Annotated in this window: 62 protein-coding genes, 1 pseudogene and 1 riboswitch (2 of these 64 running past the window's edge); of the genes and pseudogenes, 13 read left to right on the top strand and 50 right to left on the bottom strand. The window is 41.9% G+C overall.

Going from position 1 to position 56,949, the window contains the following annotated elements:
• Positions 1-18, top strand: the 3' end of a protein-coding gene (locus NSS92_RS18345) for a hypothetical protein (RefSeq protein WP_267586571.1). Its footprint begins 399 nt before the window's first position; 18 of the gene's 417 nt are visible here — the last part of the coding sequence; its start codon lies beyond the left edge, outside the window; its stop codon occupies positions 16-18.
• Between the two features lie 126 nt (positions 19-144).
• On the opposite strand, the gene erpA is transcribed toward NSS92_RS18345, so the two are convergent.
• From erpA to NSS92_RS18330, 3 genes are all read right to left on the bottom strand, one after another.
• The gene (gene erpA / locus NSS92_RS18340) at positions 145-507 is read right to left on the bottom strand and encodes an iron-sulfur cluster insertion protein ErpA (protein WP_017358921.1); all 363 of its coding nucleotides are present in this window, start codon (positions 505-507) and stop codon (positions 145-147) included.
• A gap of 73 nt (positions 508-580) precedes the next feature.
• On the bottom strand, positions 581-1,435 hold the full coding sequence (gene dapF / locus NSS92_RS18335; protein WP_046313318.1) for a diaminopimelate epimerase: 855 nt from the start codon (positions 1,433-1,435) through the stop codon (positions 581-583).
• 270 nt (positions 1,436-1,705) lie between these two features.
• Complete coding sequence (locus NSS92_RS18330; protein ID WP_008346813.1) at positions 1,706-1,942, bottom strand: YuzB family protein; 237 nt, start codon at positions 1,940-1,942, stop codon at positions 1,706-1,708.
• A gap of 255 nt (positions 1,943-2,197) precedes the next feature.
• Between NSS92_RS18330 and NSS92_RS18325 the strand changes: the two genes are divergently transcribed.
• Positions 2,198-3,265, top strand: coding sequence for an NAD(P)/FAD-dependent oxidoreductase (locus NSS92_RS18325; RefSeq protein WP_267586572.1), 1,068 nt, complete (start codon positions 2,198-2,200; stop codon positions 3,263-3,265).
• Between the two features lie 49 nt (positions 3,266-3,314).
• On the opposite strand, the gene NSS92_RS18320 is transcribed toward NSS92_RS18325, so the two are convergent.
• On the bottom strand, positions 3,315-3,545 hold the full coding sequence (locus tag NSS92_RS18320; protein WP_340869814.1) for a hypothetical protein: 231 nt from the start codon (positions 3,543-3,545) through the stop codon (positions 3,315-3,317).
• A gap of 101 nt (positions 3,546-3,646) precedes the next feature.
• A complete protein-coding gene (locus NSS92_RS18315; RefSeq protein WP_048237352.1) occupies positions 3,647-3,976 on the bottom strand; it encodes a YuzD family protein in 330 nt (109 codons plus the stop codon).
• A 121-nt stretch (positions 3,977-4,097) separates the two neighbouring features.
• On the opposite strand from NSS92_RS18315, the pseudogene NSS92_RS18310 reads away from it, so the two are divergent.
• Positions 4,098-4,397, top strand: a pseudogene (locus tag NSS92_RS18310) (NifU family protein).
• Positions 4,398-4,439: 42 nt separating this feature from the next.
• Here NSS92_RS18310 and NSS92_RS18305 read toward each other — a convergent pair.
• From NSS92_RS18305 to yutH, 6 genes are all read right to left on the bottom strand, one after another.
• Positions 4,440-6,410 carry a S9 family peptidase gene (locus NSS92_RS18305; protein ID WP_267586573.1) on the bottom strand — a complete coding sequence of 657 codons (1,971 nt, stop codon included), beginning with the start codon at positions 6,408-6,410 and terminating at the stop codon, positions 4,440-4,442.
• Between the two features lie 102 nt (positions 6,411-6,512).
• The gene (gene thrB / locus NSS92_RS18300) at positions 6,513-7,445 is read right to left on the bottom strand and encodes a homoserine kinase (protein ID WP_024423360.1); all 933 of its coding nucleotides are present in this window, start codon (positions 7,443-7,445) and stop codon (positions 6,513-6,515) included.
• Positions 7,442-8,503, bottom strand: a complete 1,062-nt coding sequence (gene thrC / locus NSS92_RS18295; protein WP_034282619.1) for a threonine synthase — start codon at positions 8,501-8,503, stop codon at positions 7,442-7,444. The genes thrB and thrC overlap by 4 nt, the downstream gene beginning before the upstream one ends.
• A complete protein-coding gene (locus tag NSS92_RS18290) occupies positions 8,500-9,804 on the bottom strand; it encodes a homoserine dehydrogenase (RefSeq protein ID WP_267586574.1) in 1,305 nt (434 codons plus the stop codon). The genes thrC and NSS92_RS18290 overlap by 4 nt, the downstream gene beginning before the upstream one ends.
• A 223-nt stretch (positions 9,805-10,027) precedes the next feature.
• Positions 10,028-10,996: a 2-hydroxyacid dehydrogenase gene (locus NSS92_RS18285; protein WP_340869807.1), complete on the bottom strand. Its 969-nt coding sequence runs from the start codon at positions 10,994-10,996 to the stop codon at positions 10,028-10,030.
• Positions 10,997-11,070: 74 nt separating this feature from the next.
• On the bottom strand, positions 11,071-12,093 hold the full coding sequence (gene yutH, locus NSS92_RS18280; RefSeq protein ID WP_267586576.1) for a spore coat putative kinase YutH: 1,023 nt from the start codon (positions 12,091-12,093) through the stop codon (positions 11,071-11,073).
• A gap of 132 nt (positions 12,094-12,225) precedes the next feature.
• On the opposite strand from yutH, the gene NSS92_RS18275 reads away from it, so the two are divergent.
• The gene (locus NSS92_RS18275; protein ID WP_025094161.1) at positions 12,226-12,726 is read left to right on the top strand and encodes a phosphatidylglycerophosphatase A family protein; all 501 of its coding nucleotides are present in this window, start codon (positions 12,226-12,228) and stop codon (positions 12,724-12,726) included.
• 39 nt (positions 12,727-12,765) lie between these two features.
• Here NSS92_RS18275 and NSS92_RS18270 read toward each other — a convergent pair whose 3' ends face one another.
• From NSS92_RS18270 to NSS92_RS18260, 3 genes are read right to left on the bottom strand one after another with little or no spacing between them, the layout of a single operon-like run.
• On the bottom strand, positions 12,766-13,539 hold the full coding sequence (locus NSS92_RS18270; RefSeq protein ID WP_087978090.1) for a TIGR01457 family HAD-type hydrolase: 774 nt from the start codon (positions 13,537-13,539) through the stop codon (positions 12,766-12,768).
• Positions 13,540-13,557: 18 nt separating this feature from the next.
• Positions 13,558-13,992 (bottom strand): DUF86 domain-containing protein, encoded by a 435-nt coding sequence (locus NSS92_RS18265; protein WP_048237358.1) that lies wholly within the window; start codon positions 13,990-13,992, stop codon positions 13,558-13,560.
• Between the two features lie 19 nt (positions 13,993-14,011).
• Positions 14,012-14,287 (bottom strand): YutD family protein, encoded by a 276-nt coding sequence (locus NSS92_RS18260; protein WP_024423368.1) that lies wholly within the window; start codon positions 14,285-14,287, stop codon positions 14,012-14,014.
• A 120-nt stretch (positions 14,288-14,407) separates the two neighbouring features.
• Here NSS92_RS18260 and NSS92_RS18255 point away from each other — a divergent pair, with 120 nt between their 5' ends.
• Positions 14,408-15,043 (top strand): YhcN/YlaJ family sporulation lipoprotein, encoded by a 636-nt coding sequence (locus NSS92_RS18255; RefSeq protein WP_034659879.1) that lies wholly within the window; start codon positions 14,408-14,410, stop codon positions 15,041-15,043.
• 39 nt (positions 15,044-15,082) lie between these two features.
• Here the strand turns inward: NSS92_RS18255 and lipA are convergent, their stop codons facing one another.
• Complete coding sequence (gene lipA / locus NSS92_RS18250; protein WP_251215850.1) at positions 15,083-15,979, bottom strand: lipoyl synthase; 897 nt, start codon at positions 15,977-15,979, stop codon at positions 15,083-15,085.
• A gap of 326 nt (positions 15,980-16,305) precedes the next feature.
• On the opposite strand from lipA, the gene NSS92_RS18245 reads away from it, so the two are divergent.
• The gene (locus NSS92_RS18245) at positions 16,306-17,250 is read left to right on the top strand and encodes a M23 family metallopeptidase (protein ID WP_267587092.1); all 945 of its coding nucleotides are present in this window, start codon (positions 16,306-16,308) and stop codon (positions 17,248-17,250) included.
• Between the two features lie 26 nt (positions 17,251-17,276).
• On the opposite strand, the gene yunB is transcribed toward NSS92_RS18245, so the two are convergent.
• The 4 genes from yunB to NSS92_RS18225 all read right to left on the bottom strand — a co-directional run bounded on the left by yunB (position 17,277) and on the right by NSS92_RS18225 (position 20,781).
• Complete coding sequence (yunB, locus tag NSS92_RS18240) at positions 17,277-18,041, bottom strand: sporulation protein YunB (protein ID WP_267587093.1); 765 nt, start codon at positions 18,039-18,041, stop codon at positions 17,277-17,279.
• 75 nt (positions 18,042-18,116) lie between these two features.
• Positions 18,117-18,422: a YunC family protein gene (locus NSS92_RS18235; protein WP_024425980.1), complete on the bottom strand. Its 306-nt coding sequence runs from the start codon at positions 18,420-18,422 to the stop codon at positions 18,117-18,119.
• Positions 18,423-18,489: 67 nt separating this feature from the next.
• Positions 18,490-19,863 carry a bifunctional metallophosphatase/5'-nucleotidase gene (locus NSS92_RS18230; RefSeq protein ID WP_340869798.1) on the bottom strand — a complete coding sequence of 458 codons (1,374 nt, stop codon included), beginning with the start codon at positions 19,861-19,863 and terminating at the stop codon, positions 18,490-18,492.
• A gap of 66 nt (positions 19,864-19,929) precedes the next feature.
• Positions 19,930-20,781, bottom strand: coding sequence for a DUF72 domain-containing protein (locus tag NSS92_RS18225; protein ID WP_340869797.1), 852 nt, complete (start codon positions 20,779-20,781; stop codon positions 19,930-19,932).
• Between the two features lie 304 nt (positions 20,782-21,085).
• Between NSS92_RS18225 and NSS92_RS18220 the strand changes: the two genes are divergently transcribed.
• Together NSS92_RS18220 and NSS92_RS18215 are read left to right on the top strand one after the other, a co-directional pair.
• A complete protein-coding gene (locus tag NSS92_RS18220) occupies positions 21,086-22,255 on the top strand; it encodes a PucR family transcriptional regulator (protein WP_340869794.1) in 1,170 nt (389 codons plus the stop codon).
• A 64-nt stretch (positions 22,256-22,319) separates the two neighbouring features.
• Positions 22,320-23,477: an oxalate decarboxylase family bicupin gene (locus NSS92_RS18215; RefSeq protein ID WP_267586581.1), complete on the top strand. Its 1,158-nt coding sequence runs from the start codon at positions 22,320-22,322 to the stop codon at positions 23,475-23,477.
• A 64-nt stretch (positions 23,478-23,541) separates the two neighbouring features.
• Here NSS92_RS18215 and NSS92_RS18210 read toward each other — a convergent pair whose 3' ends face one another.
• The 3 genes from NSS92_RS18210 to NSS92_RS18200 form a co-directional block, all read right to left on the bottom strand.
• Positions 23,542-24,270: an NPP1 family protein gene (locus tag NSS92_RS18210; RefSeq protein ID WP_340869791.1), complete on the bottom strand. Its 729-nt coding sequence runs from the start codon at positions 24,268-24,270 to the stop codon at positions 23,542-23,544.
• Between the two features lie 293 nt (positions 24,271-24,563).
• Entirely contained in the window at positions 24,564-25,751 is a 1,188-nt protein-coding gene (locus tag NSS92_RS18205) for an MFS transporter (RefSeq protein ID WP_267586583.1), read from the bottom strand.
• Positions 25,752-25,910: 159 nt separating this feature from the next.
• A complete protein-coding gene (locus NSS92_RS18200) occupies positions 25,911-27,146 on the bottom strand; it encodes a pyridoxal-phosphate-dependent aminotransferase family protein (protein ID WP_340870086.1) in 1,236 nt (411 codons plus the stop codon).
• A gap of 169 nt (positions 27,147-27,315) precedes the next feature.
• On the opposite strand from NSS92_RS18200, the gene NSS92_RS18195 reads away from it, so the two are divergent.
• On the top strand, positions 27,316-28,194 hold the full coding sequence (locus NSS92_RS18195) for an endonuclease I family protein (RefSeq protein ID WP_267586585.1): 879 nt from the start codon (positions 27,316-27,318) through the stop codon (positions 28,192-28,194).
• Between the two features lie 15 nt (positions 28,195-28,209).
• Here the strand turns inward: NSS92_RS18195 and NSS92_RS18190 are convergent, their stop codons facing one another.
• From NSS92_RS18190 to NSS92_RS18175, 4 genes are all read right to left on the bottom strand, one after another.
• The gene (locus NSS92_RS18190) at positions 28,210-28,953 is read right to left on the bottom strand and encodes an IucA/IucC family C-terminal-domain containing protein (RefSeq protein ID WP_340869787.1); all 744 of its coding nucleotides are present in this window, start codon (positions 28,951-28,953) and stop codon (positions 28,210-28,212) included.
• A gap of 21 nt (positions 28,954-28,974) precedes the next feature.
• Positions 28,975-30,012, bottom strand: coding sequence for a FecCD family ABC transporter permease (locus tag NSS92_RS18185; protein WP_267586587.1), 1,038 nt, complete (start codon positions 30,010-30,012; stop codon positions 28,975-28,977).
• Positions 30,005-31,021: a FecCD family ABC transporter permease gene (locus NSS92_RS18180; RefSeq protein WP_340869784.1), complete on the bottom strand. Its 1,017-nt coding sequence runs from the start codon at positions 31,019-31,021 to the stop codon at positions 30,005-30,007. Before NSS92_RS18180 ends, NSS92_RS18185 begins: the two co-directional genes overlap by 8 nt.
• Positions 31,022-31,094: 73 nt before the next feature.
• Complete coding sequence (locus NSS92_RS18175; protein ID WP_267586589.1) at positions 31,095-32,051, bottom strand: ABC transporter substrate-binding protein; 957 nt, start codon at positions 32,049-32,051, stop codon at positions 31,095-31,097.
• Positions 32,052-32,295: 244 nt separating this feature from the next.
• Between NSS92_RS18175 and NSS92_RS18170 the strand changes: the two genes are divergently transcribed.
• Positions 32,296-32,595, top strand: coding sequence for an LCI fold-containing protein (locus tag NSS92_RS18170; RefSeq protein WP_267586590.1), 300 nt, complete (start codon positions 32,296-32,298; stop codon positions 32,593-32,595).
• 303 nt (positions 32,596-32,898) lie between these two features.
• Here the strand turns inward: NSS92_RS18170 and psiE are convergent, their stop codons facing one another.
• Genes psiE through NSS92_RS18155 form a run of 3 tightly spaced genes read right to left on the bottom strand, consistent with a single transcriptional unit; the run spans position 32,899 to position 35,354 of the window.
• Positions 32,899-33,327 (bottom strand): phosphate-starvation-inducible protein PsiE, encoded by a 429-nt coding sequence (psiE, locus tag NSS92_RS18165; RefSeq protein WP_267586591.1) that lies wholly within the window; start codon positions 33,325-33,327, stop codon positions 32,899-32,901.
• 37 nt (positions 33,328-33,364) lie between these two features.
• On the bottom strand, positions 33,365-34,672 hold the full coding sequence (locus NSS92_RS18160; protein WP_340869780.1) for a HAMP domain-containing sensor histidine kinase: 1,308 nt from the start codon (positions 34,670-34,672) through the stop codon (positions 33,365-33,367).
• Entirely contained in the window at positions 34,659-35,354 is a 696-nt protein-coding gene (locus NSS92_RS18155; protein ID WP_340869779.1) for a response regulator transcription factor, read from the bottom strand. The genes NSS92_RS18160 and NSS92_RS18155 overlap by 14 nt, the downstream gene beginning before the upstream one ends.
• 250 nt (positions 35,355-35,604) lie before the next feature.
• On the opposite strand from NSS92_RS18155, the gene NSS92_RS18150 reads away from it, so the two are divergent.
• A complete protein-coding gene (locus tag NSS92_RS18150) occupies positions 35,605-36,810 on the top strand; it encodes a DUF418 domain-containing protein (RefSeq protein WP_340869777.1) in 1,206 nt (401 codons plus the stop codon).
• Positions 36,811-36,889: 79 nt separating this feature from the next.
• On the opposite strand, the gene NSS92_RS18145 is transcribed toward NSS92_RS18150, so the two are convergent.
• The gene (locus NSS92_RS18145) at positions 36,890-37,822 is read right to left on the bottom strand and encodes a helix-turn-helix transcriptional regulator (protein WP_340869776.1); all 933 of its coding nucleotides are present in this window, start codon (positions 37,820-37,822) and stop codon (positions 36,890-36,892) included.
• A gap of 82 nt (positions 37,823-37,904) precedes the next feature.
• Here NSS92_RS18145 and NSS92_RS18140 point away from each other — a divergent pair, with 82 nt between their 5' ends.
• Positions 37,905-38,549, top strand: coding sequence for an FMN-dependent NADH-azoreductase (locus NSS92_RS18140; protein ID WP_340869773.1), 645 nt, complete (start codon positions 37,905-37,907; stop codon positions 38,547-38,549).
• 167 nt (positions 38,550-38,716) lie between these two features.
• Here the strand turns inward: NSS92_RS18140 and NSS92_RS18135 are convergent, their stop codons facing one another.
• On the bottom strand, positions 38,717-40,573 hold the full coding sequence (locus tag NSS92_RS18135) for an alpha/beta fold hydrolase (protein WP_340869772.1): 1,857 nt from the start codon (positions 40,571-40,573) through the stop codon (positions 38,717-38,719).
• Between the two features lie 57 nt (positions 40,574-40,630).
• Complete coding sequence (locus NSS92_RS18130; RefSeq protein ID WP_340869770.1) at positions 40,631-41,197, bottom strand: TetR/AcrR family transcriptional regulator; 567 nt, start codon at positions 41,195-41,197, stop codon at positions 40,631-40,633.
• Positions 41,198-41,618: 421 nt separating this feature from the next.
• Here NSS92_RS18130 and NSS92_RS18125 point away from each other — a divergent pair, with 421 nt between their 5' ends.
• The gene (locus tag NSS92_RS18125) at positions 41,619-42,059 is read left to right on the top strand and encodes a hypothetical protein (protein WP_340869768.1); all 441 of its coding nucleotides are present in this window, start codon (positions 41,619-41,621) and stop codon (positions 42,057-42,059) included.
• Positions 42,060-42,871: 812 nt separating this feature from the next.
• Here the strand turns inward: NSS92_RS18125 and sufB are convergent.
• From sufB to NSS92_RS18035, 18 genes are all read right to left on the bottom strand, one after another.
• Positions 42,872-44,269: a Fe-S cluster assembly protein SufB gene (sufB, locus tag NSS92_RS18120; RefSeq protein WP_007500362.1), complete on the bottom strand. Its 1,398-nt coding sequence runs from the start codon at positions 44,267-44,269 to the stop codon at positions 42,872-42,874.
• 17 nt (positions 44,270-44,286) lie between these two features.
• The gene (gene sufU, locus NSS92_RS18115; RefSeq protein ID WP_323639290.1) at positions 44,287-44,733 is read right to left on the bottom strand and encodes a Fe-S cluster assembly sulfur transfer protein SufU; all 447 of its coding nucleotides are present in this window, start codon (positions 44,731-44,733) and stop codon (positions 44,287-44,289) included.
• Positions 44,723-45,943 (bottom strand): cysteine desulfurase, encoded by a 1,221-nt coding sequence (locus NSS92_RS18110; RefSeq protein WP_340869763.1) that lies wholly within the window; start codon positions 45,941-45,943, stop codon positions 44,723-44,725. The genes sufU and NSS92_RS18110 overlap by 11 nt, the downstream gene beginning before the upstream one ends.
• Entirely contained in the window at positions 45,943-47,256 is a 1,314-nt protein-coding gene (sufD, locus tag NSS92_RS18105) for a Fe-S cluster assembly protein SufD (protein WP_340869762.1), read from the bottom strand. Before sufD ends, NSS92_RS18110 begins: the two co-directional genes overlap by 1 nt.
• Before the next feature lie 18 nt (positions 47,257-47,274).
• A complete protein-coding gene (gene sufC, locus NSS92_RS18100) occupies positions 47,275-48,060 on the bottom strand; it encodes a Fe-S cluster assembly ATPase SufC (RefSeq protein ID WP_034280842.1) in 786 nt (261 codons plus the stop codon).
• A 210-nt stretch (positions 48,061-48,270) separates the two neighbouring features.
• Positions 48,271-48,408, bottom strand: coding sequence for a hypothetical protein (locus NSS92_RS18095; RefSeq protein ID WP_162838476.1), 138 nt, complete (start codon positions 48,406-48,408; stop codon positions 48,271-48,273).
• Positions 48,409-48,623: 215 nt separating this feature from the next.
• On the bottom strand, positions 48,624-48,992 hold the full coding sequence (locus tag NSS92_RS18090) for a carboxymuconolactone decarboxylase family protein (RefSeq protein ID WP_003212803.1): 369 nt from the start codon (positions 48,990-48,992) through the stop codon (positions 48,624-48,626).
• A gap of 308 nt (positions 48,993-49,300) precedes the next feature.
• Positions 49,301-50,122 (bottom strand): methionine ABC transporter substrate-binding lipoprotein MetQ, encoded by an 822-nt coding sequence (gene metQ / locus NSS92_RS18085; RefSeq protein WP_024426003.1) that lies wholly within the window; start codon positions 50,120-50,122, stop codon positions 49,301-49,303.
• A gap of 14 nt (positions 50,123-50,136) precedes the next feature.
• The gene (locus NSS92_RS18080) at positions 50,137-50,805 is read right to left on the bottom strand and encodes a methionine ABC transporter permease (protein WP_024423401.1); all 669 of its coding nucleotides are present in this window, start codon (positions 50,803-50,805) and stop codon (positions 50,137-50,139) included.
• Positions 50,798-51,823: a methionine ABC transporter ATP-binding protein gene (locus NSS92_RS18075; RefSeq protein ID WP_267586604.1), complete on the bottom strand. Its 1,026-nt coding sequence runs from the start codon at positions 51,821-51,823 to the stop codon at positions 50,798-50,800. The genes NSS92_RS18080 and NSS92_RS18075 overlap by 8 nt, the downstream gene beginning before the upstream one ends.
• A gap of 161 nt (positions 51,824-51,984) precedes the next feature.
• Positions 51,985-52,093, bottom strand: a riboswitch (SAM riboswitch).
• A gap of 102 nt (positions 52,094-52,195) precedes the next feature.
• The gene (locus NSS92_RS18070; protein ID WP_024423403.1) at positions 52,196-52,537 is read right to left on the bottom strand and encodes an SCP2 sterol-binding domain-containing protein; all 342 of its coding nucleotides are present in this window, start codon (positions 52,535-52,537) and stop codon (positions 52,196-52,198) included.
• 120 nt (positions 52,538-52,657) lie between these two features.
• Positions 52,658-52,960 (bottom strand): thioredoxin family protein, encoded by a 303-nt coding sequence (locus tag NSS92_RS18065; protein WP_142945144.1) that lies wholly within the window; start codon positions 52,958-52,960, stop codon positions 52,658-52,660.
• 12 nt (positions 52,961-52,972) lie between these two features.
• Positions 52,973-53,317, bottom strand: coding sequence for a toprim domain-containing protein (locus NSS92_RS18060; RefSeq protein ID WP_034281437.1), 345 nt, complete (start codon positions 53,315-53,317; stop codon positions 52,973-52,975).
• 131 nt (positions 53,318-53,448) lie between these two features.
• Positions 53,449-53,685, bottom strand: a complete 237-nt coding sequence (locus NSS92_RS18055) for a YusG family protein (RefSeq protein WP_048237389.1) — start codon at positions 53,683-53,685, stop codon at positions 53,449-53,451.
• A 44-nt stretch (positions 53,686-53,729) separates the two neighbouring features.
• The gene (gcvH, locus tag NSS92_RS18050) at positions 53,730-54,113 is read right to left on the bottom strand and encodes a glycine cleavage system protein GcvH (protein ID WP_008347039.1); all 384 of its coding nucleotides are present in this window, start codon (positions 54,111-54,113) and stop codon (positions 53,730-53,732) included.
• Positions 54,114-54,179: 66 nt separating this feature from the next.
• Positions 54,180-54,536, bottom strand: coding sequence for an arsenate reductase family protein (locus NSS92_RS18045; RefSeq protein WP_024423406.1), 357 nt, complete (start codon positions 54,534-54,536; stop codon positions 54,180-54,182).
• A gap of 281 nt (positions 54,537-54,817) precedes the next feature.
• The gene (locus NSS92_RS18040; RefSeq protein WP_340869748.1) at positions 54,818-56,599 is read right to left on the bottom strand and encodes an acyl-CoA dehydrogenase family protein; all 1,782 of its coding nucleotides are present in this window, start codon (positions 56,597-56,599) and stop codon (positions 54,818-54,820) included.
• 14 nt (positions 56,600-56,613) lie between these two features.
• On the bottom strand, positions 56,614-56,949 hold the final stretch of the coding sequence (locus NSS92_RS18035) for an acetyl-CoA C-acetyltransferase (protein ID WP_034280848.1). It continues 840 nt past the right edge of the window; only the last 336 of its 1,176 coding nucleotides appear in the window; the start codon falls outside the window, past its right edge; its stop codon occupies positions 56,614-56,616.

Here is a 56,949-nt window from a genome sequence, read left to right as displayed (position 1 = left end):
ACCGAAGAAGAAATATGAGAAAGAGACGCTGGGTGAGGTGAGTGCCTTTTTTCTTTGCTCTCAGTTCAATTAAAAAAGCCTCCTTGATCGTGTTGTTTACAAAACAAACGAACAAGCAGGCTTATCTTTATCCATGATTAGATATTAACACTCTTCCGGCGTACCGGTATTCGTCGCTGTTCTGAAAGAAGAACCGCATCCGCATGACGCGATGGCGTTCGGATTGTCAATCGTGAAACCGCCGCCCATTAGTGATTGTTTGAAATCAATGATGGTTCCGTTCATGATATCAAGGCTTTCTGAGTCGACAAGGACCTTTATGCCTTGCTGTTCAAACTGCGTGTCTTTCTCTGAGACTTCATGATCAAAGCCCATGCCGTACGAAAGACCGCTGCAGCCGCCGCCTTTTACGCCCACTCGAAGGAACGCATTTTCTTCTTCATGCTCTTTCATCATATCTTTAATCTGCAGTGCAGCAGCTTCTGTAATGGTTACTGGTGTACTCATGATCATCCCTCCTTTTGACTGGATGTTTCTTTTCAATTATAAACGTGATGTTGCCTTTTCTCAAATAAATGGTTTAGAGATAAAATGTGCCGTCACAAATCGTTTCAGCAGGTCCTGTCATGAGCACGTGGTCATTGTCTTTCCAGCGAATGATGAGGTCCCCGCCTGCTAAATGAACTGTCATGTCTGTTTCTTTTTTCGCCTGACCATTCACAATCGTGGATACAGCCGCAGCGCAAGCCCCTGTTCCGCAGGCCTGTGTAATCCCTGAACCTCTTTCCCACACACGAAAATGAAGTTCTGTTTCACTGACAACTTCAACAAATTCTACATTGACGCCTTCTGGGAACATGTCGTGCTTTTCGATGATCGGTCCAAGTGTATGAAGCGGTGCTTTTTCAATGTCCTCTAAATAAAAAACGATGTGCGGGTTTCCCATTGAAACGGCCGTTCCATTTAAAACTGCCTTGCCAAAATCAAGTGCCTCATTAATCGTTGTGCTGGCCGGTTCACCAAGCATTGGCATCGCTTCTTTTTCAAAACGTGGTTTTCCCATATCTACTGTGACTAGCTGAACGTGACCATCCTGAGCGTGAACGGTAGCTTCAACGAGTCCTGACAATGTCTCAATCTGGAACGTTGTGTCTGTCACAATTTGATGCTCATACACATACTTTGCTACGCAGCGCAGCCCGTTACCGCAGTTTTTGCCCTCTGATCCATCATTGTTGAAAATGCGCATCTTCACAGGTGCAACATCCGATGGGCAAATAAGGATCATCCCGTCAGAACCGATTCCTGTATAAACAGAAGAAACGCGGATCGCTATCTCTGATAGCTGTTCTTCTGGAAGCTGTTCCTTCATCTGATTGACGTAAATATAATTATTTCCTAATCCGTGCATTTTCGTGAATTGAAATGATGTCATGAGCTTCCTCCAAAAATGTTGTTTCTTTATAGTATAAAAGGAGTCGATTCAGGAGACAATCTTATCATCCCCCGTTTTTCATACATAGAAGCTCTTTGCTGCCATGGCAAAGGGCTTTTATTATGCATATGCCTCTTTTTCTCTCGTGTGATGCTTCATATTGATGATATTTTATTAGCATAACATATTGGATGCGCTTTCTATTGATTCTCCTTAAAAATGGAAGATGAAAATGTGAAAAAAATGCACCTCATGACCCATGTGGTGCATTTAAAACATGTCGTTTTCCTCTATAAAAGCATAAATACGCTCGACTAGCTGCTCTGCATTTTCTCCTGAAACAAATTCTCCATTCACAAGTGCAAATGGGGAGTCCATACATTTGCCGCAATAGCTTAAACAGCCGTATTCCATTACGTCTAGGTTTGGGTCTTTTTCAAGCTTCTCTTTTGCTTCTTGAGACCCTTGTGCAAGATTACTTACACAAAATTCGATCAGTGGAAACACTGTGCTTCACCTCACATTGCCTTACCATCCTACCTAAATTCCTTGTATTAGTCAAAATATGAGCTTCATCTGTATCGTTACGCCTATTCCTCGTAAAATGTTTTACTATTTAGGACTAACTGATGAATATGTAGGTTATTTTGAAACAATTATTGTGGTTTCACAGTAAATTCGATATAATTTTATTTGGTATTTTAACTTAAAGTTTTTTAGTATAAGTGTTTTTCAATGTCTACGGGGAAAAGGAGAATCGTCATGAAAAATTTAGTCTTGATCGGCGGAGGTTACGGGAATATGCGGGTTCTCCACCGCTTATTGCCAAATCAATTACCTGATGATGTCACTATCACATTAATTGATCGAAATCCTTACCACTGTTTAAAAACAGAATATTATGCACTTGCTGCTGGAACGATCTCTGATCATCACATTCGAGTATCTTTTCCAGAGCATCCGAAGCTGAATATTCAATACGGGGAAGTAGAAAAAATTGATATTGAAAACAAACAGATCTTATTCAGCGACCGTGAACCGATTCCGTATGATGATACGGTGATTGGACTCGGCTGTGAGGACAAGTATCATAATGTCCCTGGTGCGAAAGAACATACATACAGCATTCAAACCATTGATCAGTCAAGACATGCGTATAACAAATTAAATAATTTGAGCGCAGGTGCAACGGTTGGCATCGTCGGTGCTGGACTTAGCGGGGTAGAGCTGGCCAGTGAACTAAGAGAAAGCCGTGCTGATTTAAACATTATTCTTTTCGACCGCGGAGAGCTGATTCTATCGAGCTTCCCAAAAAGATTAAGCTTGTATGTGCAAAAGTGGTTTGAAGAAAATGACGTAAAGATCATTAACTGTGCCAATATTACAAAGGTTGAAGAAGGTGTCGTTTACAACCATGATGACGCGATTGAAGCAGATGTCATCGTGTGGACAGCAGGAATACAGCCAAGCAAAGTGGTACGAGAGATGGATGTTGAAAAAGACGCACAAGGCCGCGTCGTATTAACTCCTCATCACAACCTTCCTGGGGATGAGCATGTATATGTTGTAGGTGACTGCGCAAGTCTGCCGCATGCCCCAAGTGCACAGCTTGCTGAGGCGCAGGCAGAACAAATTGTCCAATCGCTGCAAAAACGCTGGAAAAATGAGCCGCTTCCTGAGGCTTATCCACAGTTTAAGCTAAAAGGTGTTTTAGGTTCTTTAGGGAAAAAAGCCGGCTTTGGCTTAGTGGCTGATCGTCCACTTGTTGGCCGGGTGCCAAGACTCCTGAAATCTGGACTCCTTTGGATGTACAAACATCACAACGGCTAAAATCATGTGAATTTTTTCTCAAAGCTCCTTCATGATGAGGGAGCTTTTTTTATGAAACGGCATGTGCCGATGAGTGGGTCCATTTGATCGGAGCAAGGGCAAGGATGCAGTCTTTACGAAAGGTTCTCATCGTTTTCTTCGATAAACAATACGCCTGGATGAGCTGATCCGTTTGATGGTGTACAATGATTTTTCTCTTTGTGCACTCTCCATTTTTCTTCATATAAATCATCTCAATCGGTATTTGCTGATGAAGAGATTGTTTCAGTAAATAATTCATGATGCTCACGCTCCTTTCATTTTATCATAATCGAACAAACGTTCTTTTTCAACACAGAAAAGAACGTTTGTTCGTTTTTTATTTCTCAAAAAAAGAACAGCTTATTCACTGCTCTCCTTGTACCCGTATTTCTCCATTTCTTGATAAATGTCTTTTAATTTTGGATTGCCCTCTCCAACGATTTGATCCTCTACTAAGACAAGCGGATAAAAGAATTCATCATCAAGAATTCGTTCAGACAATTCCTTTTGTTGTTCATTTTCTGGCGGGTGCTCAATATCAATATATGTGATGCGAAATGGCTGATTCGGATATTTTCGTTTTAATGCTGCATCTAACCACTCAAACGTATCTTTTGAAGAAGGCAGATTCACGCAGCTAGCGCACAGTACATCTCTTCCATATACATAAAGATCGACGGTTTGATTCATTTGGCAAGCCCCCTATTCTTACTTCATTTTAGCTGAATTTTCTGTATGAAAAAAGTCAAAATCACTTTTTGTTTCAAGATGAGATTGTGCTATAATGAGAAGGAAACTTTGAAACCAATCAATAGATTTTTATCGTCCAGATGAATATAATGGTGATATGTTGTGAAAGGAGCGATTATATCTAATGACTGAAGTCGAAATGAAAGACCAAGTACAGGAAGTACTGGACAAACTTCGTCCATTTCTATTACGTGATGGTGGAGACTGTGAGCTTGTAGACATTGAAGATGGTATTGTGAAATTACGTCTTCTTGGTGCATGCGGCAGCTGCCCAAGTTCAACCATTACATTGAAAGCCGGTATTGAGCGCGCATTATTAGAAGAAGTGCCTGGCGTTGTAGAAGTTGAACAGGTTTTCTAATTCATATATGACATGAAAACGACCCAAATCGGGTCGTTTTTTTTAGGTCAGCTTTTCTTTAAACCATTCCTTTATAAAAGTCAGTCTTTGAATGCGCTGCCCAGGGTGGCCGCTTCTGGATAAATCATGAGATGCCTTCGGGAATTTGACCAATCTTGTGTCTTTCCCAAGCTCTTTCAATGCTACAAAAAGCTGCTCTGCTTGATCAACTGGGCAGCGATAATCTTCATCGCTGTGCAAGATGAGAAGCGGTGTGTTCATCTGCTTCACATATTTTAGCGGAGAGCGATCCCATAGCTTATCGACAGAGTCATAAATATCCCCATCAATCTGCCACCTTGTAAAGAAATAACCGATATCACTGATGCCGTAAAAGCTAATCCAGTTTGAAATGGAGCGCTGTGTGACAGCTGCGCGAAAGCGGTCGGTCTGACCGACAATCCAGTTGGTCATAAAACCCCCATAGCTGCCGCCTGTCACGCCAAGTCTTGTTTCATCAAGGAAATCATAGGCTGTGAGCACATGATCAACAGCCTGCATGACATCGTCATAATCAACGTCTCCATAGCTTCCTCTCACACGGTCGGTAAACATCTGTCCGTATCCATGACTGCCGTGCGGGTTGATATACACGATGGCATAGCCTTCAGAAGCAAGCATTTGAAATTCATGAAAATACGTATCACCATACATCGCATGCGGTCCCCCATGAACCTCTAGAATGAGCGGATATTTCTTTCCCTCTTCCATCTTGGAAGGCTTCATAAACCAGCCATGTACCTCGTCACCATCTTTTGACTGAAAAGAAAATGGCTCAGGTTCGGATACGACATGCTCCTTTAGAAAATCATGATGCTCGAACGTGATTTGCTTTAGTTCTGTCTCCCCTAATGTCATCTCATACAGCTCACTTGGTGTGACAGGTGAAAGCCGGCTGAGCAGCAGTTTGGATTCATCTGGATGAAGGCTGAAATTGGTGATATGTTCCGCCTCTAGTCGAACAGGATAGGCTAAACCTTCAATAGAGAAATAATAAATCCCTGTACTGCCTTGATCAGAAACAAGCGCATAAAACCCTTGGCTGTCCTTTGTCCACTGCGGAAGCTGATAGGCCTCTCCCATCACGCTATCTCCTGCCATACAGTTCCCAACATACATATCGAGCATTTCTGACAGCTGAACCGCTTTGTCTTCCTTCAGAGCATACAGCCATAATGATGGGAAAGTGGCATTTTGAAATTCGCGCTCATGTCCAATATACAAAAGGCTCTCTCCATTTGGAGAAAAAGATACGGTGGAATAAGCGCCGTTTGCTTGTGTGATTTTCCTTGTCGTACCATCTTCTAATGACAGGAGACACACGTCACTTATGTAAGGTGTCTGTGCATTTAATTGAATAAAGGCAAGCCATTTTCCGCACGGAGAAACCGTATGATTCATATGATGAACCTGCTCGCTCGTGACAGGCTCAATCTCTCCTGAATGGATATCCACTTTCACGATCTGCGTGAAACGCCCATCTAAAAAGCCTCTTCCATCTGCTTTATAGGTCAAATCATCATATACTGCTGGAGCAAAGTCATCTCGCTCTTCCTTTTTTTCATCATGAACAGATTCTGATTGTTTCAATGACACAGCCGCATAAAGAAAAGCGCCATCTGGGGAAAAGACAGGATGAGATACTCCGTAAGGAATCGTCGTTAAGGTTCGCACGCCGCCTCCTTCGCTCTTCATGAGCGCCAGCTGAGGGACTTCCTTTGGCTTTTGTAAAATAAAAGCAAGCTGCCTGCCGTCTTTTGACCAAACTGGCTGATGATGCTTTCCATCCTCAAATGTCCATTGTGTCAGCTCCTCTGTCTCTTCATCTCGAACCCATAAATGGATATTGTAATCGTCCTTTTTCTCATTCACAGTGACTTTTGTAAAGACTGCCTTTTTTCCATCTGGTGAATAAACCGGATGAGAAACAGAAACAATCTTCGTTAAATCTTCTGCCGTCATCAATTTCTTCATGAATGTATCTCCCCCTTATATGCATAAAAAATAGTTCGATCCCCTAAATAATAATCCCTGCTTCTTCCCATAAAAACAAGCATAAAAAAAGAACGTGCAGATTCACAGCACGTTCTTTACTTGATTAACAGGATGATGCTGCACGACGACCCCTTCTACTGGAACCGTCAGCAAATCGACTTCGCAATGCGGGAAGTTTTGGGCAAGCTGTTCTTTCAGCGCTTCTCCCTTCCCTTTTTCCACTAAGGTGAGGATCGTCGGCCCAGCACCGCTCAAAGCCGTTCCATACGCTCCTTTTAGAGAAGCGACATGCTCTACCTTCGACAGCTCTGGCACGAGCATTGTGCGGTAAGGCTGATGAAATAAATCCTTATTCATCATTTCTCCAACAAGCGGCCAGTTCTGCGTCATTAAGGCGGCAACAAGGACGTTGCTCACAGCACTCGCACTGACGGCATGTTTATAGGAGAAGTCCTCTGGCAGGACATCACGGGCATCCTTTGTCAGCACTTCATAAAAAGGAATCACCACGACGACATCTACATCCACATGCTGCACTTTCACGGCATGTGTCTTGTCTTCTTCATGAAGACCAATCAGTAAACCACCGAATAAAGAGGCACCCGCATTATCTGGATGACCTTCTACCTCACTTGCATAAAAGAGCTTCTGATCATCTGTCATGTTTAATTCAAGAAGCTGATTGGCGAGTTCAATGGCGGCCACGATGGCAGCAGCACTGCTGCCAAGCCCCCGTGCCAATGGAATATCACTCCACACTTTGACATGAACAGGCGGGAGTGTTTTTCCAAAGTCATCTGCGACCTTTTTGGCTGTTTGATAAATCAGGTTGTCGGTGCCTGATGGAATCCCAGACACGACATCTGTTTCTGCTTCAAACAGCCAGCTATCATGGTCATAGACCGATAGCTTTAAATAGCGGCTGAGCGCCATTCCAACTGAATCAAAGCCTGGTCCTAAATTGGCAGTGCTTCCCGGTACTGTGATTGAAAAAAGCATGGAGGCTTCACTCATACGCGTGCGGCCTTTTCTAAGTGTTCAAGAATTTGATCTTCATCTGCATCGAGTGTGACCGGCTTGATTTGAGAAATATCAATGGCCGTATTTGGATCTTTCAATCCGTTACCTGTTAATACCGCAACAACTTTACTGCCTGGCTTGATTTCTCCAGATTTCACCTGCTTTAGCACGCCCGCAATCGACGCACATGAGCCCGGCTCTGCAAACACGCCTTCTTCACGTGCAATCAATTGATACGCATGAAGAATTTCCTCATCTGTTACTTCATCAATCTTTCCGTTTGATTCATCTGCGGCTGCCACAGCTTGTTTCCAGCTCGCTGGATTTCCGATACGGATAGCCGTTGCCACTGTTTCTGGCTGCTCAATCACTTCATTTCGAACGATTGCCGCTGCACCTTCTGCTTCAAAACCGCGCATGACAGGCAGTCCTGTTCCTTTTTTCTCGTGATATTCCTTGAAGCCTTTCCAGTAGGCCGTGATGTTCCCGGCATTTCCGACAGGAATCGCCAGTACGTCCGGGGCAGAGCCTAGCTGCTCACAGATTTCAAATGCCGCTGTCTTTTGTCCTTCAATTCGGTAAGGATTGACGGAGTTAACAAGGGCAATCGGCGCTTTTTCACAGATGCTGCGGACGATTTTCAGTGCATCATCAAAGTTGCCGTCAATAGCAATAATCTCTGCTCCGTACATGACAGCCTGTGCAAGCTTACCGAAAGCAATTTTCCCGTCAGGAATAATGACGATACATTTCATATCAGCACGGGCTGCATAAGCCGCTGCTGCTGCAGAGGTGTTCCCTGTCGAAGCACACATAATCGTATCATTGCCTTCTTCTTTCGCCTTTGCAACGGCCATGACCATTCCTCGATCCTTGAAAGAGCCTGTTGGATTGACGCCTTCTGTTTTCACATGAAGCTCGATCCCCAGCTTTTCTGAAAGCTTGGCGAGGTGGACCAGCGGTGTATTCCCTTCATTTAATGTTAGTTTAGGTGTAGATTCGTTTACTGGTAAGAATTCTTGAAATTCTTCAATGAGTCCATTCCATTTCATCGGCTTAAACCGTTCCCTTCTACTCGGTACGTGCTCTTCACTTGAACCACCACGTCGAGATCGTTTAATTTTTGCAGGATATTTGAGAAATCTTCTTCTGAGGTCTGATGTGTAATGATCACAATTTCCGCCAGCTCATCATGTCCTTTCACAGGAAGCTGAAGGATCTTTTCAAAGCTGATGCCTCTTTCAGAAAAAATAGATGTAATGCGGGAGAATGCGCCGACTTGATCTCTAACATGAATTCTTAAGAATTGCTGAGCAAATACTTCTGATGATGATTTGATCTTCTTCTCAAACTGCGGTGCGATAAATCCGCTTCCGTTCACGCCAAGGCGCATGTTTTTCATCACTGCGACTAAATCTGAGACAACAGCTGTTGCCGTTGGCAGACTTCCTGCTCCAGGTCCGTAAAACATCGTTTCACCTACGGCACTTCCGTAGACATACACCGCATTGAATTCATTGTTGACGGATGATAATGGATGATGATCAGGAAGTAAAGTTGGCTGGACGCTGACCTCCACTTTCTCTCCGTCCCGCTGAGCAATTCCGATCAGCTTCATTGTATAGCCAAACCGCTTACTGAAATTAATATCCTCATCAGAGATATCAGAAATACCTTTCACCTTTACATCCTCTAATTCCACATTCATAGAAAAGCCGAGTCTTGCAAGAATCGCCATTTTCCTTGCTGCATCCAGTCCTTCTACATCAGCTGTCGGGTCTGCTTCTGCAAAGCCAAGATCCTGTGCTTCCTTTAAGACATCCTCATATGCGCTTTTATCGACATTCATTTTTGTTAAAATAAAATTCGTTGTGCCGTTCACAATCCCCATCATCTTGGTGATTCGATCAGAGGCCAATCCTTCCTCCAGCGTACGCAGAATAGGAATTCCTCCGGCCACACTTGCTTCATAATAAAGATCACAGCCATTTTCTTTCGCTACATGTAAAAGCTCCGTACCGTAAAGCGCCATTAAATCTTTATTGGCTGTAATGACATGCTTCTTCTCATTCAACGCATCTATTAAATATTGTTTTGTCTCTTCAATGCCGCCCATCACTTCAATGATGACGTCGACCTCTGGATCTCTAATCACATCGTATACTTCAGTTGTGAAGACCTCTCTTGCGACATCCACATCTCTTTTTTTATCGGGATTGCTCACAAGCACTTTTTGTATTAATACCGGACAGCCGATTTGGTGCATTAATTTATCCTGATGGTCTTGGATAATTTTTACGACACCGCTTCCCACTGTTCCTAATCCTAATAGCCCAACTCGAATTGCCTTCACCTGAAATTCCACCTTTCTCCGTAAATGTCCTCTCTAAAAGGACATTTGTTAACCTTACACAGACATTCAATGTACACACATTATAAAGGGGTATCCTCATTTTGACAAGGTAATAAAATAAGAGATTGCCAGAATGAAACCGCTTAACAGCTATTTATATCAAGATTCTATATTTTCAAAATATTTTTGTCAGAAAAGCTCCCGAAAGCCGGGAAGCCTTCTATTATGAACGAACCGGCGTTTTGGCTGGCTCGTCTTGTAAGACAAGCGCAATATTTTCAGCACATAAACGCATCATTGTTTTTCTCGTTTCGACACTAGCACTTCCAATATGAGGGAGGACTGTGACGTTAGGTAATGTGGTTAACGGATGAGACGGACTGACAGGCTCTTGTCTAAATACATCTAGACCAGCGCCGGCAATTTTTCCTGTCGTGACAGCCTCGTATAAAGCATCCTCATCCACAGTCTGTCCTCTTGATACGTTAATGAAATAAGCAGAGTTCTTCATCAGATCAAATGCTTTTTCATTAAACATGTCTTTCGTTTCAGGGGTTAACGGCGTCAGACAGACGATGAAATCAGACTGCTTGAGCAGTTCCTCAAAAGCCGCATAGGTCACACCGAGCTGCGCTTCTGCCTCGGGTTTTCTTGAACGATTATGATAAAGGACATTCATATTAAAACCTTTGGCCCGCTTGGCAAGTGCGATTCCAATGCTGCCCATTCCGACAATCCCGAGCGTTTTGTGATGAACATCAGCACCGGCAAGAAGAAGCGGCCCCCAGCCTGTCCAGTTTCCATCCTTAATCCAATCACTCGCCTCGACAATTCGTCTAGCTGACGCCATCAGAAGGGCAAAGGCTAAATCAGCCGTTGATTCTGTTAAGACGTCCGGTGTATGACATACGGTGATTCCGCGCTTTTTAGATGCTTCAAGATCAATATTGTCATAGCCAACAGCAAGATTTGCGACCACCTTGACATTCGGGGCTTTTGATAAAAGGGTCTCATCTATTTGATCTGACAGCATGGTGAGAAGCGCATCCGCTTTAGCAGCCTGTGTTTCTAACTCTTCTCTTGGACACGGCTCATCCTCGCTTGGCCACATCTCAACATGAGCGACTTCTTTTAATGGTGTAAGTGATGCTTCATCCAGCTTTCTTGTGATATAGACATAAGGTTTCGTCAAGAAGAACACTCCTTTAATCGATTTCTTTAAGCATAACGAAAAACGCCTCAAGAGAAAAGAGACGTTTCGTCTGTTCACTGAAACTTCAAATCAGCAAATGGCTGAATCCAGCCAACAGCCGGAATGGGGCTGCCGCCGCTTCGCATGGCACTCATTTCTTGAAAGACCTTTAGAAAGTATTCATAGCGATTGGCATCATTTAAGACGTAATCTAACCGCTCTTCATAATATGACTTTTCATTTTCTCCAGACATGTAGTAGCCTTCTACAATTTCAAAGTAATGAAGCGGAAACAGCAGGCGGCTGTATAACAAACGCTTTGAAAAGGAGGAAAGAGGTGTCACCTCCTCATATTGCTGAAGAAAGGAAAAGCCTTCTTCAATTAAATCTTCCTTATGCTGTACAAAGGTTTCTCTTAAGTATTCAGCAATATCACGGGTTGGATGATCAAAGACCCAATCCACAGGTAAACGCAGCGGCTGCTCATGCGGCCATGTCATACGTGAAAAGCGCTGATGACAGACAGTGCCCGAGTCACCTTCTTTCGGTTCATCATCAAGCTCAGTATCTACTAAATATTGAATGGCATTCTCCGTTAATCCAAGATAATACGGAAACGATTCAATGAATTTTTGTTCAAACCGTTCCAGCGGTTTTTGATGCATTTGCTGCATCCAAAAGCCTTCAAGCTGATCTAATCGTTTTGCCCATAATTCCTTCCAGGCACCTACGCGTTTTGTTTCGGATACCTCATATGGAAATCCTCTTCCTCTGACATGAAAGGCTGCCAGTTCTGACGCTTGCTGAAACGAGCGGCTTGAGATCGGTGGCGCTGCTTTTAATAAAGCGTACTGCTCCTTTCCATGAGTAAAGGTGGGTTTCTCTTCATTTGTTAATTCAAACACAGCGACGTATGGGTCTCCAGCATTCAGTAAATACTGACTGATATGATACAACTCTGAGAGTTCTTCTTCTCGCAAATGAGACACAGGAACAATGAGGAAGAGAGCCTCCGCCGTTTGAAAGCTCTGATAACTGCCATATGGCGTAAATTGACGAACATCAATACCAAATGTGTGATAAATGGTTTCTTTCATGTTTTCACCTGCGTTCCTATGATCAATCTCTTATCATATCGTAGTCGCAGGTTGAGGGATTTATGAATACTATTTACTATCCGAAGCTTTTTACACGTTGTGGACAAATTACGAGGATTGGGTGAGGAATACATGCCGCATCATCATGAGATGAACGAAGTAGAAAAAACAGCAAGACGCCGTTTACAAGAACGAGGCGTAACCATTCAAGATATAGCAGACCTTGTCTACTTTTTACAGGAAAAATATCATCCTGGCTTAGACATGACAGAGTGCATCCACAATGTGGAGCGTGTCATCGCAAAACGTGAAGTCCAAAATGCGATTTTAACGGGCGTCGAACTAGACGTACTCGCCGAGCAAAAAAAGCTGACTGAGCCGCTTCAATCAATACTTGAAACTGACGAAAGCCTGTATGGCGTTGATGAAATTTTATCCTTTGCTATCGTCAATATTTATGGTTCGATCGGCTTTACGAATTACGGATATATCGATAAAGAAAAACCAGGAATTCTCGGGAAACTCAACGATAAATCCACAGGCGAATGCCACACCTTTTTAGATGACATTGTCGGCGCTATTGCTGCTGCCGCATCAAGCAGGCTGGCACATAGTGCAAGAAACGCAGAATAAAGAAAAAGAGGACGCGCGCGTAACGCTTGTCCTCTTTTTTTATGATAATCGCTCGATCCACTCGGATAATGAATCAATGACATAGGTTGGCTGCTTTTCATACTTCTGAAGCAGCTCTTTTGTTGTCACACCTGTATGGACGAGTAATGTGTCCATTCCTGCATTCATTCCTGCCATAATATCCGTATCATAGTTATCACCCACCATGAGCGTCTCAGACACATCTGTCCCAAGCACACGCATCGCTTGTTCCATAATAATTGATTCTGGCTTTCCTATAAATGTCGGCTGAACTGTTGTGGTGACGGTTAGTACAGATGTTAACGAGCCGTTCCCTGGCAAAAGCCCTCTTTCTGTTGGAATGGCTATATCTCCATTTGTTGAGACAAATTGTGCGCCTTGACGAATGGCAATCGCACCTACTGCTAATTTTTCATATGTAATGCCCCGATCAATTCCAACAACAACGAAATCAGCGTCTTCCTGACCAAACGTCAGCCCTTTTTCTTCAATAGCCTGCTTGATTCCTTCTTCACCGATCACGTAAACTGACGCATCTTTCTTTTGCTCAGCAATATAATTAGCCGTCGCCATACTTGTTGTAAAAACTTGTTCTTCTGTTGCTGGGATATCAAATGAAACGAGTTTTTCCGCCACCTGCTTCGGCGTGCGTGATGAGTTATTCGTGACAAACAAGTAAGGGATGTTCAACTCATTTAACTTTTGAACAAATTGACCTGCTTCCTCGATCTTTTCTGTTCCTTTATACATTGTCCCGTCTAAATCAATTAAATAGCCTTTGTATTTCATGATGCTCACAACTCCAATGGTTTATTTAAACGCTGATACTGGGCCAAGCTCCTGCTCCAAGTAGGTACGGATGCGGCTTGGAAAGACCTCTAGTGCCTGCTCTACTTCGCTGATCACCTGCAATAAGTCATGATGAACCACTTCCTGATATTGCTGCACAAGTGTTTTGCGGGATGAGACAAGCTTTTTCAGCTGACTGCCTTCCACTTCTGGTACGACTTTTTCATCAACAAGTATATCCATGATGTCATCATAGCTCCCTGGGTCACGCATAATAAAGCCATCAATCATGTCATTTCCAGTATCAAGAATACATTCGACGAGCAAATGAACAATTCGTTCCAGCGCTTTTTTCTCTAGAGGACTTGTCCATGTTTGATGACTCTGCATCAACTCATATTGCTCCTCGAAAAAACGTAATGTCTCTTCAATCTTTTTTCTGTCTACGAAATACATCATGACGCTCCCCTTTGCGTTATTTTCTGATTCGTTTTAAGACAAAATAGGCACAGCCAAAATTACAGTATTCATAAATGTATTCATCGAGTGTGCTGATTTTAGTATCAAATGTGGCCTTTTGGTTTTGGTCATCAAAGAACCCCTTCAGCCTGAGCTGATTATAGCCCCAGTCCCCCACAATATAATCATACTTATTTAAAATATCTGAGTACCTTGCTTTAAACGCTTCTTCATTAAAGCCGTCTTTGATATCTCTTACAAGATCAAAGGTAGCATTCTGAACGACGATCATCTTCTCACCTCTTTTTAAACGATCCATCTTTAATGATAATTCATTGGAAGAACTCCATCAATTGCTAAAGCATGTTTTTTCCGATTTAGCCGAAGATAAAGGAAAAAGGAGGTCACATTTATGAAGAAACAACTGACAGCCGCGATTCTCCTCAGCATGCTTTTAGGCGGGTGCGGCTTTCAATCAGGTATGAACCGGCAAGTGGATGAAGATTCTTCAAGTAAAACCATCCGTCTGTCGGATCGTCATGAAGGAAATAATTCCAACATGCCAGAAGCAGACACAAACAGAGCAGGATATGTTCGTTATCAGCGCCAGCAAGTAACGGATCAGAAAGAAAGAACCCCTGCTTTAAATCGTGAGCATCTCGCCCACGTCATTACAAGTTTAACGGTGCAGCTGCCAAACATCAAAGATGCTGCCACACTTGTGACAGATGAGGATGCACTCATCGTGTATCGAACAGGAAACAAAAACCGTGATGAATCTGCCGATCAAGTTAAGAAAACGGCGGTTTCTGTTCTCCCTCGTTATTATCATGTATACGTCTCTGATAATCCAGAGCACTTTCAATCCATTGCCAATTTTTCACGTCTTCAAACCAATTCACGTGATTTCGACCAAATTTTAACTAAAACGATTCAACAAATGAAGTATTCCCCTCAAGGTGGAGATATTTCAACGAAAGAAGATGCAAATGGCATGACGAATTCCGATCGTACGATGAGAAGAAACGCCCCTTACGGCCAAAATTAATACGAGAAAAAACGCCAGAGAGCTCTGGCGTTTTCTTTGTTACGCTTGCGCCTGACGCTTTTTAGACGCTTCGTTTACTTGTTCATCTGCATGGTAGGAAGAGCGCACAAGCGGCCCAGCTTCACAGTGGCTAAAGCCTTTTGACATCGCAATTTCCTTCAGCTCTGCAAACTCATCCGGATGGTAGTATTTTTGAACTTTCAAATGCTTCTTCGAAGGTTGTAAGTACTGCCCAATCGCCATGATATCCACGTTATTGGCAAGAAGATCATCCATGACTTCAATGATTTCTTCCTTCGTTTCACCGAGTCCAATCATAATGCTTGATTTTGTTGGAATGTCGGGCTGCATTTCTTTTGCACGACGCAAGAATTCTAATGAACGATCATATGTAGCACGCGCACGAACTCTTGGCGTTAATCTGCGAACTGTTTCAATGTTGTGATTTAAAATGTCAGGACGTGTGTCCATTAACGTCTTCAAGTTATCATAATGACCGCCCATGTCTGAAGGGAGAACTTCAATGGTCGTGAATGGGCTTTTTCTTCTAATGGCACGAACGGTTTCAGCGAACACACCTGCCCCGCCATCCTTTTGGTCATCCCTTGCAACCGCTGTTATGACAGCGTGCTTTAAGTTCATTAAGGCTACTGAATCTGCCACGCGTTCTGGCTCTTGCAGATCAAGCTCAGTTGGAAGTCCAGTTTTCACCGCACAGAAACGGCATGCGCGCGTACAAACAGATCCAAGAATCATAAATGTAGCGGTTCTTCTCACTGCCCAGCATTCGTGAATATTCGGACATTTTGCTTCCTCACAAACAGTATGCAGGTTGTTTTCCCGCATCATTTTCTTCAAACCGGTATAGTTTTCATTCGTATTCAGCTTAATTTTAAGCCAGTCCGGTTTTCTTACGTGCTCTTCCTTCTTTGCCAATTCCATCATCTCCATATGAATTCGTTAAAGGTGCATCTACAAAAATCTTCCTGCTATATACGATGGATGCAGCCAAGAAGCTGCAAAAAATTGAATCTTCGGCCTAAAGCCTTTTCTTTAGACACTTTAACATAGTACAGATTGAACAACAAGGGAATGAGCTGCAAAAATACCCAAAAGACTCCTAAAAAAACAGATGAAAATTACTAACATTTTCTTCTTATGAAATAGAGTGATCTAACCACACTAAACGGTAGAAGACGATGGTCGATGAAAGGAGATGGACGTTTGTGAAAGTGGTTTTAGCCATCATGATTGCTCTTTCAATGCTCCCTTTACCTGTTCATGCAAAAGGGACGGGCAAGCAGCCAGATGAATTGAAGCAGAGAATGGCCCTATATGAAAAAGTCTCCATCACAACACAGGTTCCATGGTATGTACTTGCTGCAGTTGATCAGTATGAACACAATATTCGAAAAAGCAGAAGAGATTTACCGAAACAAAAAGGCGTCATTGGCATCTACATTCCCCGGGAAATGTGGATTGGACCAGAAAACCCGAATAAACAAGATACCTCCCCTTTAAGCATTAAAGTGTTTGACGGAATTGGGCTTGATGGGAATGGGGATGGAAAAGCGAACAGCGATGACGATGAGGATGTATTATTCACGTTTGCTCAATACTTGCTTCACTACGGCAGCAGCATTGATCAATTAAAAATTGGCTTATGGGACTATTATGGACGTGATCAAACCGTTGGAATCATTTCATCTTTTATGAAGCTATATAAGCACTACGGGCATCTTGATCTTGGAAAACATGCTTTTCCTCTTCCAGTTGGAGCTGACTACAGCTACCGGAGTACATGGGGGGATGCGAGAGGATTTGGAGGCAGAAGAATTCACGAGGGAACCGATTTATTTGCCCATTATGGACTTCCCGTTCGTGCGACATCGTATGGCGTGATTGAAATGAAAGGCTGGAACCGTTTTGGCGGCTGGCGGATAGGCATTCGAGATATTCATAATCATTATCATTACTTTGCTCACTTAAATGGCTTTGCGAAAGGACTCAAGACAGGTCAAATTGTTGAACCTGGCCAGGTGATTGGATCTGTCGGAAGCTCCGGTTACGGTCCTCCAGGCACCGCAGGAAAGTTTCCGCCTCATCTTCACTATGGCATGTACAAAGACAACGGAAGAACCGAATGGTCATTTGACCCATATCCTCATTTAAGGGCGTGGGAAAGAGCTGAACGGAAACGAAAGTAAAAAACAGCCCAATCATACTTGGGCTGTTATTCCTCTTTCTCCTTTTTCTCTGGGAGAACAATCGATGGAGCACCTGAGTTTGTTCCGCTGCCATTATAATAATCTGGTACGTCTCCTTGAACGGCTTGTATGGAGACAGGAACAGAGTTTTTGACTACGATTGTTTCAGAGGCAAATGGGATAATGACTCTTACCTTGACCTCGATCAGAACACTAATATCAATCAAGGCATTGTTGATGCCATAAGGCTTAATGTTTTTTTCAACGTCCGTATGCGGATCACCAATCACACTAAAGCGTACAGGCACTTTTGGTCCTAGGTTGGCGATGAGTGCATTTCCGGATGCTTGCCCGAGCGGAATGTTATATATAATGCCATCATGTCCATCTGTTTGATCCTTTAATGCTTCTTTTGCCTCTTTTTGAAAGTTCCCCTTTTCAATGTCCTCTAAATTTTTTTGAAGATGACGTGAGAGGTCAGCCATTGCTTTCGATGTTGCTTGCGCATTAAAATCGATGGTCGTCACTTTTCCGTTCTCACTTGTATTCATGACCACCATATCCTTCATATTCTCCTGATCGTCTGCAAAGTCTTGCACTGAATATTGTATGAGGTGATTGGCGATGCGCTCTGTTTCTAGTTCAGCAATGTGAATAAGGGTTGGTTTAATTGATCGGTTGATAAAGAATAAACTAATCACGGTTGAGAGCACAAAGAATAAGATGGCAAGCAGCATGACGTAACGAAATGGCAAAGGGCCCTTTTTGTAGGGGCGATAACGGCGGTTCATTCTCAATAAAAAATCCCCCCTTCTCCATTACATGTGTATGCAGACAGGCGGGGGGATAGGAATCATCTCTCTATTTTATTTCACCATTTTTAATAATGCATCTCTTCCAATTGTTCCAGCTGAGATGCCCAGCGCTTCTGCGGCGTATGTCACAGATTCTAAAGGAGCATCCAGCAATTGCTCAATCGTTCTTACACCAACTGCTCTTCCTGCAATAATTCCTCTATCTGCAAGCTTTTCATTCAAGAGCCCGACATCCAGTGCACCGCACATGATATATCCATGTTCATTTGTTACTGCCATGAAATTTGTCTTCGGCAGCTTGACGGTGACCGCTGTAAAGGAATGGCCATCAATTGTAATAGGTGTTAAATTCACCAAATCCCTTCACTCCTCTCACCACAATCTATGTGAAAAGAGGGCGCGAGTTGTTAGGCTGAAGCGGATTTCATGTTGCTTCCTTCAAGCGCCATGTCAGAACATCACGTAAAAATTCAGGCATAAAATATTCAATGTGTTCGTGATCACGGATATGAGGAAAAAGAGAGCCTAATGTATACATATCGACTGTGCCAACAGTATAGGAGGCGTCTTTTTTGATCAATTGACCATGTACAAAGACATCCTTCACCCGTTTGGCCTCGCCTTCTTCTAATGTATAGCTGAGGCCGCTATATAGCATTTTCCCCATCAGCTCACCTCTAAAGCCGAAGCCCTTGATGCGCAGCTGTTCCATTTTTTCTTCACAGCCCCGCTGAACCGTTTCGATGAGCTGTTGACCGGTAAGCGTCACCCGAATGGGATTAATGGGATGCGGACATATCCGGTGGATTTCTTCTCTTGTAACAATCCCTGCCTCTAATGAATCAAGCACCATACCTGCATTCATCATCCCAATATCTGCTCCGCACCAATCTTTAATGGCATCTGTTAAGAGCTGCGGAAGCGGAGAATCGTCAAACCACTTCGTTTCTAGCTTCGACTCAATCGTTGTCACTTTTTCCTGCATGAGTGCTTTTGCTCTTCTTTCTGCCTGCTGCAAGGTGGTGATGGCTTCATATGATTCACTAATGAGCTGATCCACTGACTGTACTGTCGCTTTTTTCTCTATCAGCTCTTTGCGCGCTGTATCGATCGTCAGCTCAACGCATCCGATATAATGCCCATACTTTTCAGCGCATGCAAGCAGCACACCATTGTCCATTTCACCTTGTTCTAACAGATGATGCGTGTGTGAGCCTAGGATGATGTCGATTTCAGGGAAGTCTCGGGCAACCTCCCGATCATGGATGATACCGAGATGGGATAAGAGCACAATGACATCCGCCTGTCCCTTCACTTCACGCAGCATGTCCCGTATGCTGTCAAACGGATCAGTAATGTTCCAGCCCAGCTTTTCATATACAGGTGTATACGCAATAGTCACGCCTAAGAGACAGAGCTTCAGTCCGCTTTCCATTGTGATCATATGATAGGGCTTTGCCCATGATGGCCTTTTGCCTTTCTCAAATAAATTAGACAGGACCACTGGAAATTGTGCATTTTCATACAAGTGATCCAGCTGATCATGAGGCAGCGTAATGCCTTCATTATTCCCGATCGTGACTCCATCATAGCCAAGCTGATTGAGGAGCTTGACGTTTACCTTTCCATAATCCGCTTCGGATACGAGGTTCACTCGATCCATATGGTCGCCAATATCAAACAAGAGCATCTGATCGTGAACTTGACGCTTTTCTTCAATATAAGCTGCAATTTTTGGCCAGTTCTCAAAGTGGCTGTGCAAGTCATTTGTATGATATAACCATAGCTTCTGCAGCATGTTGATCTCTCCCTCAAGTTGTCACTGACCGTCTCATTCAGGTTGAAAGCTTCAGTCAGCTCTCGGTTAACTAAATAAATCTAACTGCTTCGGAGACAGGTTTGAATAGGTGATATCCAGCAAATCAATCATCTGCTGGCCATTTGCCGCTGCATCTCCGCCGGAGTTATTATTAAACACGACATAGACATCTTTCGATTGCTGATGCAGAATGTCGAGATTCTTTTTCCACTCTTTTAATTCAGCTTCATTATATAAATATAAGTATCTCACTTCACGCCAATTCTCATGGTCTGCCGGGTGAAGCCAGCCCTGTTTATTCCTGCCGTGAAATCGGACCAATGTTTTATCACGGTGTGTAGCTTGTATGACTGGCGGAATGGAGCCTTCTCCGACTTGCGGTTCATCACAGACAGAATGAATCCATCCTTCCTTTTCCATAAAGGACAAAGTCTGCTCATAAAATTCATCTGAAAACCATGTACGGTTTCGGAATTCGAGAGCACATGGAATATCGCCCATCTTCTCCTTACACCATCTTAAATAGTGGACGTGCTCTTTTTTGCAATCAAACCAAGGTGGAAATTGAAAGAGCACCATGGCCAGTTTCCCTTCACGAATGAGCGGAGTCAGCGAAAGAATAAATGCATCAAACATTTCCTCCTTCGAAGCAAACGGAATCTCGCCCCTTTGATGTCCAGTCATTCCTTGGTATGCTTTCACAACAAATTGAAAGTCATCCGGAGTATCCTTTATCCACTTTTCATGATTACGCTCAGGCTGAACCGCATAAAAGCTAGCATCCAGTTCCACAATGGGAAACGTTGACGCGTAGTGAAACAGTTTTTGCGCGCTGCCGATTTTTGGCGGATAAAGACTGTCATGATCTCCCCAGCCAGTTAATCCGATATAAATCATGTTTCTCACCTCTTGCCACTCTCATGTATAGACGGCTTCCTCATTCGAAGCCTTTGTTTCTTGTGATACCCATATTTCTGAAAGAAATTCTTCTGTCTACAACATATCATATTTGCTCGTAATTCTGAATGAAGATGACTGGCGGCACGTGATTTTGTCTTGACGTTATGTTTGTTTGTTATATTAATTGACAACTTTCTATCTAAAATGATTTTAACTGATAACATAAAATGCATATCAGAGATATTGACAGTGATTGTCCATTTTTTTATTCATCTTCACCAATAAAGGAGATTGAATGGATATGAACATAGATGATAACCAGTTTGAAATATTACAAAAAATGGCCAAAAAGATTCACAAGCCTGTCTATTTGTTTAACCAGCATGGACGTATTCTCTATTCCTCGCACCCCATGATCTCGAGCCCAGAATGGATGCACATTCTCCCCCTTTTTCAAAGCAGGACAACTCATTCTTTTTCGATGATACATGCAAAACAAACCTTTTCCGTCTTTCCAATTGATCTAAACGAACAAACATGTGATTATCTGGTCATCCTTTCTTTCATTAATCCGCAGAATAAAGCATTGCATGCGATGCTTGCAAAAGCAGTGAACGAAATAGCGATTGCGCGCATGAGACAATATGCCGCTCTGCAAACGGCCAAGCATGCTAGAAATGAGGGCTTTCGCAGATGGATAGAGAGGGCATCGTCTTCCCAGCAAGATCCCTTACATTTCGCTCAGGCGTTTGGATTAAACGCCGAATGCCGCTATCTATGTATGATCTGTCAGCTTGACCAGCGTAGTGATACCATATGTTTTATGAAGCAGCAAATGGTTTTAGATCAAGTGGTTGATCTGCTCGAAAGTGCACTTCCAAGCTGCCCGTTCCCTGCCTTTCTGTTTGTCAAAGGTGATATGGGTGTTGTATTGATGGAGGAGAATGACAGTTGGCCGGAGGTTAGCGACAGGCTCAGCTCTTTTTTAAAACAGTTGCAGATGCTTGTTAAAATGCAAGTGAATCACACTATTTCCTTTGGGGTGAGCTTGACTGGCTGCCCATTCCCCCATCTGTCTGAAGGCTACAATGAAGCATTAGAGGCTCTTCATGCCGGACATCTCTCATCGCGGACTGAATATATTCAATTTTATCAGGCAAAGGATGTGCCAGATTTACTAAGGCTCATTCCGAGAAAAGATATGATCACGTTTCACCAGCTGCACCTTCACCCGTTATCTGAACCATCACAAGTCGATCAAAGCCTTCTTCACACCTTATCTGTCTATTTAGAAACCCATTGCCACATTTCAGAAACAGCCAAACGATTGTCTATTCATCGCAACACGGTCATTTATCGCCTCGAGAAATGTGAAGAATTGCTTCGAATCAGCTTAAAAGATCCTGACGCAACATTGCGGCTGCGCTTAGCCTTCCGTATTCAAATGTTTCTCTCATCCCATCCTGATTGAATTTTTTCTTCTGAAACTTCATATAGTTTGGAGGAGAAAAATGAGACTCGAGGAGGGATGATAAATGGATGATGAGCTCCGTCACATCCCGCAGCCCATTCGAAAGGATGGCGCGGGTGCCACCGACTTAGGCCCGCGCGATGTCCTTCGAGATATAGAGAACCCAGATATGCTCGTTCCCCCTAAAACCGATGCCGGAACAATCCCCAATTTAAAATTTTCATTTTCTGATACACACATGCATTTGAATCACGGCGGCTGGTCTAGGGAAATGACGAAACGGGAGCTGCCTGTTTCAACAACGATTGCAGGTGTCAACATGCGGCTCACACGCGGAGGTATTCGTGAGCTTCATTGGCATAAGCAGGCAGAATGGGCGTATATGATTTTAGGCAAAGCCCGCATCACATCTGTAGATGCAGAAGGGCGAAATATGATCGCTGATATAGAAGAAGGCGATTTGTGGTATTTTCCACCTGGTATCCCGCACTCCATTCAAGGACTTGAGGATGGTTGTGAGTTCCTTCTTGTATTTGATGATGGCGATTTTTCTGAATTTGATACATTCACGATCACAGACTGGTTTGCCCATACACCGAAAGATATTCTCTCCGCAAATTTTGGTGTTCCTAGGAAATTGTTTGACCATATACCGAATAAGCAGCGCTACATGTTTCAAGGTTCGCCGCCGGCATCCTTAGAAAGCCAAATGGTATCTGATCCATACGGCAGCATCAAGCCGTCATTTACGCACCAGCTTCTTCGTCAAAAACCGATAACGACCTCTGGCGGAACAGTCCGAATTGTCGATTCACGGAATTTCCCGATTTCAAAAACGATTGCGGCTGCACTTGTTGAAGTAAAACCTGGCGGCATGAGAGAAATGCACTGGCACCCTAATAATGATGAGTGGCAATACTATTTAACCGGTACGGCCAAAATGACAGTCTTTGGAGCAGGAGGTACTGCCCGCACCTTTAATTACAGAGCAGGTGATGTTGGATATGTTCCTTTTGGTATGGGGCATTACATCCAAAATATCGGCCAAACGAGCCTTTGGTTTTTAGAAATTTTTAAAAGTGACCGGTTTGCAGATATTTCGTTGAATCAGTGGATGGCCTTAACCCCGCCTCAATTAGTGAAAGAACATTTACACGTAGATGATGCGATGATTCGTGCGCTTCATAAAGAAAAATCACCTGTCGTGAAATATGAGAGATGATGCGATTTTGTTTATAAAAAAACCGATCATTTTTTAGATGATCGGTTTTTTATCATAGCTAACCTTATCGATACCACGCTTTTGCTAAATTGTTTTTAAAGTTACTGTCTTTGAAAGGTACGTTTGCACTACCAAAGTCTGTTGTATTCAATGCATGTCTTGCAGCCGGCGTTAAATCATCCCAGCCAATTAAAGGCTGCATTCCTTTACCGCTCACATTGCCACTTACATTCAACTCATGATTTAATGGCCAGTTGCTATCATAACCTACCAAAGGATTTGTCCCTAAAATACTTGCTGCACTCGGTGCTACTTTCTTATATTGCCCATGACCTGAGTAAGCAATCGATTGAACACGCGGGTTGGCTACAGCTGGGTTGTCAATCCAAACGACAATGGATTCCCAATCATGACGATGACCAAAGCCCGGTGAAGGATTATCTTTTGGGAAATACCAAGCATACATAATCGCCCAGCTGCCATTGTACCAATCTGAACGTGAATATACTTGACCGATATTACTGCTGCATCCACCATTATGTGAACCGCTAGTTTTTAACCCTCTGCTTGTGTTTCCAGCAGCATCTACAGCTGGGAATGGTACACATCCATGCCATACTTTCAAATAAGGCTGAAATTTTTTCGCAGCTTTTTGTGTAACAGTTGTTGGGTTGACTTCTCTAAAACCAACTACCTTGTCATGATCAATTTCTGCCGCATGAACTGTTGATGGCACTGCTGTACTAAACATGGTGACGATAAAAAATATAATGGCAAAAATAAACTTCTTCATTTTCTATCCCCTTTTCCCTTGATGATCTCAGTTACCTCATGCTGTCGAGATTGATGTTACCATTGCGGAAAAAACCAATCAATCATTTTTTACACAAAATGTATAATTTAGTATTTTATTAACATTTTTTATCGATCTCAAAGACCTAAATATATGGATTATCTCTCAGAAAAAGGTTTAAATATTGATAAACTATACTATTCATTTAGATAAATATTCACTATTTCTAATTGGAATTTTTCTAAATACATTTCATTCAATAAAAAAAGACTGTAGATCAACTACAATCTTCCTTACGCTGCATGAGCATGCTGCACTTTTTTCCCCCACACGATGGATGCAGCGAAGCTTACGCAAAGCACCAGTGTTCCAAACATAAAAGGAAACTCAATATTCATATCAAATAATATACCCGCAAGACTCGGTCCGACGATGTTGGCAAGGCTCATAAAGGATGTATTGAGACCGCCTGCTACCCCTTGCTGATTGCCTGCCATCTTGGACAGCAATGTATTGAGGGCTGGTCGGACGAATGACGTAGCCGATAAAAATAAAATCGAACCCGTAAAAATCAACCAAAAGGACGGCGCAAAACGACAGGCGATCAGCATGAAAGCCGCACCTAACAGCGCATAACGGACGACTCTCATCTCCCCAAATCGTTTCACACAAGCATTCACTAACGCCCCTTGGACAAGCACCCCTGCAAGACCCGCAACCGTAATCACAAACGCAATATCCTTCGGTGAAAATCCGTGTTTTTGGTCTACATATAAGCCGAAAATCGATTCAAAATGAATGATTCCGAAATTGAGGACAAAGGCCAATATAAACAAAAAGCCGTACGATGTCCTTAGGGCCTCGATCATTTGCACAAAAGGATTGAAATGAATATCCTTGTTGAGCCGCGCCTCTTCCTGTTTTTCCTTTGTTAATGTTTCAGGTAAGAAGAGGATGGATAACAAGGTAGAAAGAGCAGCAAAGGAACCGGCAATAAGAAAAGGAAAAGCAATCCCGTACTCAACCAAATAGCCGCCTACGCCCGGCCCAATGACAAAACCTAGTGTCATCGCTGCACTAAATAGACCCATTCCTTTCCCTCGGTCCTTTTCACTTGTGATATCAGCGATGTATGCAAACATGGCCGGCATGAGTAAAGCCCCGGCAGCACCGCCTAAAAACCGAGACACAAACAGCATCCAAAGCTGATCAGCAAAAGCAAAAATAAACTGAGCAATCGTAAAGCCGGCAATCCCGGCAATGATCAATTTTCTTCGTCCAAATCGATCGGTCAGTGCGCCGGCAATCGGCGATAACGCAAATTGTGTAAGACCTGTTGCAGCAACAAGAAAACCGAGTGTTTTTCCTGTTGCACCAAAGGCTTCGATGTAACTCGGCATAACAGGTACAATGAGGCCAAAGCCAAGCATGGCAATAAAAATATTGAGCATCAAAATGTATAATCTGCCCATCTTCTTCATACAAAAAACCTCTTTCTGCAAAATAAATGAAAATGATGACAAAAATGATGAGAACTTCTCCAGTATAGCGATAACCTCATCTATAAGTCTAGTTTTTCAAAAATTAGCGTTCTTTTCCAAATAAAAAATACCCGCCAATGGCGAGTATGAGGTATCACGTTATTCAGCTTGTTCATAGATAGAAAGAGCCGCCTGAAGCCCTGCTCCGCAATGGATAGACGCACCGTGTTTGATGAGGATCGCTTCAAGCCCTGCTAACACAAACAGTACATTTTCCTTTCGGCAGCTGTAACCCATTGTCCCAATTCTCCATATACGGCCGGCAAGCGGGCCAAAGGAGCTTGCAATCTCAATCCCAAAATGATGGAGCAGGTCGGCACGGACCGCTTCTCCGTCAATACCACTTGGAATGACAATACAAGTCACAACCGGCATTTTACAATCTGGATCACCAAACAATTCAAGCCCCATTGCTTCAAGACCTTTCATCAAGGCTTTCTCATGAAATGCGTGCCTTTGAAAACGTTCAGACAGCCCTTCTTCCAGCACAAGACGAACCCCTTCTCGCAGTGCATAGAGCATTGTTGTCGCTTCTGTATGATGATTTAATCGTCTTGGGCTCCAATAATCCTGAAGCTGGCTTAAATCAAAATAATTGCTTTTGATTGGAGAAATATCGATTTGTTTTTGTAATTCATCCTGTGTCGCAATTCCTTTTTCTACTTTCTTTCTCGATTCAATGACAGCTGCGACACGGTCATTATATGTAATAGGTGACATGCCTGATGGAACAGATAAACATTTCTGCGTGCCGCCAATCGCCGCATCAATTTTCCATTCATCCACTTTTACCTCGACACCGCCAATGGTTGCCACAGCGTCTACAATGAACAGCGCACCAAGAGTCCGGCAAGCTTCACCGATTTGCTTGAGCGGCTGCAATCGTCCAGTCGATGTTTCACCATGAACCATTGCAACGATTTTAGGCTTGACCTGCTTTATTTCTTGGATGATGTCGTCAGGATCAAAAACCGTCCCCCATTCACATTCCATTGTATGTACCTCAGCACCGTAGCGCTGTCCTATTTCAATGAGCAGGTGACCGAAGCGGCCAAAGACAGGCACAAGCATTGAATCTCCCGGCTCAATCACACTGGCGAGCACAGCTTCAAGCCCTGAACGAGACGTACCGTCAATTGGATAAGCCCATTTATTTTCTGTTTGAAAAAGTGACCGCAATAAGGTCATTGTTTCATTCATAATGTGTGTAAATGCTGGATCAAATTGACCGAGAATTGGCGTGCTCATCACACGGAGCACTCTCGGATCTACTTCAACGGGCCCCGGTGTCATAATCGTTCTTGAAGGTGTTTGCAGTTCTTTCACGTGATCCATCCTCTCCCTTGCTGTCATTCTATATGCCCACTTATACAGTAATGTCGATAAAATAGCAATCTCTTTTCCTACGAACTCATTACATAAAATTTACGAGAAATCCATTTATTTCTTCATAGCAATATGATAGAAATAAAGAGAATACATTCCCTATCAAGGAGGAAATCGAATGAAAAGAACTTTATTTGGAACTGTGGCCGCCGGAATGATGATATTCGGCACATTAGCCGCCCCGCTGCCTCCAGCTGCAAATGCTCAAGCCTTCACGCTGAATGAACCAAGTCAAACGATCACCTTTTCCCCGTTACAGCTTCAAAACGAATCTTCTGTACAACAAACGCAAACTGCCGCTACAAGTCAAATCGATTCCTATTACCAATCTGCTGCTGGCAAATCAGGACCCGCTCTTAAGAAAGCCTTACACGATATCATTGATGATCATACGCAGCTATCCTACAGCCAGGTTTGGGATGCCTTAAAGAAAACAGATGAAGATCCCAATAACCCAAACAATGTGCTGCTGCTTTATAGTGGTGCCTCCCGCTCAAAGCAGTCGAATGGCGGAAATGTGGGCCAGTGGAACCGGGAGCATGTCTGGGCAAAGTCTCACGGCAATTTCGGGACAAGCCAAGGGCCTGGGACAGATCTCCACCACCTTCGTGCGACAGATGTGCAAACGAATAGCACACGCGGAAATTTAGATTTTGACACGGGTGGTAATGAATACAAAGGAGCGCCGGGCAACTTCTACGACAGCGACTCATTCGAACCTCACAACCGGGTCAAAGGAGATGTCGCGAGAATGGTCTTTTATATGGCGGTTCGATACGAAGGCGATGACCGCTTTCCGGATTTAGAATTGAACGATAAAGTGAATAATGGAAGCTCTCCTCTTCACGGCAAAATGTCTGTGCTTCTCAAATGGCACAAGCAAGATCCAGTCGATCAAATCGAACGGAACCGCAATGAGATCATATATCAAACGTATCAGCACAACCGCAACCCTTTTATCGATCACCCCGAATGGGCAAGCGCGATTTGGGAATAAAAAAGAAAGGCACTGCTACGAGCAAGCAGTGCCTTTCTTTTTTTCAAGCGGACAAACGAGACAATAATCCAGACTCTCCGATTTTTTCTCAAGCTTATAATACATACAGCAGGTTTTCCGGTTGGATGTTTCAAGTAAGCTGTCGTCTAGGTTTAGGCTGTGCTGAAATGGATTTTGCTGAGCTCCAAATACATCACCAGCCGCCTGCTTCAGGTACAGATAATCCTCCCGCACGCGCCGCTTCACCGCAGGTTCTTCCGCTTCCCGCATCATGCTTCGATAAAGAGAGTTGATTCGAACCGCTACATTTTCCCATAAAATACGATAAGAGAGTTTTGATGTGCGGTTCAGCACGTCTAAAAGAGGCGTGACACACTCCGTAAACAGCGCGCGTACGACCTTCTCTCTCCATTCATGCCGATCTCCTTCTAGTGAAACAAACGAACACGCCGCCTCATCCATTTCAATTTTCCGATCCTCTCTAAATGCACATGCTGCTGGTGGAAACTGATAGACACCGTCATACAGCGTCATCAAATATAAAGAGGAACTGACAGCTAAGTAGGCATACCGCTTTGAAAACATAGATGCTGCTACCGAAAGATTCGGTGCATGCATCGCTTCCTTTTCAGCTTCTAATAAACGCATGACGGCTGCTTCTGAAAAAAGCGCAGCAAGTGTGCGATCAGATGTCATTGGTCCATTTGTGATGTGTACCCCGAAATCAAGTAACTCTCTCTCAACCCACTCTGGCCTCATATCAAAACCCCCATCTTCTGTTTATCGATTGCGCTGTTGATATAACAAATAAATAAAGAATGGTGCACCAATGGATGCCGTAAATACACCTGCTGGGACATCTAACGGTAGAAATGCGGTTCTAGCAACAAGATCAGCCAGCATCACGAGAATACTCCCAACAAGCGCAGATGCTGGGACAAGCGCTATGAAAGAACGGCCAATGATCATCCGTGCAACGTGCGGCGCCATCAGTCCAACAAATTCAATGCCGCCTGCAAATGCGACTGCAACACCAGCCAATGTCACACTCATCAGGAGAAAGAATAATCGTTTCGCCTGCACTTTTACCCCGAGACCTGTTGCAAGATCATCGCCAAGTTCTTTTACATTCATCGTTCTTGCTAACACCATGACAATCGGTAAAATGATCATCACCCAAGGAAGCATCGCAGTGACGTCTTTCATCGTAGAACCATATAAACTGCCCGTCAGCCAGATGTATGACTTTGTCGTTGTCATCGTATCACTAAGAACAAGCGTAAACGTCACACATGCTTTCATAATGGCGGAAATCCCAATTCCCATCAGGACAAGTGTGATCGGTTTGACCCCTTTTTTCCATGAAAGCAAATAGATCAGGCACGATACCGCAAAAGCACCTGCAATCGCCCATAAGGATTGATAAGCAATGGGCACAGTGCCCATCCAAAAGACGATGAACATAATCGCACCAAATGAAGCACCACTCGTAATCCCAATGATATCAGGTGATGCAAGCGGGTTACGGATCAATCCTTGCAAAATAAGCCCTGATACCGCAAGCGCGGCTCCGACTAAGACAGCCAGCAGCGTTCGTGGAATTCTCAGCGTATTTAACACAAAGGAATTTCCCTCTCCCTGACCGATTAAATGAAGCAGCACATCCACCGGCTGAATGAACCGGCTTCCCATACTGAGACTGAGAATAAATAAACCAAAGGCAATGGCCGTCAATAAAAGTAAAATCAAAAATGTCCGCTTTGAAAATTGAAATGAAATGCGCCCGCCCTTAGAACGCACTGTATATGTTTTAGCCACCTGTCTTCAACCCCTTGCGCACGAGATAAACAAATAGAGGCGCTCCTGCTACCGCCGTCATGACACCAATCGGCACTTCCTGCGGCATGATCAGAAAACGAGCCGCCAGATCAGCGGCAAGTAAAAGCGACGCCCCCACAACGGCACAATACGGCAGTACCCAGCGGTGGTCAGGTCCGACAAGCTTTTTCACAATATGCGGTACAAGAAAACCAACAAAACCAATTGAACCAGCAACAGCGACGGAACCACCTGCTAAAAAGACAACGAGTACACCCATCGTTATTTTCAGCAGCAGTGTACGCTGGCCAAGTCCTTTGGCAATATCGTCTCCCGACAAAAGAACATTAATAGAACGTCCTAGAAGCAGCGCCACAATAGTCGCACCTAAAATATAAGGCAAAACAGGGATTAACATATCAATGCTTCTTCCAGACACTGAACCAGCCATCCAGAACAGAATACTTTGAATCGACTGTTCATTCACGATTAAAAGACCTTGTGTAAAGGACGCAAACAGTGCAGATATCGCCGCACCTGCAAGGACAATTTTGACGGGCGTCAATCCATCTCTTCCAATGGAGCCCAATAGAAAAACGAGCATTCCTGCAATCGCTGCGCCTAGAAAAGCTGTCCACATATAGCCTGTTAACGACTCTGTTGAAAAGAAAACAATCGAAATCACGATAAAAAATAGTCCGCCTGCATTAATTCCTAATAAATCAGGCGCCGCAAGCGGATTTCTCGTCAATGCCTGCATGAGTGCACCTGAAATCGCTAGGCTTGAGCCAACGACCGTTGCGATTAAAGCTCTTGATAATCTGGATGTCATGACAATGACACTGTTTGGATCCGATTCATCAAATTGAAGAAAAGCATGGATGGTGGCTTTGAAGGAAATTGAGGTTTGCCCAAGGGAAATACTGAGCATAAAAAAGACCAACATCAACACAATGAATCCAGCAAAAAGCAGTGCCTTGCTTGAATCCTTTTTTAATAAACTTCTCATCTGATTCCCGCTTTCAATCTGTTATGGAAAAAAGGAGAAAATGGTATGTTCACATTTTCTCCTCTGTTATGACTTATTTATCAATTCCTAGACGATCGTAAATATCATCAAGCATCATATTTGCAGCGATAATACCGCCGCCCATGTTCCAAGTGATTTCATCTACTTTATGCACTTGTTTCGCTTTCACTGCGTCAAGCTGCTTCCATAAAGGATGACTCGTCCACTCTTTATATGCTTTCTCAACCGCTTTATCCTTTTCATCCATAAAGTAATAGATCACATCTGCATCCATTTGCGGAATGCTCTCTTTGTCTGTAAGTGTAATGATGTCTTGCTTTTTATCTTTGACATTCTTAGGTCCTTCAAAGCCTAGCTCTGTTAAAATCGACCCTGCGAAACCAGTTTGATAGATTCTAGCATGATCTGCACGGAAGTTCACCACAGACACACTCATTGGCCAGTTTTTGATGTCTTTTTTCGCTTTTTCTTTGAAGTCAGCGACACGGTTATCCCACTTCGTCAGCAATTCTTTTGATTTGTCTTCCTGATTTAACGCTTCACCCATCAACTTCACTGTATCTTTGAATGTGAACACAGTTTCAGTTGCAACAGTTGGAGCGATTTCTTGCAGCTGATCAAAAATTTGCTCGTGGCGGATTTTTGATGCAATGATCAAATCAGGCTTGAGCTTTTCAATTTCTTCTAAGTTTGGCTGCGTTTCCTGTCCAACAATTTTGACATCTTTTAAGTCATCTCTTAAATATTTATACGTAGGTGCTTCAAGCCAAGATTCTACAACACCCACTGGTTTAATGCCCATAGCGACTGCTGCATCCGTTGCTCCTTGGTACAGCGTCACAATACGCTTTGGTTTATCCTTAATATTGTCAGTTGAACCGATAGCGCTTTCAACGGTCCTTGTTTTCTCTTTACTACCTGACTTGCCGTCACTGCTATTGTTCCCGCAAGCTGCAAGTAATACGATGGAGAGCACAACTAACAGCGGCCAAAAAGATTTCTTGAACATGTACCTCACCTATCCATTCTATATGTAGTCATATCGTTTGATAACGATTCTCATTATCACAATTTGATTTTATCATAGAAAAAGATGGTGTCAATGTAAAATATAAAAATAACAGATGATAATCTCCTAATCATAAAATTACATATTGTGGTAAATATAATTCTTTTGTCTCTTTTTTGCCGCCATCTATTTTCCTATAATGAAGCTGTACCAAAATACAGATTTTGGAAAGGGAATGGTCATAATGAATTGGAAAAAAACAATGACTGGCGTCGCTCTTTCTTTTGGGTTACTTCTTTCTTCGTATGTTCCAGCAGCAAATGCTACTTCATCTTCACCAGCAAAAAGTTCAGATGGCGTTGCTCATACAAGCAATTTCGAGACGCCCTGTCCCGCAGATATCTTACGGAAATTTCGCAACTCAGACAAGCCTTACTTATGTATGTACTCCGACACAGCTATTTTTGCAAACTCTTTCACAGCATACGGAATGAAATGGTATTTTAAAGGAAGCTCTGGACTCTATGGTTATTATGAGGGTTAAAACATAATCCATAATAAAAAACACCAATAAGTGAATGTTGTGATCTTTAGCAGCATTTCGTTTATTGGTGTTTCTTTTAGATAGGAATTATTATGTGAATGATATCCCGCAAAAACCTCGCTTGTCTGCTATCTATTTGAATTAGCAGACAAAGTGTAGGAGAAAGAATTCATGAGTACCCATCAAAATAGAAACCCGTCCTAATGATTTGATCTCTCCATCTATCGGACTGATCAAATGCAGATAGACCTTCATCAATTATTTAACGAAAAAGACTTAACGTCCATCGTTCGCCCTCTTCCCTTACTTCACTTCCTCATGCTCTTGAGCAGCATCTCTTTTGCTCGCGATAAAGAGTGCACTGGTCATGGCAAGAATGGCCAGCGCCCACCAGAACGTCGATACCGCCTCTTCATGATCAATGATAATCAAACGGATGACAGCTGTGATCCCAATATAAATAAAGTATCGAAGCGGAAAATGAAAGTTAGATTTAAAGTATTTAATAATTAAGGCAATAAACTCAAAGTACATAAAGAAGATCAGCAGTTCCCCAAGCATTCCATAATAGCTTTCTCCTTTGTTGAACAGTGTCTTATAAACAAATTGGACAATGTACCATGTTTCACTGATTAAGAGAACGCTTAAGGCGATGGCCAAAAAGAACAGACAGATATTGAGAAGGCCTTGCAAGAGATCAGGTATCTTTTGGAAGTTGTTGAATCGTTTCATTGAGTTGTCTCTCCATTCCAGTATATTCATTTGTTGTCTACATTTTAATGTTCCAAAATCGCAGCACGATGTAGTAAACAGCGTTCCTTTCTATACTTTCAAACTCCCCGTGCATGCGGGTCATCATTCGTTTGATACTTCGTTCACCAAGTCCATTGCTTTCCTGCGTGACCTCTGTCTCTTTTATTGTATTGCTGACATGGATTTCAAAGATTTCTTGATCCGATAAAAGCGTGAGATTGATATCCTTTTTGGGATCTGCGTATTTCCGTAAATTGGACATCACATTATCAAATACTCGGCCAAGCTGCTCGACATTCACATTGATATAGCTGTCAGGCAGCTCTCCTAAAAGATGAACCTTGAAGTTCTCTTGATGCAGGATGGCCACCTGATCTGACAGGAGGTCGTAAATCACCTCTTTGACTGCAACGGTCTCAAGATCAGATTCATGTTCTTTATCCAGCAGAAAATAGGCAAATAGATTGTCAGATAGATTCTTTAATTGCAGTGCCTTCCCATAGGCACTCGCTATATATTGATCTTTGCGTGTATCCGCTCCAGCCTTCTCTTTTTTCGCAAACTCCAGATTCATTATCAGTGAGGTCAGCGGTGTCCTCATATCATGGGACATTTCGGTGACCAAGCTGCGGCTCTCTTCTTGCAGCTCATCAATGGCTTGAAGCTTGTCCAAAAAGGCTTTTCGCAGATCCTCAATACTTTTGGCAATCATCGCTAATTCATCGTGCCCTTTTACCGTCATCTCATAGTCCAGCTCACCGCCTTCAAGAATATGAATTTCTTGATGAATCGTTTGCAGGTAGTGCAGACTTTTGCGAATGCCAAGAAGAACAATGAGGAGAAAAATAAGCGTCGCCCCGAGCAGCTCGAGTGTAAAGGCAAGATCGTGGTAGCGAGATGAATAGAAACCGTCCACCATGACGCGGCCTTTACCGTCGCTAAACTGAACTGGATACGAATGGTGCTCAGCGTACTGGGTCATCTTTTCTTTTCCGTACGCCGATTCATCGGCAGCGGAATAAATAGAGTCATATTGCAGCACTTCATCCTTGAAGATGGTCAAATTAATGTAATTCTCTTTTTTCACCCACTCGCCAAACGCTTTTCGATCCGTTGAAGACAGCTCATTCTCAGACACGTATCGGCTGAATTTTTGAATATACTTGGCTGACTCCTGCTCGTAATACTCGTCCGAACTCAAGTATCCATCGATCAAATCATTGGTGATCTTTTGCAGTGTCAAAAAGACAATACCACTCACGATTGCAGCCGCCAAAATTAGCAGTGCAAGCTTTTTGGCCAGTGTATATTTACGTTGTGCCAAATCGATATCCTCTTCCCCATTCAGTTTTGATATATACAGGGCGCGCAGGAACATCTTCAATTTTGGCACGAAGCTTTCGAATATGCACCATCACCGTATTGTTGGAACAATAGAAATAGGGCTGTCCCCACACGCTTTCATAAATATTTTGAGCAGAAAATATTTTGTTTCGCCTGCTCATGAGCAGCTTTAACATCCGATATTCTAGATCAGACAGCTTAATTTGCTGGCTTTCTTTCCATACTTCATTAAATTCTTCACTTACCCTCAGCTTGCCCCCAACAAGAAAGGTCTCTTCCTGCTCCTTTTTTTCCTGATAGACGGTATACCTGCGTAATTGTGCAATGACTCTAGCATGGAGTTCCTCTTCTGAGAAGGGCTTTGTCATATAATCATCCCCGCCGGCAAGTAATCCTTCAGTTTTATCAAATGTGCTCGATTTGGCTGTCAGAAATAGAATCGGGACGTTAGATGAGGCTCTTATGCGCTGGCACGTTTCAATGCCTGAAAGCCCCGGCATCATCACATCTAAAATCACCAAATCGAGCGAATCATCCACAAGCTTCAATGCTTGCTCGCCATTCATCGCTCTTAGCACCTCATATCCTGCACGTATAAGGGATTCCAGCAGAAGGTCACCAATATCCTGATCATCTTCTACGACTAATATTCGATGGGTCATGTCTCTCACCTCATGCAATGTGATGCTCTTTCTTTTATGTCTTTACTATATATCATCTAGCTATGTGAAAAGATACAGCATAAACCTTAACAGTTTATGAATTTAAGAATCTGCCATCAAATGGACACATTCATTTCCAAAAATTCACTTCTTCATAATTTGTTAAGAATTGATCTATATATTGATTCATTGTAAGGATCAATGGTTCGATCCAAATCAAATTTATCATAAAAGGAAAAGGGGCATGGATATGAATGCAAACAAAGTAGTACACGGACAACCGATGAGTCTGCGGGAACGGGTTCATTTCTTGGACATCGTACGAGGGTTCGCCTTAATGGGGATTATTCTAGTCAATTACTTTTTGATCGTGGATTCGGCCAAGGGATTTGACATGCAATCAAATGATGTCTTTCACCATGTGGTGAATTGGTTTGCCTCGGGGAAATTCATTACACTGTTTTCCTTTCTATTCGGGGTTGGTTTTATGATTTTTATGGATCGAGCTGCTCATAAGGTGGACAGCCCAAACAAGCTGTTTGCACGCAGGTTAGCCATTCTCTTAGGAATTGGCCTTCTGCATGTCACCTTTGTTTGGATTGGTGATATTTTGACCTATTATGCTGCCGCTGGCTTTTTATTGCTTTTCTTTTACAAACGAACAGCCAAAACCATCCTATACTGGCTCATTACACTCTTTGTGATTCAATTGCTCACACCTTTTTTCACGATGCTGTTCAATACCATGAACACAACATCATCAGGCAAGCCGGATTTTGCTGATTTCGAGCTGACCAGCCACAACAGTCTGACTTATTTAGCATCAATTAGTGATAGGTGGACAGATATGGTCACAATGGCTTCCAGTTCTTTTTCCACCGTCTATTCTATGTTCTTCATGTTTTTACTTGGTGTGTATTTTGTGAAAATGGAGTTTTTCAAAAACATGGAGGCGAAAAAAGCGATTTGGAATCGCATTTGGATCATTTTTGCCATCGCTTTTCTCATCATCCAAGGCAGTACGATCATAGCAGCGGTCAATCCTTTTGAAAATACACTCTGGATGAACATAGCCTCTGCCCTTGAACAAAACGGCGGATTAACAGGCAGTATGTTCTATATGAGTACGCTTTCGATGCTGTTTTTGCACGTTCCTCAGCTGCGAGGTGCTTTGATGGTCTTTACCAAAGTCGGACGCATGTCACTGACCTGTTATTTGCTACACTCGATCATTGGAACTCTGCTATTTCTAAAGTATGGAGCGGGACTTGTCGATCATCTCCAGCCGGCTGGTACGTTTTTCATGGCTATTGGCGTGTATGTCTTCCTTGTGCTTTTCAGTACGTTTTGGTTAAAGCGGTTTAAGTATGGACCGATGGAATTTATTTGGCGGCAGCTGACGTATGGGAAGGTCAATGACAGTTCGAAAACCAATACATTTCATGCGGCGAAGTAAAAGAAAAAAGGCGAATGGCTACAATTCGCCTTTTTTAATATGTGAAGTCTTTTGTAATTCAGAGACAATCCGTTCACTTTCAATACTTGTCAATCACTTCTCGCAATTGATTCAAATAACTTTCTTTCAATTCATCTGGGTATTCAATTTTCACATGTTTCCCAAATGACATCAAATAGTGTGTCATATACGATAATTCTTCTTGATTGTACCCACCCACAATATAAGGAATATGATCAATAATCTCCAATCTCATATTTGGGTAATGATTCTTCAAAAACTTTTCTTTTCCTTGTTCCGTTAATCGACATTTAAATGAGATATTATGATAAGTTTTTTCGTACTCGAGCTGCAGTTCTTTTAATTCTTCCTTCGTAAATGTGTCTCTGATTTCTTCTTCAATCACCATGTCCTTCATAAAGTCACATCTATAGATGCCCCACTTTTTATTTTGAACATCATATGCTTGAGAAAACCAAATGCCATTTCGATAAAACAACTCAAGAAATTGCAGCCTGATCCATTTATTTTCATATTGAGTGTACGTCATCTTCACGATTTGATTTTTCATCATTGCCTGTAAAATCAATTCCAAATGATTTTGTTCACTAACTGGTGCGACATTATAGTAATGAATCACATCCAAAGTCTCCGTAATCATTTGCTTTTTCTCATCGGACATTGTGGCAAACAACTTTTGCCGAATTTGTGAGTAAGATTTTTTAAATGGTGTTGCTGACACCAGGTCTAGAGCTTTAAGAGCGAAAAAAATAGCTTTGACTTCTTCTATATTGAAATAAATAGGAACCAATGGAGATTGATTCACCAGTCGATATCCTCCGTGTCTGCCAGGTTCAACATAAAAAGCTAAGCCCATGGACTCTAGCTCTTCTATATCTCTTAAAGCCGTCCTTTTAGAAATGCCAAATTCGGACTGTAAGTCCTTTAACTGAAAAGAGTGTTTATCGCTTAAAAAAATAAGTTCTTGGTTTAATCGTTCTGATTTTTTCATTTGTTTTCCCTCTTAAAAAGGTGCCTTCTTTTGTCACCATTATCATTTATACTCAGCTTATCAAAAGAAAAGGAGCATGTATATGCAAACATTAATCATTAACGCGCACCCTGATTTTACTCATCGAGAAAGTTATTCAAACAAACTGCAAACACTATTTTTAAAACAGTTTAAAGAAAGGTTTCCTCATGAGGAACCAACCATTTTACATTTATATGGAACTGAAATTCCTCGTATCGAAAAAGAACAGCTGCTAGGTATTTGGGATAAGCAAGCATCCGAACAAGCATTAACGGCTGCCGAAGAAAAAATCGCCGCTGCTTCATCTGCTTTGTTGGCTCAATTCAAAGCACATCATCGAATTGTGATCGTGTCACCTGTTCATAATTTCAATGTGACTTCACGAATGAAAGATTATATAGATAATATCTTTATTGCGAGAGAAACGTTCAAATATACAGAAAATGGTTCTGTTGGTCTGATGACTGACGATTATCGTGTACTTTTACTTCAAGCAAGCGGCTCAATTTTCACAAATAACGATCGATATACACCTCTGGAATTTTCACATTATTACCTAAAAGAAATATTTCAAAACTTGATGGGATTTCATCAATTTCATATTGTCCGTGCACAAGGGACAGCCATTTTAGATCAAGATGCGATCTTACAATCTGCATCTGATGATATGACGAAAACCTTAGATCAGTTTTATGCACCTAATTAACCTCTATTTAATCAAAAAGACCCAAAACGAAAAATCGTGATTTTTTTAATAAAAATCACCTTTTTCGTTTTAGGGTGCTATAAAATCTTTCAGTTGATGGGCATCGGCGGGACCACAAGCAATGCGATTTCATTTCAATTACGACATACTTTATTTATCCCACATTCTCAACTGCTAGTAAGACTATTTTTGATGATGAATGCTGCCGTTTCACTCGGATGGCTAAGAGGGAAATGATGGCCATATGGAACAAAGTCAACCTGACCAAGATGCGATGGAGCAGAATAGCCTCTATCATACTCCCCCCAAATCATGTGAAGATTATGCTTTGTTGCTTCATTGAAATCACCGTGATTGTTTTTCAGTAGTATACTGTTAAGCTGAACCGTCGTATTTAAAATTCTAGGAGAAGTAAAGCTGTTTCTGATTTTTTCAATATAATGCTCGGGGATGCTCTCCGTCCTTTCAAACAAACCATTACTTAATAAATAACGCTCTATCATATTAGGAGTTGCCAATTTTAATGACCATTTGTTCATCCATTGTGGAACATTTAGCGATTTAGCATTTTTTTTAGCAACAGGCGGCTGAAGTAAAGTGATTGAATTCTTCTTATCTATGTACCCTTGTCCCAATGCTTCCAGTAGAATAAACGCACCGAATGAATGGCCGATTAGATGTGCACCATTAGCCGCTTTCTCCAATAACTTTTTCACTACATTCAAATAGATATCTAGAAGATGTTTCTCTCGTTGAAATGGAGAACGTCCCAAACCTGGAAGATCCAAGATCCATACAGGTTGACCCGTTTTTTCATGAAGCTCTTGTGCTAAAGGAAATAAATCCTCTCCATTACTCAATAAACCATGTAATAAAATAAACGGTTTCCCCTCTCCTTTTAATTGATAAAGGGTATTGTTATCGCATAATGTTCGCTCAAATAAATGATGATGCTCACCATGTTGATCCATCATTCGATAATCCAGATCAGCTACTACGGCAGGGAAAAAGTTCATAACACTCGTCTTCTTAAACCAATCTTCTCCCATTATTTTTTTCGCTGAAACATTTGAGAATGTTCGTTTTGTCATAAAATTCAGTCCGTCAGAAGGAATTTTAGTGATTTTACTTACGCCACTATTCATAACAGCTTTCATTAGTGGCATTGGGACAGAGATTTTTGGTGCTCTCATATTCATACTTTCTGACATCACACTTAATAATTCAGCAATGTTCTGATCATGCTCTTTGTCTTCAACAAGTGTATATGTTTGAATAGCCGGCTGCTCCATTCTGAAAACCTGCACAATAAACTTCGCAAACTCATCGTTTGAAATAAGTGGCAGCCTATAGTCCTTACCTCCAGGAATCACCGGCATGAGCCCTCTTCGCATACTCTTTACAAGCAAACCTAATCCTGCTATTTGCTCTGTACTCCCCGTTTTACTACTGCCGACGACAGTTGGCGGATTAATGACAGACAGCGGATAACCTATAGCTGATGCCTGTTGACGGATATAAAGATCTGCTAAAAATTTTGTTCTCTCATAAGGATTTTTTATTTTCAGGTAATCATTTCCTTCTTTAAACACATCAATTGCAATCTTGCTATTTTGATCATCAAAGGGGCTCATATAACCTACAACATGAATAAATTGCTGAAAGCCCTTCGATTGATGAATACTTTTAGCTAATTCACTCATATGTTTGGCGCCATTTAAAAAGACGGAAGCTGCCTCATTACTTGTCGCTTGAATATCCATGGGGCCTCCTGCGTGAATGATCACATCCGTTTTCAATACCCTTTCCTGATCTTCATTACTTAGACCTAAATCTATCTTCGTCAAATCACCTTCAACAAAGTGCATCACTGATTCTTTTAAAATGCCTCTTTCTTGAAAAATGCGTGCTGCTTTACTTTTCGACCTCACTAAAAGAAGAATGTTCACATCCTCTTTCGCTAATTCTTCAACTAATTGCTTTCCAATAAAGCCTGTTCCACCTGTTAAAAATACTGTTTTCATATGAAGTCTCCTTTTAGTACTATTTAGTACTAATTCGATGTAAAAAAAATGCTTCTATTATCGAAGCAAGTTAAATAAATGATCTGCTGTTTTCGTGATGACAGTTGCATCCTTCAATGTTTCTGAAATAAATAAAGCTCCTTCAAGATTTGTAATAAAAAGGGATGACACCTCATCAATATGAATCGTATTTCTGAATTCCCCGTTCTCTACCCCTTGTTTCAGTAATAGAGAAACTTTCTTTTGTAATCCTGTAAAAAAGAGACCTATTTTTTCTTTTATTTGTGTGGCCTGTGCAGGACTTTGAATATAAAGAGTAATAAATGGACAGCCGCCCTTATACTCTCTCGACTGAACTCCTTGTGATAATTGCTTTAAAAACATTTGGATACGATCTTCAACTGAAAATTGGGTCTGAGAAATTACGACGTCTATTGCAGCTTGATACATGTCAATCCAATAATCAACGACCCCTTCTAATAATTCTTCCTTATTAGAAAAGTGATAATACACATTCGACTTTGACACTTTGCTTACACGTACCAATTCATCCATACTTGTATAAGCAAATCCTTTTTCCAAAAATAATGTTGCAGCTACTTCAAGCACACGTTTTTGATTCATTAATTTAGCCTTTGTCATAATTAGAACTATACAGTACTAATTTGAATGTGGCAAGTATTTATGTTCGTTTAGAAAAAGTTTGATTAAGAAAGTTCCACTAACATTGTTTTTAAAATCTTATTTTAAATAAAGTTGAACTGCCCCTAACGATTACAAAAAATCACCATTAGAAACAATATTATATATAGGAACTTTATCATTTACGAAATATTGAACGAAATGGTAGAGAAAAAGAACTCACTTTTAAATGAACACCTGATTATTTATTTTAGTGACTAATCAATATATCCTCTATCTGTGTCTTAATGGCCCAATTAGCATATCTATCTATAAATTAAATCCAGTAATTAGTTTGATAACCAAAAATATTCATGTTATCATATAATTGTAATATTTTTCTAACTATAGGAGGTTTTTATTTATGAAAAAAAAGTTATTACTCGTTCCTGTTATTTCTCTAGGATTGTTTAGTGGAATAACTGGTAGTGTATCTGCTGCTGAAACAGAAAATTACAATCAAAATCAAACTCATTCTACTATCATGAACACATCTAGTAGTATTCATGATCAAGCATTTGAACTACAAAATAGAAGTAACGTTGTGTACTCTACCAACAAATATAACCCTGTTAGATATTTCAAATTTTATTTTGATGGTCATTCTGATCTTGGTGTAATACTTAAAAGTGAGCATTCACATAAGATGAGCATATTAAACGGAAACTTTATCCAAGTTGGTTCAGACTTTCACAATTTTGTACTTGCTGAGAATCTAACTTATGGTTGGAATTATATTGAAGTAGTAGATACAAAACCTCTTATTAAAGCATCATACTTTAATTTAATAATAGATTGGATTTAAATTTATCAGTATATATTTAAATATTTGTGTATTTAAGACCAAGACGGCTATTAAGCTATTTTGGTCTTACTTTATTTATTACGTCTTTGTTGAATTGTAATATCCATTAACATTGTTCAATTTGTATATACCTTAAAGTTTGCATTAGATATAATATTCCTTTTAATATCCATTGTAATTAACCCTACACGTATTTACTTCGTTGTGAATTGATACTTTTAAATTCCTCAAAATCACCACTTGTCATAGTGCTATTATCGAATTTCCTTAACCGAAATTTACCAATCACCTTTATATGAAAATAATCACGTAAATTCCATCTGATAGATTAAAGGTTTTGGTGAAAGGTAATGTTGAGCTAATTAAAAATTAAGTAAAAAATTTTAGTTTGGATGAATTAAAACAAATTACATGAAAACCTATAAATACCAACAATGCATAGATTATCAATTGTATTATATGCTTATGTACTATCTGAGCGAAACAGGCTTGTGTATAAGAGAGGCTTTAGCTTTGAAGTTGGGATATTGAAGGTAATTGAAGGACAGGTTAGATGAGATAACAGTAATAAATTAACTTTAACAACCTTAAAGAACACATCATCCTCTTATCACATGATTAAATGATACAGTATTAAAAGAACTTAAAAAATTTAAGGTAAACCAGACTGAAATAAGAGTACTGAGAAAATAGAAGAAGACGAACTAAAAAGTTCGCCTCCAATCAAAAGATAAAATCTATATCGGCACGGCCGATTTTTATTATTCTTTTAAAACCTCTAAAATCCTTATAAATGAGGCGTTTCAGGTGTATTACCCGATACTACCTTCCATTTCGAACTTAATCAAACGGTTCATTTCAACGGCGTATTCCATTGGCAGTTCTTTTGTGAATGGCTCGATGAAGCCCATGACGATCATTTCTGTTGCTTCTTCTTCAGAAATTCCGCGGCTCATCAAGTAGAATAGCTGTTCTTCTGATACTTTTGATACCTTTGCTTCGTGCTCTAATGAAATGTTGTCGTTTAAGATTTCATTGTAAGGGATCGTATCAGATGTTGATTTGTTATCCATGATGAGTGTATCACACTCGATGTTTGAGCGTGCACCCTCTGCTTTGCGTCCGAAGTGAACGATTCCGCGGTACGTTACTTTACCGCCTTGTTTCGAAATCGATTTCGATACGATTGTTGAAGATGTGTTTGGTGCAAGGTGAATCATTTTCGCACCTGCATCTTGGTGCTGACCTTTACCTGCTAGAGCAATACTTAATGTCATACCACGAGCGCCTTCACCTTTTAGGATGACAGCTGGGTATTTCATTGTCAGCTTAGAACCGATGTTTCCATCAATCCATTCCATTGTTGCATTCTCTTCACATACTGTACGTTTTGTCACAAGGTTGAAGACGTTGTTTGCCCAGTTTTGAATCGTTGTATAACGGCAGTAGCCGCCTTTTTTAACGATGATTTCAACTACCGCACTGTGAAGTGAGTTTGTTGTGTAAACTGGTGCTGTACAGCCTTCTACGTAATGCACATGTGCGCCTTCGTCAACGATGATCAGTGTACGTTCGAACTGACCCATGTTTTCAGAGTTGATACGGAAGTATGCTTGAAGTGGAGTATCTACTTTTACGCCTTTTGGTACGTAGATAAATGAACCACCAGACCATACAGCCGAGTTAAGCGCAGCAAATTTGTTGTCAGTCGGAGGAATGACTTTTGCCCAGTGCTCACGGAAGATGTCTTCGTTCTCTTTTAATGCGCTGTCTGTATCTTTAAACACAATTCCTAGATCTTCAAGGTCTTGCTTCATGTTGTGATACACAACTTCAGATTCATACTGAGCAGATACACCTGCTAAATATTTTTGCTCTGCTTCTGGGATACCAAGCTTATCAAAGGTTTGTTTGATTTCTTCTGGTACTTCATCCCAAGAACGCTCAGAGCGCTCAGATGGCTTTACGTAGTACGTAATTTCATCAAAGTTTAATGCATTTAAATCTCCGCCCCATTGTGGCATCGGCATGTTGTAAAAGTGCTCAAGAGATTTCAAACGGAAGTCGAGCATCCACTGAGGCTCTTCTTTCATACGAGAAATTTCTTCAACGATCTCTTTTGTCAGTCCGCGCTCTGAACGGAAAATGGAAACGTCTTTATCAGAAAAGCCGTATTTATATTCACCAACATCTGGCATTTTTTTAGCCATCCATTTTCACTCCAATCTTATGATTTGCCGTTATCTTCGGCAGATGCGCCTTTTTCAAGCGCCTTCCAGGATAATGTTGCACATTTGATGCGGGCTGGGAATTTTGCCACTCCTTGCAGCGCCTCAATGTCACCAAGATCAATGGAATCGTCGTATTCTTTTCCTAGCATCATATCGGAGAAAATCTGAGACATTTTCAAAGCTGTTTCAATATCTTTCCCTTTAATCGCCTGCGTCATCATAGAGGCAGATGCCATCGAAATCGAGCATCCTTCTCCTTCAAATTTCGCATCAGTGACTTTTTCGTTTTCGATTTTCATCGTAAGACGAATGCGGTCACCACACGTTGGGTTGTTCATATCGACGACAATGCTGTCGTTTAACACACCTTTGTTTCTCGGATTTTTATAATGATCCATAATCACTTGTCTGTACAGTGTGTCTAAGTTTACATTAAAAGACATTCGTAAAATACTCCTTTGTCTTACGGAGCGCTGCAATGAGCCGGTCAATCTCTTCTTCTGTATTATACAGATAGAAGCTTGCTCTTGCAGTCGCTGATACACCAAGCCATTTCATAAGCGGCTGTGCACAGTGATGTCCAGCACGAATGGCGACACCTTCCGTATCCAGAACAGTTGACGCATCATGCGGATGGACGTCGTCTAAGTTAAACGTCACAAGCCCAGCTCGATGCTGCGGTCCATAAACAGTCGCACCGTCAAGCTCCTTAAAGCGCTCAAGCGCGTAAGTCGCAAGCTGATGCTCGTAACGGCTGACTTCCTCCATACCAATGTCATTTAAGAAGTCAATTGCTTTTCCTAGTCCAACTGCTCCAGCAATAATCGGTGTTCCCGCTTCAAATTTCCACGGCAGCTCTTTCCATGTGGAATCATACAGATCCACAAAGTCGATCATTTCACCGCCAAACTCAGCAGGCTCCATATTATTCAAAAGGTCCTTCTTCCCGTAAAGCACACCGATGCCAGTCGGTCCACACATTTTATGCCCAGAGAATGCGAAAAAGTCGCAATCTAGATCCTGAACATCAATTTGCATGTGCGGGGTGCTTTGCGCACCGTCGACGACAATGATTGCCCCATGATCGTGGGCAATTTTGGCGATTTCTTTAATCGGGTTGATGGTTCCTAATACGTTTGAGACATGTGTGACAGCGACGATTTTCGTTTGATGCGTGATCGTTTGCTTCACATCTTCAAGCGATAGCGTGCCGTCTTCCTGTAACGGAATGTATTTCAATGTGGCGCCAGTTGCTTTCGCTGCTTGCTGCCAAGGGATGATATTCGCATGATGCTCCATATGCGTAATCACAATCTCATCGCCTTCTTTGAGGTTGGCTCTAGCATAGCTGATCGCCACTGTGTTTAGTGCAGTCGTTGTACCTCTAGTAAAAATAATCTCCTGGACAGATGAAGCACGGATGAATGCACGAACTTTCTCTCTCGCACCCTCGTATGCGTCCGTTGCTCTTGTGCCAAGGGTATGAACACCCCGGTGGACGTTCGAGTTGTAAGACCGGTAATACTCATTCATTGCATCAATGACCACTCTTGGTTTTTGAGAAGTCGCTGCACTGTCCAAATACACCAAATCATGTCCGTTCACTTGCTGATGAAAGATTGGAAATTGCTCACGAACGTCTTTGATATTCATTATTTTACTTTCCTTTCAATCACAGAAATTAGCTGCTTTTTAACTCCTTCAATCGGCAGTTCTTTCACAACTGGATTTAAGAAGCCATAAATCACAAGTCTTTCTGCATCTTCTTTGGAAATCCCACGGCTCATGAGGTAGTACAATTGAATTGGATCGACACGTCCAACAGAAGCAGCGTGCCCTGCTGTCACATCATCTTCATCAATTAATAGAATTGGGTTTGCGTCACCGCGTGCTTTCTCACTCAGCATGAGGACACGTGATTCCTGCTCTGCATTTGACTTTGTTGCGCCATGCTCGATTTTGCCAATTCCGTTAAAGATAGAGGATGCTTGATCCTTCATCACACCATGCTTCAAGATATATCCTTCAGAGTTTTTACCGAAGTGGATGATGCTTGTTGTGAAGTTTTCCGTTTGGTTTCCTCGGCCGACAACAACTGATTTCGTATCACCGAATGTACCGTCGCCCATCAGTTTTGTGATGTTTTCAGATACGACGTCTCCATCATTCATCAGGCCAAGCGCCCATTCGATTTTACTGTCACGGCCATTTGCCATACCGCGTCTGTTTACATATACTGTGACTCCTTCTGCAAGGTTATCTACAGCACCGTATGTGACGCGGGCGTTTGCGCCTGTGAACACTTCAGAAACGATATTGAAGATCGCTTCTTCCGGTTTTGCTGTACTGATGTAGTTCTCTACATATGTCACAGCACTATGATCATCTGCTACGACGATGACATGGTTGAACAAAGTCGTTTCGTCATTTTCATGAAGATAAACAGCTTGAATTGGTGCTTCAAGCTCTACATTTTTCGGGACATAAAGGAAAGCTCCGCCATTCACTAAAGCAGCATGTAAAGCTGTTAGTTTATGCTCATCCACTTTCACTGCATCTGTCATGAAGTATTGTTTCACTAAATCTCCATGCTCACGGATCGCTGTATGAAGATCAGTGAAGATCACACCTTTGTCTTTCGCTTCAGCTGAAAGAGACAAATAGGCCGGCGTTTGATCACGCTGAATGTAAACTGTCTTATCTGTGTCCTCTAAATCAATAAGAGATTTCACTTCTTCTGGAAGCTCTTCTAATGATCCAAATGGCGCACTTTCAACTGTATGCTGTTTGAAATTGGTTAAATTCCATTTTGAAATATTCGTTTTGTCAGGCTTTGGCATTGGGAGGTCTTCTGCTTTTTCAAGAGCCTGTAAGCGAAGGGAGCTCATCCATGCCGGTTCCTGATGCTTCTCGGAGAAGCCTTTGACATAATCTTGATCTACTGATAATTTCGTTTCTAATGTCATCAATAATCCTCCTAACGCTTACGCTTCTTGACCAACAGTTTCGTCTTCAATTCCTAACTCTTTTTTAATCCAATCATAGCCTTCTGCTTCTAGACGCTGCGCGAGTTCTGGTCCGCCAGATTTCACGATACGACCTTGCATCATGACATGAACGTGATCTGGTGTGATGTAGTTCAGTAGACGCTGATAGTGAGTGATCATTAAGCAGCCGAAGCTTTCGCCGCGCATTTTGTTAATTCCTTTAGAAACAACTTTTAGGGCATCGATATCAAGACCAGAATCGATTTCGTCAAGGATGGCGATCTTTGGTTCAATCATCATTAATTGAAGAATTTCGTTGCGTTTTTTCTCCCCGCCTGAGAAACCTTCATTTAAGTAGCGTTGTGCCATATCTGGGTCCATTTCAAGGAACTCCATGTTTTCGTCCATTTTGCGGATGAATTTCATAAGAGAGATTTCATCGCCTTCTTCTCTGCGTGCGTTAATAGCAGAACGAAGGAAGTCAGCATTTGTAACACCGCTGATTTCAGACGGGTATTGCATCGCAAGGAAAAGACCAGCTTGAGCGCGCTCATCTACTTCCATTTCAAGGACATCTTCGCCATCAAGCAAGATGCTGCCTTGTGTTACTTCATATTTAGGGTGACCCATAATTGCAGCAGATAAAGTAGATTTACCTGTTCCGTTTGGTCCCATTACTGCGTGGAATTCTCCACCTTTTATCTCGAGGTTTACACCCTTTAAGATTTCTTTCCCTTCAATCTCAACGTGCAAGTCCTTAATTGTTAATGTCGAAGCAGTCATATATCGATACCTCCAAAATAATCATTATTCTCAATTTATTCTCATTCTAATTTTATAACAAATTAAAACTGAATACAACACATTCACGATAAGCGTGAGAGGATGCTCTCAAAATTCTAACAAAAAAAGCAGGTAGATAAAAGGATTTATGTCGAAAAGACTGTTTTCATAAAGAAAGGGCGGGAAACTGTTCTCCCCGCCCCTCAGCTATTAATAGCCTCGTATATTCATTTTTGCGAGCTGTCTTTTCTCATCTCGATAGGACTGCTCTCGTTTATATTCCACTTTCATCCTTAAGTCATGGTCTCTTTCGTACTCTGCATAGCTCATGCCATGAGCTTGATGCATGGCCTTTTCCATCTCGGCGGTATAATCCAATCCCAGTGTACTATGGTCCGAACAAATAATAAACCATTCCCTTCCTTGAATGTAGCTTTATTGTAGCAAACGTATGCGTCTTCACTCAAAAGGGATATGACACCTTATGCTGGCATATTTTCTCACACAATCGGATGAGAAGCGCTCAACTCCCTGAGATGGAAAAATACCATGTTTTGCTTCCCTTAATGCGTCTGTCCTCCAAATTCATCAATACATTGCTGAACGACAGTGATTCCTTGGCTTAGTGCTGCTCCGCCGCCAAAAGCTGCCGCCACGCTGACAACCTCCAGCAAATTCTCTTCTGTCGCCCCTTGATCGAGCGCTCCTTTTGTATGATAAATCATGCAGTATTCATCCTGCGCATGAATACTGATACCGAGGGCAATCATTTGTTTTTCCTTTTGCGTTAATGAATCGCTTTGGAAGCACTGCTCCGTAAATTCATTGAATTTCTTTCCAAACACCGGCATTTTCTTCTGGAATTCACCCATTGCGGTTTTATAATCAGTCAGTGATTGCTGCATGGATCCGCTCATATGCTGTTCATTCATCTTGATTCCATCCCTTCAGGTCATTTGTACGTTTTTATTATGAGCGAGATTTGAAAAAATACACAAAAAACCTCGCTTTGATGAAAGCGAGGTTGCAGATTATTGACAAAGGGCTAAAATGATCTTTATTTTAGCCCTTTGTCTTCTTTTTTCAGCGTGATAGAAAACCTTTGCAGTCTAGGAAGGACGAGTACCGGAGCGGAGCGAATTGAACATTCGTGAGCACCGGCACGCAGACCTGACACCGAATGCGAGGGTTTGTCTACACGTTGAAACCTCGCTTTGATAGAAGCGAGGTTGAAATGTTGTTATTCAGATACAGGTAATACTGCACCGTCATATTTTTTGTCGATGAATTCTTTGATTTTATCAGAGTGAAGAACTTCCATTAATGTCTTGATCTTATCTGATTTTTCGTCACCTTTGCGAACCGCAACGATGTTTGCATATGGGTTGTTCTTTGTTTGCTCAAGTTCGATTGAATCTTTTTTCGGATTCAATTTATTTTGGATCGCATAGTTTACGTTGATAAATACAGCATCGCCTTCACTGTTTTCATAAGCTTTCGCCGTTAATTCTGGTGCGATTTTTTTGAATTTTAGGTTCTTTGGGTTTTCTTTAATGTTCTTTACTGTTGCGTTGATTGTATCAACCTTTGGATCAAGCTTGATGACACCAGCATTTTGCAGCAGGGCAAGCATACGGCCTTGTTCAGCTACGTTGTTTGTCATGATGATTGTGCCGCCGTTTGGAATATCTTTTACTGATTTGTATTTCTTAGAGTAGATACCGAAAGGCTCAAGGTGAACCGCACCAGCACTCACTAGGTTATAATCTTTGTTTGATTTATTTTCTTCGTTTAAGTAAGGGATATGTTGGAAAAAGTTCGCATCCACTTCTTTTTCAGCTAACGCTTTGTTGTACATTTTATAATCGCTAAGCACTTTCACTTTTAAATCGTAGCCTTTTTCTTTTAGAAGTGGTTTTGCTTCTTCAAGAATTTCGGCATGCGGCGTTTTTGAAGCGGCAACCGTAATGGTTTTGCTTTCACTTGCGTTATTAGATGAACCGCATGCAGCTAAAATACCTGCAAATGCTAGAAATAGTGCACTTAAAATCAATTTCTTCATCAATAAATCCTCCCTTAACGTTTATCAATTTTATTTGTAATCAAATCACCGATTATTTGAATAATAAAGACGATGATCAGAATAAACACAGTGGCTACAAGTGTGACATCAGTATTACCGGATTGGTACCCTTCCACATAGGCGAGGTCACCAAGTCCGCCTGCTCCAATTGCACCTGCAATCGCAGTAGAGCCAATTAGAGCAATCGCTGTTACGGTAATACCTGAAATAAGGGCTGGCAATGATTCTGGCAGCAATACTTTGAAAATGATTGTCGACGTTTTTGCTCCCATTGATCGTGCTGCTTCAATGACTCCTTTGTCTACCTCACGCAGTGCAATTTCGACAAGACGTGCATAGAATGGAGCTGACCCTATGACAAGGGCAGGAAGTGCTGCATTTGGGCCTAGAATCGTATGCATTAAGAATTTCGTAAACCCTAGTAATAAAATAATTAAAATGATAAAAGGAATCGATCTGAAAATATTGACGACAGCGCCGATGACAGCATTTATCGGTTTATTTTCCCAAAGACCGCCTTTTCCTGTAAGGAAGAGCAGGAGCCCTAAGATAATCCCGATTGCAAAGGCAAATGCCAATGAAATCAGTGTCATATACACCGTTTCACCTGTTGCACTCCAAATGACGTCTAAATCAACGTTCGGAAACCATTTCTCAAACATGTGTCATCACCTCGATTTCAACCTGTTTGCTTTGGATATAGGCGATGGCTTTTTCTACCTCAGTCTCTTCTCCATTAATGTGGATAAAGAGTGTTCCAAACGCGCCTTCCTGCGTTTGAGAAATCTTCCCTTGAAGGATATTCACATCGACATTGAAGGATCGAATGATTTCAGTGATCAGCGGCTGCTCGGCAGAGTCTCCAATAAAGGACAACCGTACGACCTGACCTTCTTTTACTCGCTCAAGGACATGCTCAATTGTTTCTTTCGCTTCCTCTGGTTCAGCCAGCTGTTTCACAAATCGCTTCGTCATTTCTTCCTTCGGCTGTCTGAAGACGCGTAATACTTCGCCTTCTTCGACAATGCGTCCATTTTCCATGACCGCGACGCGATGACAAATTTTGCGAATGACGTGCATTTCATGTGTAATGAGCACAATCGTGAGCCCTAACCGTTTATTGATATCTGCCAAAAGCTCAAGGATAGAATCGGTCGTTTGCGGATCTAGCGCAGATGTCGCTTCGTCACATAGAAGAACCTTTGGATCATTCGCTAATGCTCTCGCAATGCCGACACGCTGTTTTTGCCCGCCGCTCAGCTGAGACGGATATGCATTTTCTTTCCCTTCTAAACCGACCAATTTAATCAGTTCATTCGCACGCTCTCTTCGTTTCGATGTCGGTACACCTGCGATCTCAAGCGGGAACATAATATTTTGTCTCACCGTTCTTGACCAGAGTAAGTTAAAGTGCTGGAAGATCATGCTGATTTCTTGTCTTGCTTTCCGAAGTTTCGCATTCGATACTTCATTGATCCGGTTGCCTGCCACTTCAACAATTCCATCTGTTGGCAGCTCCAGACCGTTTAATAGGCGAATAAGCGAGCTTTTTCCTGCACCGCTATACCCGATAATTCCGAATATTTCACCTTTATCAATATCCAGGTTGACGTCTTTCACGGCATCAACATTTCCGCTTTTTGAATGGTACGTTTTTGATACATTCTGTAAATGAATCACAGTCTGATCACCTGCTTTCTTGCTGAATCTATAGGTTTCCATCACATACGTTATTTATTCTTCTTTCTGTCATGACTCTAGCCTCTAGCCTGACACCAGGTCAGTAAAAAAGACCTAACTGCAACGCAAGCAGAAAGGCCTTTTATGTCAATTACGCCTTTCTCTCATCTTTCAAAGCGCTGCGGCTTTGAGTGAATTGGCACCAATTTCAGCTATGCTGACGGTTGCCGGGTTTCATAGGGCACGTCCCTCCACCTCTCTTAATAAGAGAAAATATGTTGTTTTATGTGATGTTCATGTTTTTACTAACGTAGAATATCATGCTACCCGAGATATGTCAACGCTGTAAATCGCTAATTTCCAAGTAAACAACTACGTTATCATTTTTCGAAAAAAACCGTTCGTCAGCCAAAGCACTGCCTCTAGTCTAAGGAGCGCACGGAATGACCCTTTGACTTTGACTTGTCCCCTGCTGATTAACTGCTGTAAGGACATATCTCCATCTAATAATTGAAGAATTTCTTTCCTCTCACCATAAAAGATGAGATCCGATAACTCAATTGCAGGTAGTTTCTTCACTTCACCACGTTCATCCACAATCAATGTACAAGAGTCAGTTTCCGCCTCAAATGTAATCTTCAAGGATGATGATGAGAGCAGCGGCTTTAATAATAAACGCTGCCCTGTGTTACCATGGGCTTTCACATTTTCCACATGTATAACCTCCCTGTCATTTGGTTATACATAACATTTCTCTACAAACATCGGCTTGTCCTTTATAAATAACTCGACAAATTTTCAAATGAATTTCTTGAAATATGACAAAAAACCGCTTTATTTAGCGGTTTCAATCATTTCATGAAGATATGGAACTGAGTGAAAGGCATAGCCTTTTTGCACCAATTTACCTTTTTTAAACAGTAGAAAGCAAGGAACACTCTCGATCTCAAATGCTTTCGCAAAGCCTGGTGAGTAGTTTAAATTGTTTTCGTAAAATGGTACATCCGGCTGCATGGCGTCTACGACTGCCAGCATTTTCTTTGCCAGCTGGCATGTTCCGCAAAACGGTGTATATAAGTATAAAAGAAATAAATCGTCCTCTATCTCCTTGAATTCGTGTTCTTCAATCTCTTTCATATACGTCCACCCTCATAAATATTTCGAATGAACATCAATGTTTGCAGCTAATAGGATAGATGCAATGTGGGCTGACGGTGAAGCGGCCACTTCGCGGTACGTTCTATCGACAAAAAGATGAAGTGCTTCAGGGAATTCTTTTCGAAATTGCTTCCGCAGTTTGTCGCCTGCATCGTCACTGTCTGCTAATATGTAAACGTCTTTCCCCAATAAATCGTCCACAAGCTGATCCAGCTTCGATGTACTGATCGTGCCATTGGTGCAAATGATGGTAACAGGTTCACTTATGACTTCTTTTAGCTTTTGTTTGTCTGTTTTACCTTCTACAATGATGACCTTTTCTATCTCGACATTCATCACGATCACCCGGCCCTTTTGACGTTGATTCACTTCTTCCTTAGATTACAATCTTTCATTCAGGTTGTAAAGATTGGGCGCCTCGTCATCAAAAAGACTGCAGCTTCTGTTCACTGCAGTCTCATCTGTGATTAGCACCAGCCATTTTCATCGTCACAGTCTACATATTTTTCTGTCCCGTGGGTTAATGTATCCGTTAGACGATAAAAACGATTTTGATCATAGGAATATCCCGATTTCAGCTCATATTGGTTTTCACTAATCATCGTGCCAATCTCTTCATTTTGATGATAAAGCACCATGCCGCTTTCTTTGAATCGTCCAGTGACATGCTCTGTTATATCCACGTGTTCTTTTTGAAAAGACAAATTGGACACCCCCCATAAAGGTAGAGTGTCCAATTTCTCATGAATTAGTCTTCTTTTGTCATTTCTTCATATTGCTCAGCCGTCATTAAGTTCTCAATTTCAGATGCATCAGCTGGTTCTACAACGATCATCCATGCTTTTTCATATGGAGAGTCGTTGACGAATTCTGGGCTGTCATCCAGCTCATCGTTCACTTCAACGATTGTACCATTGATCGGTGCATAAAGTTCAGAAACGGTTTTTACTGATTCTACACTTCCGAAAGGCTCGTCCGCTGTGATTTTGTCTCCTACTTCAGGAAGCTCAACGAACACGATATCGCCTAGCTCAGATTGAGCAAAATGCGTAATACCGATACGCACCTTATCTCCTTCTACTTTGACCCATTCATGTTCTTCTGAATAACGTAAATCTTTTGGTGTGCTCATTCAATACCCCTCCAGTCTTTTCTTACAATCTATATTGAAGATACCACAATCTGAATGAAAGTTACATCATTTCCAGACGCTTTTAAATGTATCTTCATTAAATCCAACCGTCACTCGTTTTCCGTCTGTTGTAATCGGACGCTTGATCAGCATTCCGTTAGACGCGAGTAATTCTAGCTGCTCGTCCTCTGACATTGCAGGAAGTTGATCTTTCAGCTGCAACTCCCGGTATTTTTGTCCGCTTGTATTAAAGAATTTCTTGAGCTCTAAACCGCTTTTTTCGTAAAGGGCTTTTAATGTTTCTTTATCAGGCGTCTCTTCGACGATATGTATGCTGTTGATGTCTTTATTGTGTGCTTCCAGCCACTTTTTTGCTTTTCGGCATGTACCGCAAGATGGGTATTCGTAAAAATCTAAAGCCACCATTTTCACCTCCTGCAAATTGTGACAACATTTTATCACAAAATATTTTAAAAACCTAAATGTATGCTTACAAAAAGGTGCGGAGTAATATCCGCACCTCAGATTGTTGACAAAGGGCTAAAATGATCTTTAATTTTAGCCCTTTGTCTTCTTTTCAGCGTGATAGAAAACCTTTGCAGTCTAGGAAGGACGAGTACCGGAGCGCAGAACTGACAACGAATGCGAGGGTTTGTCTACACGCTGAAAGGTGCGGAGTGATATCCGCACCTTTTAAGCCATCCTTATACGATATATTTCTCTGCTTCGAAGATTCGTTTCGCCACTTCGCGCTTTTTGGCGATGACATTGATCGGAGTAAACCTTGTCAGTTTGCGAAGGGCTGACAGGCTCATGCGGAGTGAATCTCCTTCCTCCATCGCAATCAAGGATTCTTTTGCATGGGCTTCAATCTTTAAGAAAGCTTCTTGCGTGAAAATTTGTGTGTAAGCAAGCTTTTGAGCATTCTTTTCTTCCCCTGTTGCAGCGATTGCCTTTTCTGTGCGCAAAATCGCTGATTCAGCAGCAAAAATTTCATTGACGATATCGGCTATGTTCACAAGAATTTCTTGCTCTTTGTCTAAGGCTTTCCCGTATTTCATTGCTGCCATACCAGCCACCATTAAGGCGATCTTTTTCGCATGGGCGAGCAAATATTTTTCTTGATCGAGCGGCTGATCGCCTGGCTCTTCCGGCATCATCATCATCAGCTCTTCCTGTAAGGTTTGCGCCTTTTGAAGCAGCGGAAGCTCTCCTTTCATCGCTTTCTTCAAGAATGTACCTGGTACAAGTAAACGGTTGATTTCGTTTGTCCCTTCAAAAATCCGGTTAATTCGTGAGTCACGATAGGCTCTTTCGACCTCGTATTCTTGCATGAATCCATATCCGCCGTGAATCTGCACGCCTTCATCCACAACATAATCTAACGTTTCAGAGCCAAGCACTTTACAGAGAGAACATTCAATCGCATATTCCGCAATGGATTGAGCAATTTGTTTGCCGTCCTTTTGCTCTTCATCACTTAAGAGACCCATCCGCTGTTCAAATAATCCAACCGTGCGGTAAACTGCACTTTCCATCGCATAGAGCTTTGCTGACATATTGGCTGCTTTTTCACCAATTAAGCTGAATTGAGAAATTGGTGTTTTGAACTGCTTACGCTGGTTCGCATATTCTGCCGACAATTGAATGACGCGCTTTGATGCACCGATTGTGCCGACTGCCAGCTTATAGCGTCCGATATTTAAAATGTTAAAGGCAATCACATGACCTCTGCCGGCTTCACCGAGCAAATTCTCCTTCGGTACTTGGGCATCTTCAAGAATTAATGTTCTTGTCGATGATCCTTTAATGCCCATCTTTTTCTCTTCAGGTCCCGTTTTGACACCTGGAAAATCCTTTTCGACGATAAAAGCAGAGAAGTGTTCACCATCAATCTTCGCATACACAACAAAGACATCGGCAAATGCGGAGTTTGTGATCCACTGCTTTTCTCCATTAAGGACATAATGTGTACCTGCTTCATTCAGAACTGCAGTTGTTTTTGCTCCAAGAGCGTCAGAGCCTGATCCTGGCTCAGTGAGTGCGTACGCCGCAATGGTTTCACCAGAGGCGAGTCCAGGCAGATACGTTTCCTTTTGCGTTTGATTTCCGAAGAGCACGATCGGGAGAGAACCAATACCGACATGAGCACCATAGGAAAGTGAGAAGCTTCCTGCTCTAGCGAATTTTTCAGTAATGATCGCTGAACTGATTTTATCTAATCCAAGCCCGCCGAATTCTTCAGGCACATCGGCTCCTAAAAGTCCCAGCTCACCAGCCTTTTTGAGAAGCCTGACCGAATGCTCGAACTCATGGTTTTCAATTTGATCTATATGCGGAACCACATCTTGTAAAATATAATCCTCTGTTGTCTTTCCAATCATTTGATGTTCATCAGAGAAATCCTCCGGTGTAAAAATATGCTCATAATTCGTCTCATCAATTAAAAAGCTTCCACCCTTTTTTACATCTTCCAATGCTTTCATCCTGATTTCCCCCTTTAGATCAATTCAAAAATTCCTGCTGCTCCCATACCCCCGCCGATACACATTGTGACAATGCCAAATTGCTCATTTCGCCGTTTCATTTCATGAATAAGTGACAGCGTTAGTTTCGTTCCTGTACAGCCGAGCGGATGTCCGAGCGCAATTGCCCCGCCATTGACATTCACCTTTTCCTCATCAATCCCTAAATGGCGAATGACTTGAATTGCCTGAGAAGCAAACGCTTCGTTTAATTCAAACAGTCCAATATCCTTCAGCTCAAGTCCAGCGATTTTCAGCGCACGCGGAATGGCTTCAACCGGACCGATCCCCATCACCTCAGGCGGTACACC

This window comes from Bacillus sp. FSL M8-0166 (assembly GCF_038008825.1).
GTDB lineage: Bacteria > Bacillota > Bacilli > Bacillales > Bacillaceae > Bacillus > Bacillus safensis.
Note: the sequence above shows the minus strand (reverse complement) of the source record. Positions and strands in the feature narration are given on the sequence as shown.

Coding starts and splice junctions, on each gene's coding strand:
- erpA (WP_017358921.1), bottom strand. CDS start 507: ATGAGTACACCAGTAACCATTACAGAAGCTGCTGCACTGCAGATTAAA.
- dapF (WP_046313318.1), bottom strand. CDS start 1,435: ATGACATCATTTCAATTCACGAAAATGCACGGATTAGGAAATAATTAT.
- NSS92_RS18325 (WP_267586572.1), top strand. CDS start 2,198: ATGAAAAATTTAGTCTTGATCGGCGGAGGTTACGGGAATATGCGGGTT.
- NSS92_RS18320 (WP_340869814.1), bottom strand. CDS start 3,545: ATGAATTATTTACTGAAACAATCTCTTCATCAGCAAATACCGATTGAG.
- NSS92_RS18315 (WP_048237352.1), bottom strand. CDS start 3,976: ATGAATCAAACCGTCGATCTTTATGTATATGGAAGAGATGTACTGTGC.
- NSS92_RS18305 (WP_267586573.1), bottom strand. CDS start 6,410: ATGAAGAAATTGATGACGGCAGAAGATTTAACGAAGATTGTTTCTGTT.
- thrB (WP_024423360.1), bottom strand. CDS start 7,445: ATGAGTGAAGCCTCCATGCTTTTTTCAATCACAGTACCGGGAAGCACT.
- thrC (WP_034282619.1), bottom strand. CDS start 8,503: ATGAAATGGAATGGACTCATTGAAGAATTTCAAGAATTCTTACCAGTA.
- yutH (WP_267586576.1), bottom strand. CDS start 12,093: ATGAAAGAAACCATTTATCACACATTTGGTATTGATGTTCGTCAATTT.
- NSS92_RS18275 (WP_025094161.1), top strand. CDS start 12,226: ATGCCGCATCATCATGAGATGAACGAAGTAGAAAAAACAGCAAGACGC.
- NSS92_RS18265 (WP_048237358.1), bottom strand. CDS start 13,992: ATGTATTTCGTAGACAGAAAAAAGATTGAAGAGACATTACGTTTTTTC.
- NSS92_RS18260 (WP_024423368.1), bottom strand. CDS start 14,287: ATGATCGTCGTTCAGAATGCTACCTTTGATCTTGTAAGAGATATCAAA.
- NSS92_RS18255 (WP_034659879.1), top strand. CDS start 14,408: ATGAAGAAACAACTGACAGCCGCGATTCTCCTCAGCATGCTTTTAGGC.
- NSS92_RS18245 (WP_267587092.1), top strand. CDS start 16,306: ATGCTCCCTTTACCTGTTCATGCAAAAGGGACGGGCAAGCAGCCAGAT.
- yunB (WP_267587093.1), bottom strand. CDS start 18,041: ATGAACCGCCGTTATCGCCCCTACAAAAAGGGCCCTTTGCCATTTCGT.
- NSS92_RS18230 (WP_340869798.1), bottom strand. CDS start 19,863: ATGCTGCAGAAGCTATGGTTATATCATACAAATGACTTGCACAGCCAC.
- NSS92_RS18225 (WP_340869797.1), bottom strand. CDS start 20,781: ATGATTTATATCGGATTAACTGGCTGGGGAGATCATGACAGTCTTTAT.
- NSS92_RS18220 (WP_340869794.1), top strand. CDS start 21,086: ATGAACATAGATGATAACCAGTTTGAAATATTACAAAAAATGGCCAAA.
- NSS92_RS18215 (WP_267586581.1), top strand. CDS start 22,320: ATGGATGATGAGCTCCGTCACATCCCGCAGCCCATTCGAAAGGATGGC.
- NSS92_RS18210 (WP_340869791.1), bottom strand. CDS start 24,270: ATGAAGAAGTTTATTTTTGCCATTATATTTTTTATCGTCACCATGTTT.
- NSS92_RS18205 (WP_267586583.1), bottom strand. CDS start 25,751: ATGAAGAAGATGGGCAGATTATACATTTTGATGCTCAATATTTTTATT.
- NSS92_RS18200 (WP_340870086.1), bottom strand. CDS start 27,146: ATGGATCACGTGAAAGAACTGCAAACACCTTCAAGAACGATTATGACA.
- NSS92_RS18195 (WP_267586585.1), top strand. CDS start 27,316: ATGAAAAGAACTTTATTTGGAACTGTGGCCGCCGGAATGATGATATTC.
- NSS92_RS18190 (WP_340869787.1), bottom strand. CDS start 28,953: ATGAGGCCAGAGTGGGTTGAGAGAGAGTTACTTGATTTCGGGGTACAC.
- NSS92_RS18180 (WP_340869784.1), bottom strand. CDS start 31,021: ATGAGAAGTTTATTAAAAAAGGATTCAAGCAAGGCACTGCTTTTTGCT.
- NSS92_RS18175 (WP_267586589.1), bottom strand. CDS start 32,051: ATGTTCAAGAAATCTTTTTGGCCGCTGTTAGTTGTGCTCTCCATCGTA.
- NSS92_RS18170 (WP_267586590.1), top strand. CDS start 32,296: ATGAATTGGAAAAAAACAATGACTGGCGTCGCTCTTTCTTTTGGGTTA.
- psiE (WP_267586591.1), bottom strand. CDS start 33,327: ATGAAACGATTCAACAACTTCCAAAAGATACCTGATCTCTTGCAAGGC.
- NSS92_RS18155 (WP_340869779.1), bottom strand. CDS start 35,354: ATGACCCATCGAATATTAGTCGTAGAAGATGATCAGGATATTGGTGAC.
- NSS92_RS18150 (WP_340869777.1), top strand. CDS start 35,605: ATGAATGCAAACAAAGTAGTACACGGACAACCGATGAGTCTGCGGGAA.
- NSS92_RS18145 (WP_340869776.1), bottom strand. CDS start 37,822: ATGAAAAAATCAGAACGATTAAACCAAGAACTTATTTTTTTAAGCGAT.
- NSS92_RS18140 (WP_340869773.1), top strand. CDS start 37,905: ATGCAAACATTAATCATTAACGCGCACCCTGATTTTACTCATCGAGAA.
- NSS92_RS18135 (WP_340869772.1), bottom strand. CDS start 40,573: ATGAAAACAGTATTTTTAACAGGTGGAACAGGCTTTATTGGAAAGCAA.
- NSS92_RS18130 (WP_340869770.1), bottom strand. CDS start 41,197: ATGAATCAAAAACGTGTGCTTGAAGTAGCTGCAACATTATTTTTGGAA.
- NSS92_RS18125 (WP_340869768.1), top strand. CDS start 41,619: ATGAAAAAAAAGTTATTACTCGTTCCTGTTATTTCTCTAGGATTGTTT.
- sufB (WP_007500362.1), bottom strand. CDS start 44,269: ATGGCTAAAAAAATGCCAGATGTTGGTGAATATAAATACGGCTTTTCT.
- sufU (WP_323639290.1), bottom strand. CDS start 44,733: ATGTCTTTTAATGTAAACTTAGACACACTGTACAGACAAGTGATTATG.
- NSS92_RS18110 (WP_340869763.1), bottom strand. CDS start 45,943: ATGAATATCAAAGACGTTCGTGAGCAATTTCCAATCTTTCATCAGCAA.
- sufD (WP_340869762.1), bottom strand. CDS start 47,256: ATGACATTAGAAACGAAATTATCAGTAGATCAAGATTATGTCAAAGGC.
- sufC (WP_034280842.1), bottom strand. CDS start 48,060: ATGACTGCTTCGACATTAACAATTAAGGACTTGCACGTTGAGATTGAA.
- NSS92_RS18095 (WP_162838476.1), bottom strand. CDS start 48,408: ATGCATCAAGCTCATGGCATGAGCTATGCAGAGTACGAAAGAGACCAT.
- NSS92_RS18090 (WP_003212803.1), bottom strand. CDS start 48,992: ATGAATGAACAGCATATGAGCGGATCCATGCAGCAATCACTGACTGAT.
- metQ (WP_024426003.1), bottom strand. CDS start 50,122: ATGAAGAAATTGATTTTAAGTGCACTATTTCTAGCATTTGCAGGTATT.
- NSS92_RS18080 (WP_024423401.1), bottom strand. CDS start 50,805: ATGTTTGAGAAATGGTTTCCGAACGTTGATTTAGACGTCATTTGGAGT.
- NSS92_RS18065 (WP_142945144.1), bottom strand. CDS start 52,960: ATGAAAGAGATTGAAGAACACGAATTCAAGGAGATAGAGGACGATTTA.
- NSS92_RS18060 (WP_034281437.1), bottom strand. CDS start 53,317: ATGAATGTCGAGATAGAAAAGGTCATCATTGTAGAAGGTAAAACAGAC.
- gcvH (WP_008347039.1), bottom strand. CDS start 54,113: ATGAGCACACCAAAAGATTTACGTTATTCAGAAGAACATGAATGGGTC.
- NSS92_RS18040 (WP_340869748.1), bottom strand. CDS start 56,599: ATGAAAGCATTGGAAGATGTAAAAAAGGGTGGAAGCTTTTTAATTGAT.